The organism is Streptomyces sp. NPDC055189 (genome assembly GCF_053606765.1).
In genome coordinates this window covers 1-54,793 of sequence record NZ_JBSGSG010000068.1, presented here as the reverse complement: position 1 = coordinate 54,793, position 54,793 = coordinate 1, and the positions used below count along the sequence as shown (strand labels likewise).

The 54,793-nt window shown below is 70.7% G+C and carries 43 protein-coding genes and 1 pseudogene; 18 read left to right on the top strand and 26 right to left on the bottom strand.

The genetic code is table 11. The features are described 5' to 3' along the window. Window positions 1-42 precede the first annotated feature (42 nt). The 7 genes from ACWFR3_RS34345 to ACWFR3_RS34315 all read right to left on the bottom strand — a co-directional run bounded on the left by ACWFR3_RS34345 (window position 43) and on the right by ACWFR3_RS34315 (window position 9,496). Window positions 43-1,350 (bottom strand): M28 family metallopeptidase, encoded by a 1,308-nt coding sequence (locus tag ACWFR3_RS34345; protein WP_453738601.1) that lies wholly within the window; start codon window positions 1,348-1,350, stop codon window positions 43-45. 288 nt (window positions 1,351-1,638) lie between these two features. After that, a complete protein-coding gene (locus ACWFR3_RS34340) occupies window positions 1,639-3,102 on the bottom strand; it encodes a hypothetical protein (RefSeq protein ID WP_453738597.1) in 1,464 nt (487 codons plus the stop codon). A gap of 98 nt (window positions 3,103-3,200) precedes the next feature. Then, on the bottom strand, window positions 3,201-5,369 hold the full coding sequence (locus ACWFR3_RS34335) for an HEXXH motif domain-containing protein (RefSeq protein ID WP_453738596.1): 2,169 nt from the start codon (window positions 5,367-5,369) through the stop codon (window positions 3,201-3,203). A gap of 11 nt (window positions 5,370-5,380) precedes the next feature. After that, a complete protein-coding gene (locus ACWFR3_RS34330) occupies window positions 5,381-7,699 on the bottom strand; it encodes a tetratricopeptide repeat protein (RefSeq protein ID WP_453738595.1) in 2,319 nt (772 codons plus the stop codon). A gap of 167 nt (window positions 7,700-7,866) precedes the next feature. Further along, window positions 7,867-8,319 (bottom strand): hypothetical protein, encoded by a 453-nt coding sequence (locus ACWFR3_RS34325; protein ID WP_453738594.1) that lies wholly within the window; start codon window positions 8,317-8,319, stop codon window positions 7,867-7,869. Window positions 8,320-8,517: 198 nt separating this feature from the next. Further along, window positions 8,518-8,982, bottom strand: a complete 465-nt coding sequence (locus ACWFR3_RS34320) for a hypothetical protein (RefSeq protein WP_453738593.1) — start codon at window positions 8,980-8,982, stop codon at window positions 8,518-8,520. A gap of 103 nt (window positions 8,983-9,085) precedes the next feature. Then, window positions 9,086-9,496: an organic hydroperoxide resistance protein gene (locus tag ACWFR3_RS34315; protein WP_453738592.1), complete on the bottom strand. Its 411-nt coding sequence runs from the start codon at window positions 9,494-9,496 to the stop codon at window positions 9,086-9,088. A gap of 121 nt (window positions 9,497-9,617) precedes the next feature. Between ACWFR3_RS34315 and ACWFR3_RS34310 the strand changes: the two genes are divergently transcribed. Then, window positions 9,618-10,115 carry a MarR family winged helix-turn-helix transcriptional regulator gene (locus ACWFR3_RS34310; protein ID WP_453738591.1) on the top strand — a complete coding sequence of 166 codons (498 nt, stop codon included), beginning with the start codon at window positions 9,618-9,620 and terminating at the stop codon, window positions 10,113-10,115. 11 nt (window positions 10,116-10,126) lie between these two features. Here ACWFR3_RS34310 and ACWFR3_RS34305 read toward each other — a convergent pair whose 3' ends face one another. The 6 genes from ACWFR3_RS34305 to ACWFR3_RS34280 form a co-directional block, all read right to left on the bottom strand. Next, entirely contained in the window at window positions 10,127-11,134 is a 1,008-nt protein-coding gene (locus ACWFR3_RS34305; RefSeq protein ID WP_453738590.1) for an ABC transporter substrate-binding protein, read from the bottom strand. A gap of 16 nt (window positions 11,135-11,150) precedes the next feature. Next, on the bottom strand, window positions 11,151-11,930 hold the full coding sequence (locus ACWFR3_RS34300; protein WP_453738589.1) for an ABC transporter ATP-binding protein: 780 nt from the start codon (window positions 11,928-11,930) through the stop codon (window positions 11,151-11,153). 1 nt (window position 11,931) lies between these two features. Next, a complete protein-coding gene (locus ACWFR3_RS34295; protein ID WP_453738588.1) occupies window positions 11,932-13,071 on the bottom strand; it encodes a FecCD family ABC transporter permease in 1,140 nt (379 codons plus the stop codon). Between the two features lie 106 nt (window positions 13,072-13,177). Further along, window positions 13,178-14,461, bottom strand: a complete 1,284-nt coding sequence (locus ACWFR3_RS34290; protein ID WP_453738587.1) for an MFS transporter — start codon at window positions 14,459-14,461, stop codon at window positions 13,178-13,180. After that, window positions 14,458-15,285: a Rossmann-like domain-containing protein gene (locus ACWFR3_RS34285; RefSeq protein ID WP_453738586.1), complete on the bottom strand. Its 828-nt coding sequence runs from the start codon at window positions 15,283-15,285 to the stop codon at window positions 14,458-14,460. Before ACWFR3_RS34285 ends, ACWFR3_RS34290 begins: the two co-directional genes overlap by 4 nt. Window positions 15,286-15,335: 50 nt before the next feature. Further along, on the bottom strand, window positions 15,336-16,325 hold the full coding sequence (locus ACWFR3_RS34280; RefSeq protein ID WP_453738585.1) for a pyridoxal-phosphate dependent enzyme: 990 nt from the start codon (window positions 16,323-16,325) through the stop codon (window positions 15,336-15,338). 180 nt (window positions 16,326-16,505) lie between these two features. Here ACWFR3_RS34280 and ACWFR3_RS34275 point away from each other — a divergent pair, with 180 nt between their 5' ends. Next, a complete protein-coding gene (locus ACWFR3_RS34275; RefSeq protein ID WP_453738600.1) occupies window positions 16,506-17,495 on the top strand; it encodes a GHMP family kinase ATP-binding protein in 990 nt (329 codons plus the stop codon). Here the strand turns inward: ACWFR3_RS34275 and rbsD are convergent. The 7 genes from rbsD to ACWFR3_RS34240 all read right to left on the bottom strand — a co-directional run bounded on the left by rbsD (window position 17,492) and on the right by ACWFR3_RS34240 (window position 26,444). After that, window positions 17,492-17,881 carry a D-ribose pyranase gene (gene rbsD / locus ACWFR3_RS34270; protein ID WP_453738584.1) on the bottom strand — a complete coding sequence of 130 codons (390 nt, stop codon included), beginning with the start codon at window positions 17,879-17,881 and terminating at the stop codon, window positions 17,492-17,494. The two genes, ACWFR3_RS34275 and rbsD, sit on opposite strands and share 4 nt — an antisense overlap. Beyond that, on the bottom strand, window positions 17,878-18,879 hold the full coding sequence (locus tag ACWFR3_RS34265; RefSeq protein ID WP_453738583.1) for a ribokinase: 1,002 nt from the start codon (window positions 18,877-18,879) through the stop codon (window positions 17,878-17,880). Before ACWFR3_RS34265 ends, rbsD begins: the two co-directional genes overlap by 4 nt. A 95-nt stretch (window positions 18,880-18,974) precedes the next feature. Beyond that, window positions 18,975-20,924, bottom strand: a complete 1,950-nt coding sequence (locus ACWFR3_RS34260; protein ID WP_453738582.1) for an ABC transporter permease/substrate-binding protein — start codon at window positions 20,922-20,924, stop codon at window positions 18,975-18,977. Beyond that, complete coding sequence (locus ACWFR3_RS34255) at window positions 20,914-22,551, bottom strand: sugar ABC transporter ATP-binding protein (RefSeq protein WP_453738581.1); 1,638 nt, start codon at window positions 22,549-22,551, stop codon at window positions 20,914-20,916. The genes ACWFR3_RS34260 and ACWFR3_RS34255 overlap by 11 nt, the downstream gene beginning before the upstream one ends. Further along, complete coding sequence (locus tag ACWFR3_RS34250; protein ID WP_453738580.1) at window positions 22,548-23,564, bottom strand: LacI family DNA-binding transcriptional regulator; 1,017 nt, start codon at window positions 23,562-23,564, stop codon at window positions 22,548-22,550. The genes ACWFR3_RS34255 and ACWFR3_RS34250 overlap by 4 nt, the downstream gene beginning before the upstream one ends. Before the next feature lie 249 nt (window positions 23,565-23,813). Next, entirely contained in the window at window positions 23,814-25,091 is a 1,278-nt protein-coding gene (locus ACWFR3_RS34245) for a DUF1266 domain-containing protein (RefSeq protein WP_453738579.1), read from the bottom strand. Window positions 25,092-25,229: 138 nt separating this feature from the next. Beyond that, window positions 25,230-26,444, bottom strand: a complete 1,215-nt coding sequence (locus tag ACWFR3_RS34240) for a hypothetical protein (RefSeq protein WP_453738578.1) — start codon at window positions 26,442-26,444, stop codon at window positions 25,230-25,232. A gap of 259 nt (window positions 26,445-26,703) precedes the next feature. On the opposite strand from ACWFR3_RS34240, the gene phsA reads away from it, so the two are divergent. From phsA to ACWFR3_RS34225, 3 genes are all read left to right on the top strand, one after another. Then, window positions 26,704-28,620, top strand: coding sequence for an O-aminophenol oxidase PhsA (gene phsA, locus ACWFR3_RS34235; RefSeq protein ID WP_453738577.1), 1,917 nt, complete (start codon window positions 26,704-26,706; stop codon window positions 28,618-28,620). 143 nt (window positions 28,621-28,763) lie between these two features. After that, a complete protein-coding gene (locus tag ACWFR3_RS34230; RefSeq protein WP_453738576.1) occupies window positions 28,764-29,531 on the top strand; it encodes a PDZ domain-containing protein in 768 nt (255 codons plus the stop codon). A 170-nt stretch (window positions 29,532-29,701) separates the two neighbouring features. Further along, window positions 29,702-30,841 carry a M24 family metallopeptidase gene (locus tag ACWFR3_RS34225; RefSeq protein WP_453738575.1) on the top strand — a complete coding sequence of 380 codons (1,140 nt, stop codon included), beginning with the start codon at window positions 29,702-29,704 and terminating at the stop codon, window positions 30,839-30,841. Window positions 30,842-30,856: 15 nt separating this feature from the next. Here ACWFR3_RS34225 and treZ read toward each other — a convergent pair whose 3' ends face one another. Continuing rightward, a complete protein-coding gene (gene treZ / locus ACWFR3_RS34220; RefSeq protein WP_453738599.1) occupies window positions 30,857-32,602 on the bottom strand; it encodes a malto-oligosyltrehalose trehalohydrolase in 1,746 nt (581 codons plus the stop codon). A 157-nt stretch (window positions 32,603-32,759) separates the two neighbouring features. Between treZ and ACWFR3_RS34215 the strand changes: the two genes are divergently transcribed. Then, window positions 32,760-33,311 carry a DUF1707 and FHA domain-containing protein gene (locus ACWFR3_RS34215; protein ID WP_361194779.1) on the top strand — a complete coding sequence of 184 codons (552 nt, stop codon included), beginning with the start codon at window positions 32,760-32,762 and terminating at the stop codon, window positions 33,309-33,311. Between the two features lie 38 nt (window positions 33,312-33,349). Here the strand turns inward: ACWFR3_RS34215 and ACWFR3_RS34210 are convergent, their stop codons facing one another. Beyond that, window positions 33,350-34,600: a M14 family zinc carboxypeptidase gene (locus ACWFR3_RS34210; RefSeq protein WP_453738574.1), complete on the bottom strand. Its 1,251-nt coding sequence runs from the start codon at window positions 34,598-34,600 to the stop codon at window positions 33,350-33,352. Window positions 34,601-34,973: 373 nt separating this feature from the next. On the opposite strand from ACWFR3_RS34210, the gene ACWFR3_RS34205 reads away from it, so the two are divergent. Further along, complete coding sequence (locus ACWFR3_RS34205) at window positions 34,974-35,993, top strand: cytochrome P450 (RefSeq protein WP_453738573.1); 1,020 nt, start codon at window positions 34,974-34,976, stop codon at window positions 35,991-35,993. On the opposite strand, the gene treY is transcribed toward ACWFR3_RS34205, so the two are convergent. Beyond that, complete coding sequence (gene treY, locus ACWFR3_RS34200) at window positions 35,973-38,429, bottom strand: malto-oligosyltrehalose synthase (RefSeq protein WP_453738572.1); 2,457 nt, start codon at window positions 38,427-38,429, stop codon at window positions 35,973-35,975. The genes ACWFR3_RS34205 and treY overlap by 21 nt on opposite strands. Before the next feature lie 81 nt (window positions 38,430-38,510). Between treY and ACWFR3_RS34195 the strand changes: the two genes are divergently transcribed. Next, a complete protein-coding gene (locus ACWFR3_RS34195) occupies window positions 38,511-39,800 on the top strand; it encodes an MFS transporter (RefSeq protein ID WP_453738571.1) in 1,290 nt (429 codons plus the stop codon). Here the strand turns inward: ACWFR3_RS34195 and glgX are convergent. After that, entirely contained in the window at window positions 39,775-41,883 is a 2,109-nt protein-coding gene (glgX, locus tag ACWFR3_RS34190) for a glycogen debranching protein GlgX (RefSeq protein WP_453738570.1), read from the bottom strand. The two genes, ACWFR3_RS34195 and glgX, sit on opposite strands and share 26 nt — an antisense overlap. Window positions 41,884-42,098: 215 nt before the next feature. Between glgX and ACWFR3_RS34185 the strand changes: the two genes are divergently transcribed. The 4 genes from ACWFR3_RS34185 to ACWFR3_RS34170 all read left to right on the top strand — a co-directional run bounded on the left by ACWFR3_RS34185 (window position 42,099) and on the right by ACWFR3_RS34170 (window position 46,435). Continuing rightward, the gene (locus ACWFR3_RS34185; RefSeq protein ID WP_453738569.1) at window positions 42,099-42,845 is read left to right on the top strand and encodes a Tat pathway signal sequence domain protein; all 747 of its coding nucleotides are present in this window, start codon (window positions 42,099-42,101) and stop codon (window positions 42,843-42,845) included. A 56-nt stretch (window positions 42,846-42,901) separates the two neighbouring features. Further along, window positions 42,902-44,230: a copper amine oxidase gene (locus ACWFR3_RS34180; protein ID WP_453738568.1), complete on the top strand. Its 1,329-nt coding sequence runs from the start codon at window positions 42,902-42,904 to the stop codon at window positions 44,228-44,230. Window positions 44,231-44,307: 77 nt separating this feature from the next. Then, window positions 44,308-45,579 carry an SAV2148 family HEPN domain-containing protein gene (locus ACWFR3_RS34175; protein ID WP_453738598.1) on the top strand — a complete coding sequence of 424 codons (1,272 nt, stop codon included), beginning with the start codon at window positions 44,308-44,310 and terminating at the stop codon, window positions 45,577-45,579. A 124-nt stretch (window positions 45,580-45,703) separates the two neighbouring features. Next, a complete protein-coding gene (locus ACWFR3_RS34170) occupies window positions 45,704-46,435 on the top strand; it encodes an exonuclease domain-containing protein (RefSeq protein WP_453738567.1) in 732 nt (243 codons plus the stop codon). Window positions 46,436-46,462: 27 nt separating this feature from the next. Here ACWFR3_RS34170 and ACWFR3_RS34165 read toward each other — a convergent pair whose 3' ends face one another. After that, window positions 46,463-47,317, bottom strand: a complete 855-nt coding sequence (locus ACWFR3_RS34165) for a phosphotransferase enzyme family protein (RefSeq protein WP_453738566.1) — start codon at window positions 47,315-47,317, stop codon at window positions 46,463-46,465. A 172-nt stretch (window positions 47,318-47,489) separates the two neighbouring features. Between ACWFR3_RS34165 and ACWFR3_RS34160 the strand changes: the two genes are divergently transcribed. Genes ACWFR3_RS34160 through ACWFR3_RS34150 form a run of 3 tightly spaced genes read left to right on the top strand, consistent with a single transcriptional unit; the run spans window position 47,490 to window position 50,565 of the window. Continuing rightward, complete coding sequence (locus ACWFR3_RS34160; protein ID WP_453738565.1) at window positions 47,490-48,413, top strand: carbohydrate ABC transporter permease; 924 nt, start codon at window positions 47,490-47,492, stop codon at window positions 48,411-48,413. After that, window positions 48,410-49,246: a carbohydrate ABC transporter permease gene (locus tag ACWFR3_RS34155; RefSeq protein WP_453738564.1), complete on the top strand. Its 837-nt coding sequence runs from the start codon at window positions 48,410-48,412 to the stop codon at window positions 49,244-49,246. The genes ACWFR3_RS34160 and ACWFR3_RS34155 overlap by 4 nt, the downstream gene beginning before the upstream one ends. Continuing rightward, on the top strand, window positions 49,246-50,565 hold the full coding sequence (locus tag ACWFR3_RS34150; RefSeq protein ID WP_453738563.1) for an ABC transporter substrate-binding protein: 1,320 nt from the start codon (window positions 49,246-49,248) through the stop codon (window positions 50,563-50,565). The genes ACWFR3_RS34155 and ACWFR3_RS34150 overlap by 1 nt, the downstream gene beginning before the upstream one ends. A 90-nt stretch (window positions 50,566-50,655) precedes the next feature. Here the strand turns inward: ACWFR3_RS34150 and ACWFR3_RS34145 are convergent, their stop codons facing one another. Further along, entirely contained in the window at window positions 50,656-51,738 is a 1,083-nt protein-coding gene (locus tag ACWFR3_RS34145) for a hypothetical protein (RefSeq protein WP_453738562.1), read from the bottom strand. A 94-nt stretch (window positions 51,739-51,832) separates the two neighbouring features. Between ACWFR3_RS34145 and ACWFR3_RS34140 the strand changes: the two genes are divergently transcribed. The 3 genes and pseudogenes from ACWFR3_RS34140 to ACWFR3_RS34130 all read left to right on the top strand — a co-directional run bounded on the left by ACWFR3_RS34140 (window position 51,833) and on the right by ACWFR3_RS34130 (window position 54,735). Beyond that, window positions 51,833-52,279, top strand: coding sequence for a MarR family winged helix-turn-helix transcriptional regulator (locus ACWFR3_RS34140; RefSeq protein ID WP_453738561.1), 447 nt, complete (start codon window positions 51,833-51,835; stop codon window positions 52,277-52,279). Continuing rightward, window positions 52,276-53,536, top strand: a pseudogene (gene mgt / locus ACWFR3_RS34135) (macrolide-inactivating glycosyltransferase). Before ACWFR3_RS34140 ends, mgt begins: the two are co-directional and overlap by 4 nt. Window positions 53,537-53,760: 224 nt before the next feature. Then, the gene (locus ACWFR3_RS34130) at window positions 53,761-54,735 is read left to right on the top strand and encodes a CDP-alcohol phosphatidyltransferase family protein (RefSeq protein ID WP_453738560.1); all 975 of its coding nucleotides are present in this window, start codon (window positions 53,761-53,763) and stop codon (window positions 54,733-54,735) included. Window positions 54,736-54,793 lie beyond the last annotated feature (58 nt).

The window sequence follows — 54,793 nt, the reverse complement described above, 5'->3', positions numbered from 1 at the left end:
GCGGAAGAACGCTGCCGGGCGCCGGGGTGTGTCCGGGACGTTCTAGAACGTCAGCTTCCAGCTGTTGATGTAGCCGGTGTCCTGCGACGCCACGTCCTGCACGCGCAGCTTCCAGGCGCCGTTGGCCGCTTCGCTCGACGCGTTGACCGTGTACGTCGCGATGACGTTGTCCGCCGAGTCGTTGCTGCTGGAGTTCTTCAGGCGGTACGCCGTGCCGTCGGGGGCGAGGAGGTCGACGACCACGTCGCCTCGCCAGGTGTGCCGGATGTCGACGTCCGCCTTGAGGGTGGCCGGGGCGTTGCCCGTGCGGCCGGTCACGTTGATCGTCGAGGTCACGGCCGCGCCGTTGTCCGGGATGGCGACGTCAGCGGTGTTCTCGTACGAGTCGCCCGGCGGGGTCGACGTCTCCGTGCCGAGCGTCCAGATGGCGTGGGCGATGGCGTCGCTGTTGCGGTCGAGCGCGGTGTCATTGATGTTCGCCGTCGTGTCGCACGACGAGTGGTAGCAGCGGTCGAAGGCCTGGCCCGAGGTGCCGCCCCACTTCTGGGCCTGGGCGCTGGTCTTCGTACGGCTCGCGCCCGTGAAGAGGCCGCCGACGGGTATGCCCACGTTCTTGAAGCTGGCGTGGTCGGAGCGGCCGTCGCCCTCGGTCTCTATCTCCGTGGGGACGTTCAGGCCCGCGTAGAAGTCCTTGAAGGTCTTCTCGATCGTGGGGTCGTCGTCGTAGACGAAGTAACCCGGGTTCGGGGAGCCGATCATGTCGAAGTTCAGGTAGCCGGAGACCTTCGAACGCTCGGTGCTCGGGAGGTTGTTGACGTAGTACTTCGAGCCGACGAGGCCGAGCTCCTCCGCGCCCCACCAGGCGAACCGCAGGTGCTTCGTGGGCTGCAACTGCGCGCGTGAGACGGCGAGTGCGGTCTCCAGGACGCCCGCCGAGCCCGAGCCGTTGTCGTTGATGCCGGGGCCCGAGGTCACGCTGTCCAGGTGGGCGCCCGCCATCAAGACCTTGTTCGGGTCGCCGCCCGGCCAGTCCGCGATGAGGTTGTAGCCGGTGGCGCCGCTGGAGGTGAACTGCTGCACGGTGGTGGTGAACCCGGCCGCGTCCAGCTTGGCCTTCGCGTAGTCGATCGAGGCCTTGTAGCCGGGGCGGCCGTGGGCGCGGTTGCCGCCGTTGGCCGTGGCGATGGACTGGAACTGGGAGAGGTGCGCCTTGACGTTGGCCAGCGGTATGTCGGGGGCCGCGAGCGTCGGGGACGGGGCCGCCATGGCCGCGGGTGCGGTGGCCGCGATCAGGCCGGCGGCGGCGAGGGTGGCGACGCCCGCGGTGGCCCGTCTCAGGGCGCGGGGCATGGCGGATCTGGAGAGTCTCATGTGGGGCTCCGAATTCCGAACAGCGAGGGGGACGGAACGTACTGACGCCCTGCGACGCGGATGCCGCAGGGCGCTGGAGCTGTGCTGAACTGAAATGACGTGTGCATGGCGCGAAGTGCGTTGCCTGATATTGAGGGTGGCGGGACGCGCCGTCAAGAGAGGAATCCGGTCACAATCCGGGAAGCAGGGTTCGTATATCGGACGTTGTGCCGGGTTCCGCTTGCGGGGAGGGGCGTTCGGCACTGGTGGACGGGCGCTACGACCGGATCAGGCGTCCAGCCCCGCCTCCCGCTTGCGCCGCTTCAGGACATGCTCGCTGAAGAGGCGCCGGCACCGGTCGAGCAGCCCGCCCACCTCCGGGTCCCGGGGCCGCACGTCCGCCGACGCATGCCAGTGCTGCACGGACACTCCGGCCCACGTGCGCAGCTTCACGTCCGGATCGTCCAGGAGCCCGGACGCCGCCCGCAGCGCCACCACCCCGCCGTGCGCCCGGAGCAGCCGGAACGCGGCGACGCGGATGTGCCGGGGCCACTGGGACCCGGTGCGTTCCATGAGCCAGTCGGCAGGCAGCTGCCCGGCCGAGGGCAGCAGGGCCTCGACCGTCTGGCGTACGACACCGGGGGCCGGGTCGTCGAGCAGCGGCCGCAGCAGATCCGTGTCCGCGAGGTCCAGTGCCCGCAGTCCGGCCACGGCCTGCGCCCGCACCCCGTCCGCCGGGTGGACGAGCAGCCGCCGCAGCAGCGCGCCGTCCGCGCGGTCCCCGCACTCGCCGAGACCGATGGCCGCGCCGGGTGCGATGCCGGGGTCGTCCGGCGTCGCGCACCGCGCCCGGTACCAGGCCGTCGGGTCGCCGCCGTGCTGTCGTACGACGTACCGGGCGCAGGCACGTACTCGCGCGGACCGGTCGGCGAGGAACTCCTCGGCCCGCTCGGGCTGCCCCGCCTGTCGCAGTCCGGTGACACCGGCGGACCGCACACGCGGCGCACGTGCCGTCAGCAGCGGTTCGAGCACGTCGGCGGAGTCGACATCCGCTTCCAGCACGGCCGCGAGCGCCGCCGTCGCACACAGATCCTGGACCACGGCGTCAAAGTCGTGCGCGGCGGCACGGGCGAGTGCGGCGGGATTCAGGCGCCGGTCTTCGACGGCGAGGCGGTAGGCGAACCGCCGTACGGCGTCGTCACGGAGCGCGAAGAGGGTGGCCAGTTGCCCGGGAGTCGTCCGCCGCAGCGCGTCCCCGAGCAGCTCGACGCCGAAGGCCCCGCGGTCACGGCGGCCGGCACGCAGGATCAGCGGAGCGAGAGCGACGGCGGTCTGCGGGTCGAGCGCCTCGCGCAGGAGCGTACGGGCACGTTCGCGCACGGGGGCGGCCCAGTCGGCGCAGCGGATCACGATCAGCGGCAGCAGGCCGGGGTGCGGACCCGCCCGGCGTACCGCCGCCGCGCGGATCCTGCCGTCGCGGTGGCAAAGAGCCAACGCGAGCCCGGACTCGCCGAGCTGTGTCAGATCGGCGGGCAGCGGGGCCGTGCGCTCCCAGTCCGGAAGCCGGGCCACCGACCGATACCAGGACAGCTCCCGCACCCCTGCGTCGAGCGCGAGCCAGCCGTCGGCATCGGCGACGGCCAGAATGCTCCCCGGCGAAGCCCCCTCCGCGAGGCGCACCGCCGCGGCGGCGCCGTCGCTGATCTCTGTGACTTCTGTGGCTTCTGTGCCGACCCCGATGCCCTCACGCATGACCGCCCCCGATTCCTCCGGCTGTAGGGAGGTGATCGTAGGGCGGGGAGGCGGTGCGGGGCGCGCGATATATGGCGGGCCTCTGCCTGCTCCTGCTCCTACGGACCTGTCGTAAAGACCTGGTCCATCCGCGGCAGGTCCGGAAAATGCGATGTGCCGTCCTGGAATCCGACCCAGGCGGCGAGGGCGACGGGATCGGGTGCCGTGCCGGTATCGGCCAAGACCTGTGCGTACAAGGCCTGTACCAGCTCGGGGCGGTGGGTGAGTGCCCCGGCCGCTTCGGCTGTGTCGGCAGGGTCCCCGGACGCCGCGGCACGGAGCCTGCGCAGGGCGAGCCCGAGCCGGACCCAGGCCCCACACCGCTCGGGCCGGCTGGTGACCTGGTCGGCGGACAACCGGCGTGCGTCATCGAACGAGCCCCGCAAGCGGGCCAGGTCGGCGGGGTCCACCTCGTCCTGGCCGAAGCCGGCGGCGAAGGCGGAAGCGTGCTTCCCGAGCAGGTCAGGAGCGGTGGCCGCGCTGCACAGGAGTGCGGTGTAGTCGCCGGAGGGAACCACATCATGATCGGGGCGCAAGAGGGTATCGATGTGCTGCCGTGGCGGGGGAGATGCGGCGGACGACCAGGCCTCGGCAAGGGCCGATACCGCGGTGGGGTCCGGACGCAGATGGTGCAATCGCCAGCGAGTGCGATGGGCCACGACCGCTTCCATGGCGAGCAAGGCCACGTCGTCGGGTACGGCGGCGTCATCGGTCCAAGGCACGGTGGCGCCGCCCATCAGAGCTGCGAAGTGCCGCCCTGCATCTGTCAGTTGTGGTGACGCGCAGAGGGCGGCGTAAGCCTCACGGGTCTGCGTGCTCCAGTACAGCAACTGGAATTGGGCGCGACGCAGTTCTTCCCCCTCGGAGACCGAGCTGAGTTTCCGCCAGAAGTCCATCACCCCGAAGAAGGCGAAGACACCGTGGAAGAGACCGGCCACAGGGCGAGGGTCGTCGCGCCACGGGCCGTAGAAGGCCTCGTCCACCGCGTCGTCGCGCTCACAGTGGAGTTCGAGTGAGTCCAGCACGGCGTTCAGTTTCATGTGCTGGAACTCGTGGACCAGAGTTGCGGCGAGTTCCACCCCGTCGGGGGGAACGCTGGCCATGAGTCCCCCGAAGGCGTCACCGGATGACCCCGAGGCCACCACGGCGTCGGAAGTACCGGGCCAAGGCGTCAGTGCCTTGAGGGCTACCGCCAACGCTTCCGCTCGCACGGGGGTGACGCGGGTCAGTACCCTTCCCGCGTCACGGATCACCTGCTGCCAGTGCACCACCTCGGATGGTGGCAGCGGGGACGGCGGCACAGGACCGCCCGGCTGCCGGTAGGGGTCCATGTCATCCAGAACCAGGCTGACTTGGCCGGAACCGAACGGAGCTTGCACTCGGCGGGTCGGGAACCACAGCGGGGAGGTGTCGGCTCCCGACTCCGATACCTGCACCATGGCGCGCCCGCCGCAGCTGATCGTGACCAAGCCGTCATGCCGCTGGATGTTCGCCGTGTCGGCCTTGGCCGAACGCAGGTCGGCGACGCCTAGCGTGGGCAGGAAGGCGAAGCCGTCCCGAAGCGGAAGGGGAAGAGTGAACGAGATGCAGGCTCGGACGGCCGCCGCTGCCGCGACGGAACGCAGATGCACGAGGCTGTCGGGCAGCGGGCCGCTCGGCTCGGTGGCCGGGGTGCTCAGGTCGCGCAGTGCCAGGCTCATCCATCGGCCCACGGAGGGGTGGAGCAGGACCGCTGTGACCGCATCGGGATCGAAGCGGTCGGCCTGAACAAGGAGTTCCTGCGCCTCCCGCACCCACGCCACGCTGCCGGATCGATCGGCGGCGAGCATTCTCGTACGGTCGAGAATCTCCCGGAGAACCGCCTCGTGGGCGTTCCGTTGCTGAGCCTGGAGTCGTTCGATCAAGGCACGGTTCTCCTCCCCTCGTGCCAGGGCCAGAACCTCGGATGCGTCGATGGTGGCAGGCTCGGCCGCACGCTCGAAAAGACCAGGTGTGGCACCGGAACCCGCGGCGATCGGTGTCTGGCCGGCCGATACGGCGTCTTTGCCCCGGTAGGAAGGGGAACCCATCGGGCTGTCGCCCCTTGAGGAGTAACTCGCGCTGTCGGGACCGCCGTAGGAGCGGGCAGCAGTGTGGTCCGCACGGGCGTAGCGCTGCAGGAGCCGGTTGAGCACCGGGGCAGAGTCTTCTGCTGCCGAAGAGCGCTGTACGTGCCGGATGTTGGCCATGGTGGGAGCTCCTATCGGGGTGGTTCGCCGTTCGCCAGTTCGGCGAGCACCGTCGCGAGGTTGCGGGCACACGTGATGACATTGGGGTGATGCTCGCCGAGCCGGTGCTTGCCCGCTTCCAGCGCACCCCGGAAGTGCTGTGCGGCACGGTCCGGACGGCCGAGCAGGTGCCAGACGGTGGCCAGCTCGTGTCGAGCGGCGACCGTGTCCGGGTGGTCCGGTCCTAACCGACGCCGACTCACCTGCCAGATGTCCGTGAACTCGTCCCGCACCTGTTCGAGGAGCCCGTGATCGCCCTCGTGGTCGCGCAGGAGACGGGCCCGTTCGTGGCGCGCGAGGAGCAGTCCGGGGTGATCGGGCGGCAGCACGCGGCTGTGCTCGTCGACGACCTCGTCGGCTACCCTCTCGGCCTCCTCCGATCGCCCGGAATCGCGCAGAGCCCGTACGAGGCTCAGCCCGTCGGAGAGGGTTTCCAACTCTCCCTCCACGGCCAAGTGCCGGGTCAGCCGGCGCACCTCGCGCAGCTCGCTGACCGCCTCTTCCACGCGGCCCTGCCGGTGCGCGAGCCTCGCAAGGTCGGCGCGCAGACGAAGGATGCTTCGCCTGTCTGTTCGTGGATCACGCAGGCGCAGGGCGAACGCCACACGCAGCTCCGCTTCGGCAGTCTCGTACCGACCCATCTGTGCCAGCGTTCGTGCACGCCCGGTGCGGACCGACTGGAGGTACGGATGGTCGGTCGGCAGTCGCCGCTCACCCACGCGGGCAAGGTGCTGATACAGATCGTCCGATTGCTTGAGGTCGCCGCTCATCCGTAATGCCCAGGCCAGGAGCAGTCCGCAGGCGATGGTGGCGGGATGGTCCTCGCCGAGCAGTCTCGTCCGGGCCTCGCCCACCGCATCGAGCTCGGCGATGGCTTCCGCGGACATTCCACCGCCGAGGCGATAGCGGGCAATGTGCAGGGCGGGTTCGGTCGCCGAGACGACCAGGTCCGTGGGATCGGCTCCCAGCTTGCCTTCGCATGCGCGCAACAGCAGCGGAGCCGCCGCACCATGGGGCGCGATCGCCCGCCAACGGGGCCACTGCGCGGGGTTTCCCGCGTTGAGCGGAAGGGTGGCCAGTCGGAGGAGCGACGTGACGAGACGGAGCATCGGCAGCGCCTGAGCGGTGAAGTCGGGATGCGCGCGGCTGGCTGCCCGGACCATCGGATGAATGGTGATCCACCTCTGTGGCTCGCCTCGGTCCGCGCCCGGCGGGTCGTGGGCCGTCTCGATGGTGATCAGCTTCAGGCCGGCCAGGCCGCGCAGGGCCTCCCCGAGCCGCGAAGGGGAGAGCCCTGGAAAGAGCCCGCTCTCGGTGAGCTGGTCGGCGGCGAGGAGTTCTCGGTAGGGAATGGGCGCGGGACCGAAGGCGCACAACAACCGAAGCAGCGGGCGAGTCAGGTCCGAGCCTTGGCGGTGCAACAGATCGAGGGAGAGTTCCCATGTACTCAGAATTGCTCTGCGGGTCCGCTGCGCGGGCGCCAGGTCCGCGTCGGGATCAGACGTCATGTCGGCCAGGTGTGCGTCGAGGCTGCGGCGATACGCGTCGAACGTGTCGGGCATCGACGGCGTGGGCCAGGGGTCGTTCACGGTTCGCGCCAGATAAGAGCCGGCGAGGTCGAGCGCGAGGGGAAGGCCCCCGAGGTGCTCGGCGAGTTGTTCGGCCTCCGGTGTGCTGCCCGCCTCCGCTGCCAGGTCCTTCAGGACCTTCGCGCCGTCCGCACTGGAGAGCGGCTCGACGTTCTCCCTGCGGACCCAGTGCCCCCACCGTTCGATGCGGGACTCCCGGCTGGTGACCAGGACTGTCCCCCGCGGGTGCCCCGGCGGGCGCAGCCAGCCGGTGCCCTCGGCGGCGCGGGACGGCGGGGCCGCCAGGACGGCAGGATCGTCGATGTTGTCGAGGACCAGTAGCCACGGCCCCGAGAGGGCATCGAGGTACTTCCACAGGACGTCCGCGTGATTGGTGCCCACGAAGTCGCTCGGGGAGGCACCTGCCGCGAAAGCCACGGCGCGGAGCGCCCCCGACAGGCCCTCGCCGTCCGCACCCGACACCCACCACACCTGTGTCCGGGCGCCGGCCACCCGATGGGCCACCTCCAGAGCGACCGTCGTCTTGCCGCAGCCGCCCAATCCCGACAGCAGCCATACCCCGGGCAGCGAAGGAACGCCGTTCGCGCGCCGCGTCACCGCATCGGTCAGCTCTTCCGCCAGTGCGTCCCGCCCCCGCAGCATGTCCGGCGGGACCCGGCGCTGCGGGACGGCCAGTGGCACCGTCGCGGAGAGCAACGGCACCACAGGGTCCTGGTCGGGCGGCGCGTGGTAGTTGTTGGTGACATGGATGTCGCCCTCAACGTGTTCCGCGGCGACGCTGCCCTGATCGGCCCGCGTAGTACTGCCCGGGTGACCGGCGTGGGCCTGCTCCGGTGCGCGGGATGGTGGGCTTGGAACAGCCGGTCCGGTCAGCCCCGGGACGGACTCGGCCCCTGAGGAGGGCTAATCCTTACTCCTCCGTTGATCACGGCGGCCCCGACCGACCCGCCCTCCGCGTTGAAGGTTGCATCACCCTCGATGGTGACGCTGCCGGGCCCCTGCGCGGGGCTGTGACCGGGCATGTGCGCGGCGAGCACCGCACGCAACTGCTCGGCGGCCTGGTCGCGCTCCGCGGCGCTCAGGTTTCCCAGCGCCAGCGCGAACCGATTCTGCCAGTCCTCCTGAAGGCGGACGCGGAGCTGCCCGTTCTCGGCGGCCTCCCTCGTCAGCAACGCCGCGGCGGTTTCGTCAAGGCGTCGCGTCTCCTCCAGTTCACGTTCGGTGTCGCTGCGGCCGAACCAACTCGCCACAGCCGTCCGCAGCCCGCCCCACGCGTCGGTCCCGGCTGCCGCGATCACCGCCGTACCGCCTGACGCTGCCAATGCCAAAAGCATCTGATCGAGCACCCATGCCCTCCTCGCCCTTGATGCCTGTGACATGAATGTAGCCCTGAACTGCTTTGCGTCATGGTGTTCTTGGGCGAAGAGCGCCGCGGACACCGCGGATCGTCGCAGAATGCCCGCGGTGGCGTCGGCCATGTCGAGGGGGGCCCGCGTCACGCTGACCGTCGTGGCGGAGCCCTACTGCTCCTCGTCCGACGCTTCGGGCCGCAGCAGCGGATGCTTCACGCCGGGGAATACACGGGCCTTGACGACCGGCTCGGCGGACGCGCCCTGGACCACCGTCTCGGCGATGCCCCACGGGCGGCCGGGCAGGTCGACGAGGATCGTGTACGAGTTCGCGCAGCCCATGCACTCGTAGCAGTCCACCCAGGTCTCGACCTCGGTGCGGCTGCCGGGGTAGCGGGCCACGTGGCGGTGGCGGGCGTGGCATCGGTCGCACTTCTCGCCGGGCTCGCAGGTGCTGCCGCAGGGGCACGGCACGTCCAGGGTCTCGGCGGGCTTCCAGCGCTGCGTGACGACTGCCTCGCGGGTGGCGCCCATGTCCTTCATCGACTTCAGGTTGCGGGCGGCGACAACGTAAGACTCGCCGGTCGACGTCATCCGCTTCCGGATCACGCCCTTGCGTCCGCGGTTCGTCGTCATTCTGGGCCTCCTGGAGTTCACGCAGCCCACCAGGAGGCCCATGAGATCGGTCCCTCTACGGTACCCGCCGTCCGGTGGGGGCCCGAATTCAGAGACGGCCGGACTACTCGATGACGAGCTCGACCTCGATGTTGCCGCGCGTGGCCTTGGAGTACGGGCAGTACGCGTGCGTCGCCTCGACCAGCTGCTGTCCGGTCTCGCCCGCCAGGGAGTCCGGCAGCTCCACGCGCATCACGACCGCGAGGCCGAAGCCCGAGTCGTCCTTGCCGATGGAGACCTCGGCGGTCACCGAGACGTCCTTGGTGTCGACCTTCATCTCACGGCCGACCGCTCCCATCGCGCTGGCGAAGCACGCCGCGTACCCGGCGGCGAAGAGCTGCTCGGGGTTGGTGCCCTGGCCGTTGCCGCCGAGGGCCGGGGGCATGGCGAGCGCGAGGTCGATCTGGCCGTCGGAGCTGACGGCGCGGCCCTCGCGGCCGTTGGCGGTGGCGACGGCGGTGTACAGCGCGTTCATGGGGTGTCCTCTTCCCTCGGTCGAAGAACGTGAGCGACGGGTTTCGTTCGCTCAGGAGCAATGGTTGCACACGACTTAGTTGTGCACAACTTAATGGCGTGTGCCAGGTACCCTGGATCCCATGACGTCATCGCCGACCGCCGTACCCCCCGGACCCGAGGGGCCCGACCAGCCCGACCTGCCCGATGCCGAGCTCCTGCGCCTCGACCACCAGGTCTGCTTCTCGCTGCACGCCGCCTCGCGCGCGTTCGGCGGCGTCTACCGCGATGCCCTCAAGGGCCTGGGCCTCACCTATCCCCAATACCTGGTCATGCTCGTGCTCTGGGAGGAAGGACCGCAGCCCGTCAAGGCCATTGGCGAGCGTCTGCGCCTCGACTCCGGCACGCTCTCGCCGCTCCTCAAGCGGCTTGAGACGGCCGGTCTCGTACGGCGTGAGCGCAGTGCCGCCGACGAGCGCTCCGTGACCGTTCGGCTGACCGGCGCCGGGGCGGAGCTGCGCGAGCGGGCCGTGTGCGTCCCGCGCCGGATCATCGAGGCGAGCGGTCTGACGGTCGAGGAGGCCCGTGCCCTGCAAGGTCTCCTCGGCCGTCTGACGACCGCGCTCGACGGGGCCCACTGAGCGGGCTCGGTTCAGCGCTTCAGCTCGCGCACGTACTTCCCGAACTTCTCCAGGCCGTCGACGTTGCGCGGCCCGCTGATGCCCTCGTTGTAGTCGAGGACGAAGAAGTTGTTCTTCTTCACGGCGGGCAGTTCCTTGGTGTGCGGGGACTTCTTCAGGAAGTCGATCTTCTTCTTGGCGGGCATGTCGCCGTAGTCGAAGATGATGATGACCTCGGGCTCGGCCTTGGCGACGGCCTCCCAGTTCACCTGGGTCCACCGCTCGTCGAGGCCGTCGAAGATGTTCTTGCCGCCGGCCGATTTGATGATGTCGTTGGGCGGGACCTGGCTGCCCGCCGTGAAGGGCTGGTCCGTGCCGGAGTCGTAGAGGAAGACGGGGACGGGGTCGTTCTTCGGCGCCTTGGATTCGACGGCGGCCACGCGCTTCTTGAGGCCGTCCACGACCTCGTCCGCCTTCTTCTCCACCCGGAAGATCTTGCCCAGGCGGTCCAGGTCCGAGTACAGGGCCTTGAACGGGGTGACCTTCTGCGGATGTCCGGGGTAGTTGAAGCAGCTCTCCGTGTGCATGAAGCTCTGGATGCCGAGCTTGTCCAGGATCTTCGGGGTGATGCCCCGCTGGTCGCTGAAGCCCGAGTTCCAGCCCGCGACGACGAAGTCCGACTTGGCCTCCACGACGAGTTCCTTGTTGAGCAGATCGTCGCTGAGCATCTTCACCTTGGCGTACTCCGACGCCCAAGGGGACTCGCTGACCGGCGGGTTGGCCGGGGGCATCACATAGCCGTGGACGTGCTCGGTCAGGCCCAGGCTGAACATCTTGTCCGCGCTGCCGCCTTCGTAGACCACCGCGCGCTGCGGCGTCTTGTACGTGACCGGCTCACCGCAGCGCTTCACGGTGACCTTCTCGGGTGCCGCGCCCCCTGCCTTGGAGTCCGATTCGACCTCCGCGCCGCAGCCGCTGAGCAGCAGGGCTCCCGCGAGCGCCGATCCGACGGTGATGCGTGTTCTGGGAATTCCGGGCATGTTGTCGTGGTGCCTTTCAGAGGGGAGCCGATGGGCTCAGTGCGTAGAGGAGTTGGGGGTCGCCGGTCAGGGGGTGGCTGATCACGCTGGCCTTGACGCCGAACACCTCGTCGACGAGCCCCGTGGTGAACACCTCTTCCGGCGTCCCGGCGGCCACCAGCGCGCCTTGGGACAGCACCCCGATGCGGTCGCACGCGGCCGCCGCGAGGTTGAGGTCGTGCAGGACGACGAGGACGGTGAGGCCCGAGCCCTTCAGGAGTGAGAGCAGCTCGATCTGGTGGCGTACGTCGAGGTGGTTGGTCGGCTCGTCGAGGACCAGGACCTGTGGTTCTTGCACCAACGCCCGTGCGAGGAGCACGCGTTGGCGTTCGCCGCCCGACAGAGTGAGTACGCCGCGATCGGCGAGCCGGGTGAGGTCGAGCCGGGCCATCGTGCGTGCGCACAGATCCTGTTCGCGGGCGCTGAGGGGCTGGTTCCCGCGCAGGTGGGGGGCGCGGCCCAGGGCGATGACCTCCTCCACCGTGAAGTCGAGGTCCACCGCGCCGTCCTGGGCCATGGCGGCGACGACCTGCGCGCTGCGGCGGGGCGTCAGTCGCGAGAGGTCGTCGTCGCCCACCCTGACCACGCCCGAACTCGGGCGCAGCGCGCGGTAGACGCACTTGAGCGCGGTGGACTTGCCGCTGCCGTTCGGGCCGACCAGGCCCACGATCTGTCCGCTGCCCACGTCGAGGGACAGGTCACGGACGAGGAGCTTGCCGTCGATGGTCACGGACAGGCCGTCCAGTGCGAGATCCATCTCAACGGCCCCCGAACATATAGCTCTTGCGCCGCATCAGCGCGACGAACACCGGCACCCCGACCAGTGCCGTGATGACCCCGAGCGGCAGTTCGCGCGGCGCCACGAGAGTGCGCGACACCAGGTCGACCCAGACCATGAACACCGCTCCGACCAGCGGCGCGACGGCGAGCACCCGCGCATGCGTGGCGCCGGCCACCATGCGTACGAGATGGGGCATGACCAGGCCCACGAAGCTGATCGCGCCGCTCACGGCGACCATGACGCCGGTGATCAGCGAGGCGAGCAGGAGCAGGCCCTTGCGGTGCCGGTCGGGGCTGATGCCCAGGCTCGTCGCGGTCTCGTCGCCGAGCGCCAGGACGTCGAGCGCCCTGCTGTACCGGTGGAGCACGGCGAGGCCGAGCAGCACGCAGGCGGCCACGACGGGCAGTGAACCCCAGCTCGCGGCGCCGAAGCTGCCCATCGTCCAGTACAGGACCATGCTGGTCGCCTCGCTGTCCGGAGCGAAGTAGATGATCACGCTCATCACGGCCTGGAAGCCAAGCGCCATGGCCACGCCCGTCAGGACGAGCCGCAGCGGCGAGAGTCCGCCACCGCGGCTCGCCGAGGCGGCGTACACGAGGAGGGAGGCGACGAGCGCGCCGATGAACGCTCCCGCCGACACCGCGTAGATGCCGAGCGCCGCGAGCCCGCCGGTGACCGTCACGCCGACCGCGCCGACCGACGCCCCGGACGAGACCCCGAGCACGAAGGGGTCGGCGAGCGCGTTGCGCACGAGCGCCTGGATGGCGACGCCGACCGCGCTGAGCCCTGCCCCCACAAGGGCCGCGAGGAGCACGCGCGGTGTGCGGATCTGCCAGATGATCTGATACGTCGTCACCTCATCGGCGTCGATGCTCCCGCCGCTCAGCGCCGCCCACAGCAGCCGGGCGGTGTCGCCCGGCGTGACGACGGCGGAGCCAAGGCCGATGGCCACGACGACGGAGGCGATGAGTACGAGGAGGAGCGCGGCACAGGTTGCCGCGAGGCCCGCTCGGGAGGCGAGTCGGCTTCGTATGCCTTTGGCGGGCGGATCCGGTGGCGGCGGCACGTCGGACGCCACGGCAACGGCTGCCGTGGGAGAGGGGGCGGGCGGGGACATGGCGTCGGGCCTTTCAAGTCGGTTCCGGCCCCGCAAGGGGCGCGGGGAACTGCGCGATCAACCCCCTCCGGCCCGCGGGTTCAGCACCGCGATTCCGGCGGAGGGCTCAGGCTGCGGGCTCCGTCTCCACCGTCGGCCCCTCGTCCACCGGGCCGGCCCGCATGACCAGGACCCCCGCCACCAGCGCCACGACCACCAGCGCCCCGAAGGTCACGGCGACCCCGGGGTAACCGGCGAGCCCGAGACCGAGCCCGCCCAGGCCCGCGCCCACGAAGACTCCGAGGCTCATCCCCGCGGAGTTCACGCTCAGCGCGGCGCCCCGCTGGGTCCCGCAGCGCCGGACGAGCAGGCTGACCACGCACGCGGCGACGACCGCGTGGCTGGCCGCGTGCAGGGACGTCATCGCCAGCGCGAGCGGCAGCCAGTGCGTGAAGTAGAAGCCCACGACCGAGACGAGCGCGGCGACCAGACCGGCGGCCAGCATCCGCTCGGTGCCGATGCGCGGCTCGGCGGAGTTCGTGATCCGGCCCGTGAGGAGATTGCTGACGAAGAACGACGCGCCGCTGAGCGTCCACACGAACGCGAAGAGCCCGGGGTCGAGGTCGAACCGGTCGTCGTAGTAGGCCGCGAGGTAGGAGAGGTAGCCCATGAACACGGCGGTGCGCAGCAGGGCGATGAGCAGCAGCGGCACGACACCCGGAATCGCGCCGAGCGCCTTGAACGAGGCGATGTAGCCGAGGCGTTGAGTGCCGGCCTTCTCCTCGACCGGCTTGTCCTTGCCGCGTACGAAGAAGACGGCCGCGAGGAGCAGCGACACTCCGGTCACGGCGAACAGGTCGCCCTGCCAGCCCCAGAACAGCGCGGGCAGCGCGATGACCGGCGCCGCGAGCATGGCCGTCATCGACTGGGTCGCCGTGACGAGTGTCGCAGCGCGCCCGGCGGCCTTGCCGGAACCGAAGCGGTCGGCGGCGGCCGCGGTCAGCGCCGGGTTGAGCACCGACGTACTGGCGCCGACCAGGAGGCAGAACACGGCCAGCAGGATGAAGTCCCCGCTCGCGCCGAGTGCGGCGGAAACGCCGAGCGCCGCGAGGCCGCCGGCCGCTGCCCACTCCTTGCGCACCCGGTCGATCAGCGGGGCGAGCGCGGTGCCCACGAGAAGGGCGGCGAGACCGCCGAGTCCGCGCAGGCCGCCGAGCGTGGCGACACTGCTGTCGGCGGCCTCGGCCATCGGCACCAGATACGTGCTGAAGACGGTGAACGGCAGCAGACCCACCGCGGACGCGACCAGGACGGGCCACAGCGTGCGGGCCATCCGCAGATCGCCCGGCACGGCTTCGTCCGGCCCGGCGGGCCGTGGATCCACCGCGGAACCCTTGGCGTCGACGCTCACGCCGCCTCCTTGTAGCGGTAGAGCGGCGTCTCGTCGGCGCTGAACTGCGAGAACGCGAAGGGCTCGGCGGACAGGCCGGTGACCCCTGCGGGCAGGAACGCGCGGGCCACGGCGCTGCCGCTCTGCGCGTACACCACCAGCGGCACCCCGTGCTCGCGGCAGTGCGCGAGGATCAGGTCGAAGGTGCCGTTGCTCAGCGTCATGCCGGTGGCGACCACGGCGTCGGCTTCCTTCAGGACCTCGGTCATGTCGTCGGTGATCCGGTCGCCCCACTGCGTCGTACGGAGATTGAGATCGCAGGGCAGGCAGACGCCGCCCCGCTCGCGTATCGCCGCGACAAGCGGGTTGACCACGCCGATCAGCGCCACCTTCGCGCCCGGCTCGATGTCGAGCAGCCCAGCGATGGCGGCGTCGCGCGCCTTCGCCCGGACCTCCGGGGTGCCGGTGGGCAGCGTGACGCGCTCGGCTTCGACGGCCTCCCGGTGCGGGCTCACCTGCGCGAGATAGGCGTCGAGCGCGGCGATGCGGACGGGCGTGGACTCGGCGCGCAGCAGCTTGCCGAGCGTGTGTCCCGAGGCGTTCTCGCAGAAGTCCGGGGCGAGTTCACCTGCCTCGAAGGAGCAGGCACCGAAGGCCGTGCCGACCCGGAGCAGCAAGTAGTGGTTGTGGTAGGTCACTTGGCTGCCCGCGAGACGGGTGGTGTTGTACAGCCAGAACGCGCTGGTGACGGAGAGGTCCTCGGGATCGGGGCCGTAGTCGCCCGCCAGGACGGCGTCGATGAGCTCCGCGACGTTGTGGGGTGTGCGCGGCTCGGGGTGTGACATGTGGAGTTCTCTCGATGTAGTGGTGGACGCGGTAAGTGGCTGTGAAGCGGTCACGGAAGGTCGGGCCAGGATGTGGTCGACCAGGGGTGCCTCAGTTCGTCGAGCGAGGTGATCTCATGCGGCTTCAAGGTGTCGATGTCCGGTGCCGACGCGTGTTTCGCGTAGGCGCTCTCGACATAGCGGTGACCGGTGTCCGCCGCGATGAAGACGTACGTACGGGAATCGTCGCGGCGCTGTTCCCAGAGAGTGGTCAGATAGGCGGCGCCGGCGGAGAGACCGGCGAAGATGCCGCTGGTTCTGAGGAGCGATACCGCGCCGGACACCGCGCAGTCGAAATTCACCCAGTGCACGCGGTCGTACGCCTCGTGCCTGACGTTCTCGAATTCGATGGCGCTGCCGATCCCGGCGATGATCATGTCCGGGTCGGCGACGTGCTCCGAGCCGAAGGTGACGCTGCCGAAGGGCTGTACGCCGACGAGTGAGACGTCCCGGCCCGCGGCCCGCAGATATCCCGCGACGGCGCCGGTGGACGCCCCCGAGCCGACCCCGCCCACCAGGGCGAGCGGCCCTTCGGGGACCTCGGCGTCGATCGTCCCGGCCACGTCGCGATAGCCGTAGTAATGAATGCCGTCGTGGTACTGCCGCATCCAGTGGTACGTCGGATTCGCCTCGAGTATCTCGGCGATGCGCCGCACTCTCAGCTCCTGGTCGAGCCGGAGATTCTTGGACGGCCGCACCTGTTCCAGCGTGGCGCCGAGTATTTCCAGCTGGATGCGCAAGGTACGGTCCACGGTCGTGGAACCCACGATGTGGCACTTCATTCCATAGCGGTGACAGGCGAGCGCCAGGGCCTGTGCGTAAATGCCGCTGGAGCTGTCGATGAGGGTGTCGCCGGGTTTCACGGCACCCGAATCCAGCAGATGGCGGACCGCTCCCAGAGCCGAATAGATCTTCATCGTCTCGAACCGGAGACAGATCAAGTCCGGTGCCAGGGATATGAGATCGGGTTTCTTCACCGCTTCGGCTATGTGGTCGTGCATGGCTGCCCTCTGCCCCCTGTGGTCATTGCCCCGCGCCGGGTTCATTGCCCCGCGTCGGTCGACGAGCCGAGAGCATCACACTAGATGAAAATGATTGTCAAGATGGTTAGGGCTGTGGCAGCCTGTGGCTCCGAGGGCGTCGGAACGTGACGTCGGGGCGTTGAGAGGAGACCTGTGAAGCTGTCCCAAGAGGCCGGGCCGCGGCCCCGTCCGGCGGGTGCGCGAGAAGCCGGAATCGGAGTGGGCGCCGCCTTCGGGACCTTCGGCGAGCTGCTGCAGGGTGTGCTGCCGGAGGCGGACGGGGACTTCCTGGTGACGTTGCCCGTCGCGCGGTGGACGATGGCCACGTTCCGCCGGGGGCCCGGCTTCGGGGATGTGGTGGTACGGCCCGCGGGCAAGACCAAGGCGCTCCGGCTCGCGCGCGCGATATGCGAGTTGGCGGAGCGGCAGACAGGGGTTCGGGCCGGCGGAACGCTGCACGTCAACAGCGTCATCCCCGAGGGCAAGGGCCTCGCGAGCTCATCGGCCGACCTGGTCGCGACCGCGCGGGCGATGGGGCAGGCCCTGCGCGTCGACATGCCGCCCGCCAGGATCGAGCGGCTGCTCGCGGACATCGAGCCGACGGACGGGGTGCTCTACCCGGCGATCGTCGCCTTTCACCACCGCACCGTGCGGCTGCGCGGTGTCCTCGGGTCACTCCCGGTCATGGCCGTGGTGGGGATCGACGAGGGCGGCTCGGTCGACACCGTCGACTTCAACCGCATCCCCAAGCCGTTCACCCTGGCCGACCGCCACGAGTACGCGCGCCTGCTCGACCGCCTCTCCTGTGCCGTCCGCCGCGGCGACCTCGCGGAGGTCGGCAGGATCGCCACCCGCAGCGCCCGGATGAATCAACTCCTGCGTCACAAATGGACGTTGGAGCCGATGCGCGAGATCTGCCGGGAGGTCGGCGGCCTCGGTGTCGCCGTCGCGCACAGCGGCACGACCCTCGGCATCCTCCTCGACACCGGTGACCCCTCGTACACGCAGCGCGTCAGTGCGGCGGCGCAGGCGTGCGGGGAACTGGTGGGCGCGGGGCCGGTGGGCGGAGGTTCCGGGGGCGGTGTGACGGTGTACCGGACGCTGAGCTTTCCCGGCGGGGCGGCCGGGGTCGCGAAACGCCCGGCCTAGAAGAACACCCCGCACCGCAGCAGCACGTTCGCGTACGGAGTGGCCTCACCGGTGCGCACCACCAGGCGGGCCGATGCCGTACGGAGCTTGAGCTCTTCGTGCGGGATCAGGGTGAGGGGCGTGACGCGGGCGGCCAGGAGCCCGGCGGTCGCCGGGTTCGCCTCCTGGGCCTCCGTCGCCGCGGTCCCGCCCTCGGTCACCAGCTCGGCGAGCAGCCCGTCGAGCACCTCGGCGAAGGAGGGGACGCCCGCCCGGAACGCCAGGTCGACGACCTTGGGGCCCGGCGGTATGGGCATGCCCGCGTCGCAGATCAGGACGGTGTCCCCGTGACCCAACTCGGCCAGGGCGCCGGAGAGATGGCGGTTGAGGATGCCGTTCTTCTTCATGCGGACGGCACCTCGGCCCCGTCGGAAGTCCCGGCCCCGTCGGAAGTCCCGACCGCGCCGGACGCCTCGACCTCGCCAGAAGTCCCGATCTCGTCGGACGTGGGGTACGACTCCTGCGCCCCCTGCCGGGTGACCGACGCCGCCCCGACGCGCGCCGCGTACGCCGCCGCCGTCGGGAGATCCTCGCCCAGGCCGAGGCGCCAGGCCAGGGCCGCCGTGAACGCGTCGCCCGCGCCGGTCGTGTCCACCGCGGCCACCTTCGGGCTCGGCACGGCGACGGGGGAGCCGCTGCCGTCCGCCGTCAGCGCTCCGTCCGCGCCCAGGGTGATCACCACCGAGCGGGGGCCGAGGGCGAGCAGTGCCCGCGCCCAGTCCGCGGGGGTGTCCTCGGGCGCCGCGCCGTCGCCCAGGATGTAGCGCGCCTCGTGCTCGTTCACCACCAACGGGTCGCAAGCCGCCAGGACTTCGCGCGGCAGCGGGGCCGGCGGCGAGGGGTTCAGGACGAAGCGGGCGGCGGCCGGCAGCGTCCGTACGAGCTCGGTGACCGACTCGACGGGGATCTCCAGCTGGGTCGAGATCACCCGGGACGCGGCGAGCAGACTGCCCGCCGCGCGGATGTCCTCGGCGGTGAGCCGGGCATTGGCGCCCGGCGAGACCACGATGCTGTTGTCGCCCGATGGGTCGACGGTGATCAGCGCGACGCCCGTGGGCGCCCCGCCGACCAGGACGCCGACCGTGTCCGCGCCCGCCGCGCGCTGCGAGTCGAGCAGGAGCCGGCCGTGGGCGTCGTCGCCGACCCGCGCGAGCAGGGCGGTACGGGCGCCGAGGCGGGCCGCCGCGACCGACTGATTGGCGCCCTTGCCACCGGGATGCGTGGCGAGGTCGGAGCCGAGGACCGTCTCGCCGGGGGCGGGGCGGCGCTCGACGCCGATCACCAGGTCGGCGTTGGCCGACCCGACGACCAGGAGGTCGTACGTGGCGTCGTCATGGTCGTTCATCGGTGGATCCAGCTCCTGCTCTACGGGGGGTGACGGCGATGGTGGGGTTACGCGACCCCGGGCGGGATCGTGCGACCCCGGGCGAGGGCGGGGCGTCAGGAGAAGTCGGCCACGTTCTTCTCCGTGACCACCTTCACCGGCACCTTCACCATCGTGTCGACGTCCTTGCCGCGCACCGCCTTGACCGCGTTCTGCACGGCGATCCGGCCCAGCTCCTTCGGCTGCTGCGCCACGGAGGCGTACAGCGTGCCGCCCTCAACGGCCTTGAGACCGTCGGGAGTTCCGTCGAAGCCCACCACCGAGACCGACTTGCCTGCCTTGCCGCCCAGCGCCTTGGCGGCACCGAGGGCCATCTCGTCGTTCTCCGCGAATACACCGTCGATGCCGGGGTTGGACTGCATGAGGTTCGTCATGACGTCCAGGCCCTTGGTGCGGTCGAAGTCCGCGGGCTGGGAGGCGACGACCTTGATGCCGGGGTACTCCTTGATGCCCTCGGCGAAGCCCTTGCCGCGCTCGCGGCTCGCCGACGTGCCCGCGACGCCTTGCAGGGTGACGATCTTGCCCTTGCCGCCCAGCTTCTCCGCGAGGGTCTTCGCGGCGAGCTTGCCGCCCGCGACGTTGTCGGAGGCGACCAGCGTCGCCGCCTTCGCCTTGTTCACGCCGCGGTCGGCGGCGATCACCGGGATGTCCGACTTGTTGGCGCCGCGCACCGCCGGGCCCACCGCGTCCGAGTCGACCGGGTTGACGATGATCGACTTCATGCCTTCGCCGGTGAAGTTCTGCAGCTGGTTGGTCTGCTGCGACGCGTCGTTCTGCGCGTCCGTCACCGTGAGGTCGATGCCCGCCTTCTTGGCCTCCGCCTGCGCGCCCTCCTTCATCTGGACGAAGAAGGGGTTGTTCAGGGTGGAGAGCGACATGCCGACCTTCGTGGTCGTGCCGGACGAGGAGTCCTTGTTGAAGAACGAGATGCCGCCGATCACGGCCGCCACCAGTACGGCCGCCAGCCCCACCTTCAGGATCTGCGGCCCCTTCTTCCCGCCACCGGCTGCCGCGCCCGTCGAGGCTCCGGGCGTCGCCCCGGCCTTGCGGCGCAACGTGTCGAGCAGCACCGCGAGCGCGATGACGACACCGATCACGACCTGCTGCCAGAAGGCGGACACCGAAAGGAGGTTGAGGCCGTTGCGCAGGACCGCCAGGATCAGCGCGCCGATCAGGGTGCCGGACGCCTTGCCGACACCGCCCGCCAGGCTCGCGCCGCCGATGACGACAGCGGCGATCGCGTCGAGCTCGTAACCCTGCGCGGCCTGCGGCTGCGCGGAGACCAGACGCGAGGCGAGAACGATGCCCGCGACGGCGGCGAAGAGCCCCGCCAGGCCGTAGATGACGAGCTTCTGCCGCTTGACGCGCAGGCCGGAGAGGCGCGCGGCCTCTTCGTTGCCGCCGATCGCGTACATGGAGCGGCCGATGTACGTACGGCCCAGGATGAGGGCCGTGAGCAGACCCATCACGATCATCACGATGACCGGGACGGGCAGCCAGCCGCCGATCGTGTCACCGAGGTTGGAGACCGAGTCGGGGAACGGGATCGGGCTGCCCTGCGAGATCACCAGGGAGAGACCGCGGGCCACCGAGAGCATCGCGAGCGTCGCGATGAACGGCGGGAGCTTTCCGTACGAGACGAGCAGGCCGTTGACGAAGCCGCACGCTATGCCGGTGCCGACGGCGAAGATGATCGCCAGCCAGACCGGAAGCCCTTGTGAGGTCGCCGTCCAGGCGAGGACGGTGGCCGAGAGCGCGGCCACCGAGCCGACCGACAGGTCGATGCCCGCCGAGACGATGACGAAGGTGACGCCGAACGCGAGGATCGCGGTCACGGCGGCCTGCACGCCCACATTGAGCAGGTTCTGGGTGGTGAGGAAGTCGCCGGACAGTAGCGACATCGCCACCAGGAGTACGACCAGGGCGCTCAGCGCGCCGTTGTCGAGCAGCACGCGGCGGAGACCGGTGGCGCCACCCGCGTTGCTCTTCAGCGTTTCAGTGGCCACGGGAGGCCTTCCCTTCGGTTGCTTCGTCTGTCTGAACTGCCGTGTCGCTGCCCGTACTGCTGACGGCGAGTGCCATCACCGCGTCCTGCGTGGCGTCGCCCGCCGCGAGTTCGCCCGCGATGCGGCCCTGCGCCATGACGAGCACGCGGTCGCTCATGCCGAGGACCTCGGGCAGATCGCTTGAGATCATCAGGACCGCGTGCCCGGAGGCCGTCAGTTCGTTGATGAGCTGGTAGATCTCGACCTTCGCGCCCACGTCGATGCCGCGCGTCGGTTCGTCGAGGATCAGCACCTTGGTGTCGGCGAGCAGCCACTTGCCGATGACGACCTTCTGCTGGTTGCCGCCGGAGAGCGTGCGCACGTGCTGGCCGATCCCGGCCATCCGCACGCCGAGCTGCTCGGCGATCCTTGCCGCCGCGACGCGCTGGCCCTTGAGGTCCACGAGCCCGGAGCGCGTCGCCGAACGCAGCGTCACCAGGCCGAGGTTCTCCTGCACGGAGGCGTCCAGCAGGAGCCCTTGGCCCTTGCGGTCCTCCGGTACGAGGCCGATGCCCGCGCCCATCGCGGCGATCACGTCATGCCGGGGCAGCCGCTCGCCGCGTACGTCGACGGAGCCCGCGTCGTACGGATCGGCGCCGAATACGGCACGTGCCACCTCGGTCCGGCCCGCCCCGACGAGCCCCGCGAGGCCGACGACCTCGCCGGCCCGCACCTCGAAGCTGACGTCGTGGAAGACGCCGTCACGGGTGAGGCCGTCGACGGTGAGCAACGCGTCGCCCGTGTCGGGGCGTTCGCGCGGGTACTGCTGCTCGATGCTGCGGCCCACCATCAGCCGTACGAGCTCGTCCTCGGCGGTCGACGCGGGCACCTGGTCGACGCTGCGGCCGTCGCGCAGGACGGTCACGCGGTCGCCGAGGGCCGCGATCTCCTCCAGGTGGTGGGTGATGAAGACGACGCCGACGCCGTCCGCACGCAGTTGCCGCACGATCGCGAAGAGCTTGTCGACCTCCTCGCTCGTCAGGACCGCCGTCGGCTCGTCCATGATCAGGACGCGGGCCTGCAGGCTGAGCGCCTTGGCGATCTCCACCATCTGGAGCCGGGCGATGCCCAGTTCGCGCACCTTGGCGCGCGGCGACACCTGTACGCCGACCCGCTTGAGGAGTTCCCCGGCGGCCGACTCCATCGCCTTCCGGTCGATCATCCCGAAGCGGCGAGGCTGCCGGCCCAGGAAGATGTTCTCGGCGACGGTGAGGTCGGGTACGAGGTTGAACTCCTGGTAGATCGTGGCGATGCCGAGCCGTTCGGCGTCCTGCGCGCCGTGGATGCGGGCTTCCTTCCCGTCCACGAGGATGCGGCCGCTGTCGGGGCGGTAGGCGCCGGAGAGCATCTTGATGAGCGTGCTCTTGCCCGCGCCGTTCTCGCCGAGCAGGACGTGCACCTCGCCGCGGCGCAGGTCGAAGTCGACGGAGTCGAGCGCGACGACGCCGGGGAAGGTCTTGCGTATGCCTTCGATCCGCAGCAGCTCGGCGGCGTCGTGGCCGGGCTCGGGGACGCGGTCGGTGGTGCCGTCGGTGGTGCCGTCGGTGGTGCCGTCGGTGGTGCGCGGCAACTCGTCCGGGTTGCTCACGTGGTGCTCCTCTGGTCGGTGGGGGACTCGCCGCAGGAGCGGCGTACGACGAGGCGGGCGGGCAGGGTGACGGACTGCGGGCGCCTGCCCTCTATCCGGTCGACCAGGGCCTGTACGGCGGCCCGGCCCAGATCGCCGGTCGGCTGGGCGATGGCGGTGATCGGCGGATCGGTGTGCACGAACCACGGGATGTCGTCGAAGGCCGCAAGCGCGATGTCGTCCGGGACGCGCAGGCCGTGCGCCCGGATCGCGTCGAGCGCGCCGAGCGCCATCAGGTTGTCCGCGGCGAAGATCACGTGGGGCGGCTCGGGCAGCGCGAGGAACCGCTCGGTGGCCCGGCGCCCGCTGTCGGCCTGGAAGTCGCCCTGCCCGATGTAGCTGTCGGGCAGCGGAATCCCGTACGTGCCGAGGGCCTCGCGGAAGGCCTCGACGCGCTCGCTGCCCGTCGTGGTGGCCGCGGGCCCCGCGATGATCGCGAGCCTGCGGTGGCCGACGGCGTGCAGGTGGGCGACCAGGTCACGGATGGCTTCGCGGCCGTCGGCGCGGACGACGGGGACGTCCACGCCGGGGATCCAGCGGTCCACGAACACCATCGGGGTGCTGGAGCGCGCGGTGTCGAGCATCAGCGGGGAGCCGCCGTCGGTCGGCGAGACCAGGAGCCCGTCGATGCGTCGGTCCAGGAGGGTGCGTACGTGGTGGTCCTGCAGCTCGGGCCGCTCGTCGGCGTTGCCGATGATCACGCTGTAGCCGAGCGCGCGGGCCGCCTCCTCGACGGAGCGGGCCAGGGCCGTGAAGTACGGGTTCAGCACGTCGCTGATGACCAGGCCGAGCGTGCGGGTCTGGTCGGTGCGCAGTGAGCGGGCGACGGCGTTCGGGCGGTAGCCGAGGCTCTCTATCGCGGCGATGACGCGGGCACGGGCCGCCGGGCTCACCGAGGGGTGACTGTTCAGGACGCGCGAGACCGTGGCGACGGACACGCCTGCCTCGGCCGCGACGTCCTTGATGCTCGCCATCGCCGGTCCACCTCCTTGTGGAATCGATTACACGGAGGATTGGAATCGATTACACGGGTGGGTGGCAAGACCCTGGAGGGGCAGCGAGACCAGATTGTGATGCGGGGTGCTCAGGTGAGCGGAGGGGGCGGGGGTGCTTCTCGGGTCATGGACCGGGGCACTTGAACGGCATCCGGCGGATCACGTGTACGGCGCCCGGCGGGTCACCTGGACCGTGCCCGCCGGACTACGTGAACCGCACCCGCCCGATCACGTGAACCGCACCGTCAGCCACGGGCTGTCCGGGTCCGAGACCAGCTCGCGGTGGGCCTGGAGCACCGTCGTGTACCAGTCGCCGAACTGCTCCTCGTCGAAGTGCAGGCAGCGGCCGAGGACGTATCCCGCGGAGAACTCCTCCCAGGAGGCGTACGCCGCCCGGGCCGCGTGGCTCGCACGCTCGACGGCCGATTCGAGCTCCGCGTGCGTCGCGTACCGGGCGCCGCGCCCCCAGCGGGCCATCTTCGAGGCGCGCCCGATGTCCCAGGCGGCGACGGTACGGACGTGGCCGTCGGGCGGCAGGAGATCGTCGGCGCGGAAGCGGGACTCGTAGCGGATGATCTTTCCGACGAGGCCGCGCAGCGCGGCCACAAAGTCGTCGAGTTCGGGGTCGTGGCCCGGCTTGTGCGGGGCGTCTGGTCCTTCGCTCTCGAGGACGCGGTTGCGGATCGTCACCTCCACGCACTGGCGCCACAGCTCCGGGTCGACGCGCGGGCCGAACTGCTCGATCAGGGACGTACGGGCGCCGAGGACGAAGTCCCAGTACCACGGGCTGACTTCACGGCTCAGGAGCTGCTCCTGCATGCCGAGCCAGTCCTCGCGACTGTGTACGCCCCACCACTCCTCCAGTCGCTCGACCTCGGAGTTGTAGCCCGCGCCGTGCCAGTCCAGGGTGTTCCATGCGTCGCCGTTGGCGAAGCAGAGGTGGGCGCCGCAGGCCAGGCCGTGCAGCAGGGCGGGGGACCGCGGGGCGCCGGTGCGGCGGGTTTCGATGCGGTCGTGCAGGCGGCCGTCGACGTAGTGGTCCGCGTGCAGGTCGGCCCAGACGTCCCGTTCCTCGTCGGTCGTCAGGTAGAACTGCTGGCAGGGCGTGGCCGCGTTGACCACCAGGAGGTCGATGTCGTCGGGGAGTTCGGCGGCGAGCGTGCCGAGCGTGACGAACTCGTAGACCACCTCGGGGTGCGGGCGCGGGAGCAGCCCGGCGGTGTACATCTGCGCGATCCGGCGCCCGTCGGGAAGGTCGACGGTCAAGACCGGCCGCTCGCTCGCGCCCGGCTCGACATCGGCGACGGACACGGGGCGGTACAGGCCGGTGACGGCTATCGCCCGCAGGTAGGTGTACCCGTCGTCCGCCTCGCACAGCTCGTACAGGTGCTCTTCGAGGTCGGCGGGCGCCTGCCAGGGGGTGCCGTCGTCGGGCGCTTCGGCGTAGGGGAAGACGTCGTCGTGGTACTCGTCCTCGTACTCGTCCTCGGCTGCCGGGGCGTGCATGGGGCGTCTCCGTATCCGTTCCGGGGGGTGCCGCGCGGGGTCGATCTTGAACCGTAGCGGATGACGCGGCGGCGTAACGAGGCGAGTTGGCGGCCCCCAGCGGCCCCCAGCGGCCCCCGGCGGCTCCCTCGCCCCCGGTCAGGACCCCGCCGCGTCCATGGCCCTTCGCTCCAGCTCCGCGAGGCGTGCGTCGGCGGCCGCGCGACCCTGATCGGTGTTCTGCAGCGACTTGTGCAGACGCTGGGCCCGGATCGCCTGGGTGTAGTCGCCGATCAGCGTCAATTCGTCCCGCAGCACTGCCAGTTGGGCCGGATCGGGGCCGGTGTCGTCCAGCTCGCGGATCAGGTAGGCGCGAGCCGCCTCCACCATCCCCTGCTCGCGCGCGAGCTCCAGCCAGGTGGATTCCGGCTCGTCGTCCGGGTCGGTCCCGTAGTTGGAATCGTCGAACGAGCGCGCCCAGTCCTGTACTTGACCGGCCTCCTCCGGAAGCCCGGCCAGACCGCACCAGGTGTCGTACGTCGTCTCGTGGACCTCGCGCAGCAGGGGCAGGTCCTCGGCGAGGCAGTGCAGCCCCACCAGGACTACGGCCAGGCGCAGTTCGTCCGACATGGGGGCGTCGGCCTCGTGCTTGAGGAGGTGGCGCAGGAGAGCGCGGTCCGTGTTCCGCCGGTCGAACTGCGCGGCGCGCAGCGCGGCCACCCGGCGCGCCCGGTCCACCGCCACGCCGTCCCAGACCGTGCGGTCGCCCGTCCGCAGCAGGGCCAGGTCGGTGCGGCCCCTGGCGAGCACCTGCTCCCACAGGGGCGGGCGCGGGTGCGGATCGAGGCGCTTGTACGCCAGATGCTCGACGGCGTTGAGGAGCAGGTGGTCGGGTTCGGTGCGCAGGAGCGCCGCGTGCAGGCGCGCGACGAGCTGTACGGGGGAGCGCTCCGGAAGCCCGAGCGCGGCCCGCAGCTCGGCGCGGTGCGCGTCGAGGTCCGGCACGCAGTCCTCGCGGAAGTCGCCCTCCGTGTCGGCGATCTCGGCGAGTATCCGCGCTTCGCCGTCGGTCGGTGACAGGCTCACGTAGTCCTGCCAGCCGGGCAGTCCGACGAGGATCTCCAGGGCCTCGTCCACGCTGTTCCCGATGATCCCGGCGGACCCCTCGGAGTCGGCGTACAGCACGGATCCGTCCCCGCAGACGAAATACGTTCCCCCGGAATCGTCCCCCGCGATCGGTTCGAGCGGGCCGCCGGACGCGAGGCGGACCTCTTCGACGTGGTCCGCGCGGGACAGGTCGAATGCGAAAGGGAACGCGGCCAGCTCGGCCAGACGCGGGTCCTGTCGCAGCAGACGGAGTGCACGTTCGGTCATGCTCCGAAAGTAACAGCGGTCACTGACGGCAGACCCACAACAGGACTACCCGATTCCATATGCGGTTTCCGATCCCTTTCTTGCGGAATGGGGGATTCGTGGAACTTGGCTCAGGTGCCGCGAGTCTTCTGTTGTAGAGGGCGGTCACTGACCGGGCCGCCCAACCGGCCGCAGGACAGAAGCCATTGCATCTGCACTGATCAACGGCACTGATGAACGGCATGGATCAACCGCATTGAGCGACACGGGGGTGTTCGACTTGACCGACATCATTGAGCGCGTCACGGACCGACTGACGGGAACGCCGGGCGGCGCGGAGGCGACGGCGGCAGCGGGGGAGCTGACGCCGTACGTCACACCGCTGCCGGTGCCGCCGGTCCTGCGGCCGGACTCCGTGGACGTACGGGACGAGACCGACGTGCCCGTGGAGACCGAGGTCGCGCTGCGCCCGGCCTGGATCCGGCTGCACCCGCAACTGCCGCCGACCCTGATGTGGGGGTACGACGGCTGCGTACCGGGCCCGACGATCGAGGTGCGGCGCGGGCGCCGCGTGCGGATCGCCTGGACCAACCGCATCCCGAAGGGCAGCGAGTATCCCGTCACGTCCGTGGAAGTGCCGCAGGCCGATCCGCGGCCCAGCACCCTGCCGGGCCGCGCGGGCGTCGAGCCGAACAAGGACGTGGCGGCGCTGCCCGCCTGGTCGGTGACGCATCTGCACGGCGCGCAGACCGGCGGCGGAAACGACGGATGGGCGGACAACGCGGTCGGATTCGGCGACGCCCAGCTCTCCGAGTATCCGAACGACCACCAGGCGGTCCAGTGGTGGTATCACGACCACGCCATGAACATCACCCGCTGGAACGTCCAGGCGGGTCTCTACGGCACGTATCTGGTGAGGGACGACGAAGAGGACGCGCTGCACCTCCCCTGCGGGGAGCGGGAGATCCCGCTGCTGCTCGCCGACCGGAACCTGGACACGGACGAGGACGGGCGTCTGAACGGCCGCCTGCTGCACAAGACCGTGATCGTCCAGGAGAAAAACCCGGAGACGGGCAAGCCGGTCTCGGTGCCCTTCACGGGCCCGTACAGCACGGTCAACGGCCGCATCTGGCCGTACGCGGACGTGGACGCGGCCTGGCACCGTTTCCGCCTGGTGAACGCGTCGAACGCCCGTATCTACGATCTTGTCCTCGTCGACGAGGACAACAACCCGGTGCAGGGCGTCATGCACCAGATCGGCAGCGACGGCGGCCTGCTGCCGCGTCCCGTGCCGGTGGACTTCGACGACGCGCTGCCCACGCTCACCGTCGCCCCGGCCGAGCGGATGGACCTGCTGATCGACTTCCGCGCGCTGGCGGGCCGGCGGGTGCGGCTCGTGAACAAGAGCAGGGCTCAGGCGCCCGGAGTGCCGGACCCGGCGAACGACGTGCGTTATCCGCAGGTCATGGAGTTCCGCGTGCGGGACGCCGAATGTGAGGACCCCTTCTCGCTCCCGGAGGTCCTCTCGGGTTCGTTCCGCCCGCTGAGCCACGACATCGAGCACGGCCACCGACTGATCGTCCTGACGCCGCCCGCCACGAAGGGCGGTGGCGGTCACCCGGAGATCTGGGAGATGACCGAGGTCAAGGACGCGGGCGGCATCCAGGTGCCGACCGAGGGAGTCATCCAGGTCAAGGGCGCTGACGGGAAGACCAAGACGTACCGCAGGACCGCCCGCACCTTCAACGACGGCCTCGGCTTCACCATCGGCGAGGGCAGCCACGAACAGTGGAGCTTCCTGAACCTCGCGGTGAACCCGCCGGTGACCCACCCCATGCACATCCACCTGGCCGACTTCCAGCTGCTCGGCCGCGACGCCTACGACGCGTCGGGCTTCGACGTCACCGTGGGCGGCACCCTGGCCCCGATCAGCTTCGACCCGAAGAAGGAGATTCCCCTCGCCCCGAACGAGCGGGGCTGGAAGGACGTCTTCCTGGTTCCCGGCGGTCAAATGCTGCGGGTGATGGGCAAGTTCGACGGCGCGTACGGCCGCTTCATGTACCACTGCCACCTTCTTGAGCACGAGGACATGGGCATGATGCGCCCCTTCGTGGTCATGCCGAAGGAGGCCCTGAAGTTCGACCACGGGGCGGGGCACGGGGGCCACGGGGGCCACGAAGGAGGTCACACGGGCTGACTGAGGCCGCGGACGGCCGGCCGGTTCCGCAGGTCCTCGGAACGGACCAGCGGACGCCGGCCGTCATGCACACCCGGACTTCACCCGTTCGTGAATCGTCGCGCCGGTTCACGCCGGGTAGGGCTGTGCCCGGAGGCGAGCCCATGGATCAGACTGCGTTGCGTCCCAAGCCGATGCCCGGACAGGAGCACGGCGCTGGCGGCAAGTTCGGCGGAGGCGGCACGTTCGGCCGGGGTGCCGTGCCCGGTGTCCGACGGAAGCTCGGCATCGGGCGGAAGCCGGGTGCCGGGCGGACATCCGGCGCCGGGCGGACACCCGGCACGGGCCACGGATCAGGACCGGGCCACCGTCCGCATGCCGCGCGGCGGCGCGGGCGGCGGCTGGTCACCCTGCTCCTCGGGCTGCTCTTCTCGGTCGTCCTCGTCCTTTCGGGGGTGGGGCTCGGCACCGTCAGCGCCACCGTCATCGGCATGAGCAAGCTCGCCGACATGCAGAAGCAGGCGCAGGGCGGTGCTGGAGGGCAGGCCGGCGTCCCCGGTGGTCCCGTCGCTCCGGGCACCGCGTCCGAGTCCGCCGCCCCGCAGGAACAGCCGTCGAAGCAGCCGCAGAAGCAGCCCGGGAAGGACGCCGGGGGGACTTCCGCGCGCCCGGCCCTCGGCGTGGAGGCCGTCGACGCCCCCGGGGGTGCCGGAGCCCTGCTCGCCGGCGTGCACAGCCCCGGGCCGGGCCACAGCGCCGGTCTCGTACGCGGAGACGTCCTGCTCGTATTCGGCGGGACCCGCATCGCCTCGGCCAAGGCCCTGGCGGCGGCGGTCGCCGCCGCCGATCCGGGAAGGAACGTCACCGTGACCGTCCGCCACGTGAACGGCCGGCGGCAGTCCCTGTCGGTGACGCCGGGCTTCGTCACGTGAGACGCCGGGCTTCGTCACGTGGACCGACGTGAGCCGAGGTGATCCGACGCGGCGTGGCAGGCCCCCGTAAAGCCTCCGTAACCCGGTCGCGCGCACGCGGCCGTGCGGGCAGGATCGGCCTCACCGGCAGCGCACCGTACGCGCCGCAGTGAGCAGCCCTGGAGGCCCCCATGACCGGCACGACCGGCACGACCGGCACCCCCGCGCCCTTCACCGCCGACGACTACAAAGCCCGTATGGACCGCGCCGCGGCCACCGCGGCGGATGCGGGGCTCGCCGGGCTGGTCGTCGCGCCGGGCCCCGACCTGATCTGGCTCACCGGCTACCAGCCGGTGGCCACCGAGCGCCTCACCGTCCTCGTGCTCGCGGCCGGTCAGGAGCCGGTGCTCGTGGTGCCCACCCTTGAGGCCCCCGACGCGGAACGCGCGGCGGGCGCGAGCGCGCTGACCCTGCGCGACTGGACCGACGGCAAGGACCCCTACGCGGCGACCGCGCCGCTCCTGGACGTCGAAGGCCGCTTCGGGATCAGCGACAACTCCTGGGCCATGCATCTTCTCGGCTTCCAGAACGAGCTGCCGGACACCTCCTACGTGTCCCTGACCGAAGCGCTCCCCATGCTGCGCGCGGTCAAGGACGCCGCCGAGCTGGAGCGCCTCGCGGCGGCCGGCGCCGCCGCGGACTCGACGTACGAAGAGATCAAGAAGGTTCCCTTCGCGGGCCGCAAGGAGACCGACGTCGCCGCCGATCTCGACGCTCTGCTGCGGCAGTACGGGCACTCCCAGGTCGACTTCACCATCGTCGGCTCCGGCCCGAACGGCGCCAACCCGCACCACGAGGCCGGCGACCGTGTCATCCGGAACGGCGACATGGTCGTCCTCGACTTCGGCGGCCTGCTGCACGGCTACGGCTCCGACACCTCGCGCACGGTGCACGTGGGCGAGCCCGGCGCCGAGGAGCAGAAGGTCCACGACATCGTGCGCGAGGCGCAGGAGGCCGGCTGTGGCGCGGTGCGGCCCGGCGCCGCCTGCCAGGACGTCGACAGGGCGGCACGGGCGGTGATCACCGATGCCGGGTACGGCGAGCACTTCATCCACCGCACCGGGCACGGCATAGGCGTCACCACCCACGAGCCGCCCTACATGATCGAGGGCGAGGAGCTGCCGCTCGTGCCCGGGATGTGCTTCTCCGTGGAGCCCGGCATCTATCTGCCGGGCCGCTTCGGAGTGCGCATCGAGGACATCGTGACGGTCACCGACGACGGCGTACGGCGCCTCAACTCCACGCCGCGCGAGCTGGCGATCGTCAACTGACGCCCGCTGTCCGCCTCATGGCGTCGCGAGTACCGCGCACGACTCGGCGGGCAGCCGCAGCAGTCCGTCCGGGCCGGGTGCGGTGACCGGCTCCCATGCCGCGAGCACCCGTGACCCCCGGCCACCCAGCGGGACGTCGACCGCCTCCTTGCCGATGTTCACCGCGATCCGCAGGTCGCCCCGCCGCACCGCGAACCAGCGCTTCTCCTCGTCGTACGCGACCCGCAGCGCCGCCAGATCGGGGTCGAGGAGGTCGCCGCGGGCGCGGCGCAGGGCGATCAGCTCGCGGTACCAGGCCAGCACGCGCGCGTGGGGGTCGGTCAGGGGCTCGGCCCAGTCGAGACAGGAGCGGTTCCTGGTCGCCGGGTCCTGCGGATCCGGGATGTCCTCCTCGGCCCAGCCGTGCGCCGCGAACTCCCGCCGCCTGCCCCGGCGCACGGCGTCCGCGAGCTCGGGATCGGTGTGGTCCGTGAAGAACTGCCAGGGCGTGGTGGCGCCCCACTCCTCGCCCATGAACAGCATCGGCGTGAACGGCCCGGTGAGGGTGAGGGCGGCCGCGCAGGCGAGCAGTCCGGGGGAGAGGGAGGCGGAGAGCCGGTCTCCTTGTGCGCGGTTCCCGATCTGGTCGTGGGTCTGCGTATAGCCGAGGAAGCGGTAGGCGGGCGTCCGGTCGGTGTCGACGCGACGCCCGTGCCGGCGGCCCCGGAAGGTCGAGTACGTACCGTCGTGGAAGAAGCCGCCCGTCAGCGTTTTGGCCAGGGCCGCGAAGGGTGCGCGGGCGAAGTCTTCGTAGTAGCCGTGTGATTCGCCGGTGAGCGCGCAGTGCAGCGCGTGGTGGAAGTCGTCGTTCCACTGCGCGTGCAGCCCGAGCCCGCCCTCCGCGCGCGGGGTGACGACCCGCGGATCACCCTGGTCGGACTCGGCGATGAGCGAGAGGGGCCTGCCGAGCTCGGCGGACAGCCCGTCCACGGCCGCCGAGAGCTCCTCCAGGAAGTGGCACGCGCGGGTGTCGCACAGCGCGTGCACGGCGTCCAGGCGCAGGCCGTCCAGGCGGTAGTCGCGCAGCCAGGCGAGCGCGCTGCCGATCAGATACGCGCGCACCTCGTCCGAGCCGGGGGCGTCGAGGTTGACCGCGGCGCCCCACGGGGTGTGATGGGTCTCCGTGAAGTAGGGCCCGAAGGCGGGCAGGTAGTTGCCGGACGGGCCGAGGTGGTTGTGGACCACGTCGAGCACGACGCCGATGCCGTGCGCGTGCGCGGCGTCGACGAACCGTTTCAGCGCCTCGGGCCCGCCGTACGGCTCGTGCACGGCCCACAGGGACACGCCCTCGTACCCCCAGCCGTGCTGTCCGGGGAACGGGCAGAGCGGCATCAGCTCCACATGGGTGACGCCGAGTTCGGCGAGATGGCCCAGCCGCCCCGCGGCCGAGTCGAGGGTGCCGTCCGGTGTGTACGTCCCCACGTGCAGCTCGTACAGGACCGCGTCCCGCACCCCGCGCCCCGCCCAGGGAGCGCGCCACGCGTACCGGTCGTGGTCGACGACGGCGCTGAGCCCGTCGGGTCCTTCCGGCTGACGCCGCGAGCGGGGATCGGGCAGCACGGGTCCGCCGTCCAGCGAGAAGCCGTAGCGCGCCCCGTCGGCGGCGTCCGCCTCCGCCGTCCACCAGCCGGGCCGGCCCCCGGCGCGCTCCAGCGCGTGCGTGGCGCCGTCGCACAGCAGCGCGACGTGCTCGGCTCCCGGTGCCCACACCTCGAACTCCACCGCCGGTTCCCCCTTGTCTGCCGTCCGTTGACGGCCATCCGTCTTCATCCGTACGTCATCCGTGGTCACGTCCGTCCATCGTGCTGCAGAAGTGATCGCCTCGGGGTCGTTCCGCGTTTTCTGGACACTCCGGCCGAGCTGACCGACAATCACCAGGGTGACGTCCTCCTTCGAGATCCACACGTACCCCGCGCGGCTGACCGACGCCGAGCGCGACAGGGCGCTGAAGGTGCTCAGGGAGGGCGCTGCCCTCGGCAAGCTCTCGCACGACACGTTCGTGCGGCGCATGGAGCTCGCACTCGCCGCCCGGCAGCCCGACGAACTGGCCGCGCTCACGGCCGATCTGCAGACCGAGGGCCGCCTCTCGCGGGCGGTGTTCGGCGCCGTCGGCGCGGTCTCCGGGTTCACGGTCCGGCTGCGCAGGGTCTGGCAGGCCGAGAAGCTGCCGAAGCTGCTCCTGCCGGTACCGGCGAACCCGTACCCGCTGCGGATCGGCCGCGACCCCGCGAACGGGCTCAGGCTCAGCCACGAGACGGTCTCCCGGGTGCACGCCGAGCTGAGCAGGCAGGGCGGCATGTGGGTGCTGCGCGACCTCGGCTCGACGAACGGCACGTCCGTGAACGGCCGCAGGGTGATCGGCGCGGCCGTCGTCCAGGACGGCGATCAGGTCAGCTTCGGGAAGATGGGCTTCCGGCTCTCCGCCTCGTAAAGCCCCTCCCTCGTAAAGCCCCTCCCTCGTAAAGCCCTTCAGGGTGCCTGCACGCGCGCGTGGCGCGCTGCCGCGACCGTCGTACGCGACTGGTGCTCGGCCTGGTGCTCCACCGGTACCCAACGCGCACTGAACCGTTCGGCGAACGCGTCGCTCCAGCGCAGCACGAGCCGTTCGAGGCGGGGCGCCGACCGGTCGCCCGCCGCGTCCAGGACCCGCAGCAGCATCGCGGCGGCCCGCAGGGGAAGGCGGCGCCCGAAGGCGTCGACGCTGCCGATGTACGCCATCGACGTCCCCGCGGGCGGCAGTCTGGTCCAGTCGTCGGCGAGACCGGGCACCAGGTCGAGCGCCCAGCGTGCCGCGCGAAGGAGCGGCCCGTGCGCCCGGGGGAGCCGTGGCAGGGCCTCGCCGAAGATGTCCTCGACCAGGCGCGCGTCCTGGCGAAGGCGCCGCGCGAAGCCGCGCATGGCGAGGACCGGGGAGGGATGGGCTGCCGGGTCGTCCACGAGGTCGCTCGCCCACATCGGGACCTCGACGATGGCGGTCAGGCCGCCGTACCGGTGGGCGTGGTGCCAGGTGGTGTGCCGGGCGTCCTCGGGGAGGCTCGGATAGGCGGCGGCCGAGCCGGGGCCCGGCAGCACATGGACCCCCGGCCCCGAGACCGGCCAGCCCGCGGCGTCCGACGCCCCCGTCTCCACCGGTATGTGCAGCTCCGCTGCGGACTTGGCGAACGGCTCCGCAAGCCCCGGTATGTCCCGCGTCAACTGCACCCAGCTGCCGCCGAGGTCGGTGCCGTGCAGCGACACCTGGAGGTAGGGCCGGAGTTCGTCGATGACGCCGGTCAGGGTGCGGGTCTCGGGCGGCAGCCGGTCGGGCGGAAGCACGGAGGGTGACCACTCCGGCTGCTCGGGGCCGGCGGGGCGGAAGAAGTGCCGGTGGTAGTCGAACAAGGTGCGGGGCGCGGGGGTGCGGTGCAGGTTCGCGCCGTCCGGGTCGGCGCACAGCAGGAAGTGCCAGGAGGTGTCGGCACGCAGGTCCTCGTCCCGCAGGGCCCACTCCGCGAGGCGGAGCAGCGTCGAACCGCCGGTCGGCTCGTTCGCGTGCGCGCCGGCGACCACCAGGACGGCGCGGCGGGAGCGGCCGACGGACAGCAGGTGCAGGGGTCTTCCGGCGCGTGACGCGCCCACCTGGCGCAGCGTGCTCAGTTCGGGGCGGTGTGCGGCCAACTCCCTTGCGGACAGTACGAGTTCGGCCACATTGGGATAGCGCTGCTCCGCCAGTTGACTCACCCCTGACTTGTCCGCTGAAGCAATCCGCAGTACGCCACGAGGCAGGGCACGTGTCAAGCGTGCGGCCCAAGTGATGTCGTCCGGCGGCGCTCCTGCCCCGCAGCGTCACCCGAATGGGTGTATGGAGGCTGCGTGGGGCGCCCCGCGGTGATCCCCTGAAGTCCCATCGCACGGCCGTGCGCCGTGCCGAGTCCGAACGGGGTCCGCTGTGTCGTTGAGCTCGGCCCCTCGCGGGCACCGTCCGTCACCGGCGCCGCCGCATTCGTCCCCGCACGCCGGACGGAAAGCCGGACGGAGTGCCGGTCGGATAGCCGGTCGGAGCCCGGGGCAGCACGCCGGACGAACCGGAACGCCCAGCCTCCTTGCCCCCGGCGTGGAGCGTGACCCGTACCCGCTCTACCGCGCTCTCCGCGAGAGCTTCCCCCTCGTCCGCGACGAACTCCTCGGCGCCTGGCTGCTCAGCCGGTACGCGGACGTGCGGGCCGTACTCGACGGCACCCGGACCGGTCCCGCGACGACCCTGCCCGGACCGGCCACCCGCCCGCTCCTGGAGCCCGCACTGCGGGCCGCCGCCGAGCGCGTCGCCTACGTCCTCGCCCGGCGCGTGGCCCGGCGGCAGGAGGTCGACCTCGTGGCCGAGTTCAGCGCGTGGCTGCCCGCGGCGGCCGCCGTCGCCGCGCTGGGGCTGCCCGGGGAGGACGCCGCACGGGTGCGGGAGTGGTGCCGTACGGGGCCGGTGCACGCCGACGGTGTGCACCCGGAGTTCGCCGGGCTGCTGCGTCCGCATGTCGTGCGGCGGCGCGACCGCCCCGGCGCGGACCTGCTCTCCGTGCTGTGCGGTGTCCGCGCGGACGGGCAGCCGCTCTCGGACGAGGCCGTCACCGCACTCGCCGCCGCGCTCCTCACCGGAGGCGGCGAGGCCACCGCCCTGGCCCTTGCCTCCTTCCTCGCCAACCTCCTCGACCATCCCGCCCAGTTGGACCTCGTGCGCGCCCGTCCGGGGCTGATACCCGGCGCGTGGGCGGAGTCCCTGCGCCGGGATCCGCCCACGCCCGTCGTCCTGCGCCGCGCGACCGCTCCGATCACCCTGGGCGGCACCGCGCTGCCCGCGGGCTCCGTCGTGGCCTGCCTCATCGGCTCGGCGGGACGCGATCCGTTCCGCTTCGCCGACCCCGACCGCTATGACATCTTCCGCACGGACGCGGCACACCTCGCGTTCGAGACGGGAAGCCCCTTCGGGCCGGCCGCCACCGTGGCCGGACTCGTCGCCGAGTGCGGCCTGCGCGCCCTCCTCGATGCCATGCCGGGCCTGCGCTGGGCGCCCGGCTTCAGGCCCGCGCACAGGGGACTGATGGCGCGGGCGCCACGCCTCCTACTCGTCCGCCCCTCCTGAGCCCGCTCCTGCCGGGCCCGCCCCTCCCGGCACCCGCTCAAGCAGCACCACGGGCAGCTCCCCGAAAAGCTCCTCCACGCGCGCGTGCCCCGTGAACTCCCGCCCACGGGTGAGCAGATCCACCCACCGCCCCTCCGGAAGCGCCAGTTCCGTCGTGCCCCAGCCGCCCGCTTCGGCCAGGCGCAGGGAGAGCCGGGTCACCGCCGCGATCACCTCTCCGGAGCGCGAGAAGGCCACGCAGTGCGCCGCGCCGGGCCCCCGCGCGGCAAGCGGCTCGTACGTCGCGGCGCCGCCGAACAGCTCCGGGCGCCGCCTGCGCAGCCGCAGCGCGGCCGTCGTGACGGCCAGTTTCTCCTCGGAGAGGTCCCAGCGGTCACGGTGCTGCTCCAGGTACTCCAGGACATGCGGCTGGAACCGCACGAGCCGCCTGTTGTCCGGGTCCACCAGGGCCCGGTACTCGCTCTCCGTGCCCTGGTAGAGGTCGGGCACCCCGGGCATCGCCAGCTGGAGCAGCGCGGCCCCCAGGAGGTTGGCCCGCACGTGGGGCCGCAGTGTGCCCGCGAACTCCGCGACCGTGTAGAGCGGCGGTCCGCAGGGGCCCGCCTCCACGAACGCCGTCACGGCCTTCTCGTACGCCTCGTTCGGCTCGGTCCAGCTCGTGTGCAGGCCCGCCTCGCGCACGTGCTTGAGCAGTGCCTTCTGCAGCCGCTCGTCGTAGGGGAAGCCGAAGCCGACGGCCGTCTGCCAGGCCGCCCAGGCGAGTTGGGCGTCCGGCGCGCTGGTGCCGCCCGCGCGCGCGGTCTGCTCGGTCAGGTCGACCAGGAGATCGGCCCACTGCTCCGGGCACTGGGTGAGGACCGAGATGCCCGCCCGTACGTCGGCGCTGCGCTTCGTGTCGTGCGTGGTGAGCACCGTCCCCGCGTAGGGCCAGTCGCGCTGCACGCGCGCGCAGTAGGCGTGGAACGCCTCCTCGGAGACCGCGGGACGCTCGGGGGAGCCGCCCACCTCGGCCGCCGAGAGGAGCGGCGCGTGCCGGTAGAACGCCGTGTCCTCGACCGCCTTGGCCCGCAGCGCCGACGAGGTCTGCGCGAACCGCGCGCGGAAGCCGTCGAGCGCGGGCCCGGAACCGAGACGGCCCAGGACCAGATCCCGTACGACGTCGACCGCCTCGGCCTCCTCCCGCACCGCGAAGGCGGCCTTGGCCTCTTCGGCGGCCCCCACCGTGAGGACCGATGCCGGTTCGACGCCCCCGGAGACGTAGGGCCGGTAGACGGGAAGGCGTACCAGCAGCTCCAGGAGCGCGGTGCGCAGGGCCCACGGCGCGTGGTCGCGCAGCGCGGGGTCCCCGGCGCACAGCGCGGTCGCCTCGCGCGTGAGACGGTCGGTCTCGGCGGCGAGCTCATGGGTGAGCACCTTGTACGCCGCGCGCCGCACCGTCGCGTCCCAGTCGCCGCCCCGGTCCACCGGAGGCGCCGTGAACCTGCGGTACTGCCCGAGGAGTTCACCGGCCCCCGCCGGGTCCGTGAAGAGGCCGTCGAGGTGGCGCAGGGCGTCGTAGCCGGTGGTGCCCGCGACGGGCCACGCGGCCGGCAGCTGCTCCCCGTCGGCGAGGATCTTCTCGACGACCGTCCAGCGGCCGTGGGTGGCCTCGTGCAGCCGCTGGAGGTAGGCCCCCGGATCCGCGAGCCCGTCGGGGTGGTCGATCCGCAGCCCTTCCACGACCCCTTCCCGCAGCAGCCCGAGGATCTTCGCGTGGGTCGCGTCGAACACCTCCGGGTCCTCGACCCGCACCCCGATGAGGTCCGAAATGGTGAAGAAACGCCGGTAGTTGAGCTCCGTACGGGCCAGGCGCCACCACCCCAGGCGGTACCACTGGGCGGCCAGGAGCTGCGGCAGCGGCAGCCCCGCGGTGCCTTCCCGGAGGGGGAAGGCGTGCTCGTGGTAGCGCAGCACGTCCCCGTCGACCCGCAGGCGCTCCAGCTCGTCGCCGACCCCGCGCCCGAGCACCGGAAGCAGCACCTGGCCGCCGCCCGCCTCCCAGTCGATGTCGAACCACCGCGCGAACGGCGAGTCCGGGCCCTCGCGCAGCACCTCCCAGAGGGCGTGGTTGTGGCGGGGCACCGCCGCCATGTGGTTCGGCACGATGTCCACGACAAGGCCGAGCCCGTGCTCCCGCGCGGTGCGCGAAAGGGCCCGCAGCCCCTCCTCGCCGCCCAGCTCGTCACGCACGCGCGCGTGGTCCACGACGTCATAGCCGTGCGTGGACCCCGGAACGGCTTCGAGCACCGGCGACAGATGCAGGTGCGAGACTCCGAGGGAGGCCAGATACGGGACGGCCGCTTCGGCGGCCGCGAACGGAAACTCCGGCTGGAGCTGCAGCCGGTACGTGGCGGTGGGCGGTGGCGGCACCGCGTGCTCCGAGCGCTCAGGCGTCATGCGAACCTACGTACCCGCCCGGAGGGCTTTCGTGCCATCGACTCATGCGTGTGGCGGCGGACGCGTCGTTAGCGTCGGACGATGGCTGAAGAGGAACAGACCGGACGGGACGAATCCGGCGCACGGGGATTGCTGGACACCTACCGGGAAGTGATCGGGCACACCGGAGCGCTCCTTCCGGTGATCTCGTTCCTCGGCAGGCTCCCCGTGGCCATGATCCAGTTCGGCAGTGTCCTGCTTGTCACCGAGACCAGCGGATCGCTCGCCACGGGCGGCGTGGTCGCCTGCGCGCTCGCGCTCGGCCAGGTGACCATGGGCCCGTTCGTCGGCCGCCTCGCCGACCGGCACGGCCAGCGCACCGTCGTCCTCGGCTTCTCGCTGCTCAACGCCGCGGCGATCGCGGTGTACACGCTCGGCGCCCTCCTCGGCCTTCCCACGCCCGCGCTCGTCGTCCTCGCCGTGCTCGCCGGGGCGAGCATCCCCGGCATCGGCCCGCTGGCCCGCGCCCGCGCCGTCCCGCTGGTCCGCGGGGCGGGCGGCGACGACCGTCTGGTCAACACCGTGCTGTCCCTGGAGAGCACCATGGACGAGCTGTCCTTCGTGCTCGGCCCCGCCCTGGTGGGCCTCGCGGCCGTGGCGGGACATCCGGCGTACGCCTTCGGGGCGGCGGCGCTCCTGGTCGCGGTCTGCGGCTCCGGCTTCGCGCTGCACCCCACGGGGCGGACCGCGCGGGCGACCCGCGAGGAGGGGGCACGCGCGCGTGGCGCCCGGCAGCGGCTGCCGCGCGAGGTGATCGTCGTACGCGTCGGCCTTGTCTTCGTGGGCGTCCTGCTCGGCGCCTGCGGAGCGGGCATCACGGCGCTCACCGAGGAGCTGGGGCAGCCGGGCCAGGCAGGGCTCGTCTACGCCGCCATGGGCGTCATGAGTGCCGTCGTGGGGCTCTCCATGGCCGCGCTGCCCGAGCGCTTCGGGCTCTACGCGCGCTGGCGCGTGGCGACGGCCGCCGCGGCGCTGCTCTCCCTGCCGCTGGTGTGGACGGACAGCATGACGGGCCTGTACCTCGTGGTGACCGTGTTCGGCGCCATCTACGCCCCGAACCTGATCACCGGTTTCGCGCTCACCGAACGGTCCTGTCCGCCGCGGCGGCTCGCCGAGGGGATGACGTTCGCCGCAAGCGCCTTCGTCGGCGGCCAGGCGGTCACGCTCGCCGTGGCGGGACGCCTGGCCGAGTCGTACGGCCCCGGCGCGGCGTTCGCACTCGGCAGCGCGGCCGCCGCCGTCGCGTTCCTGGTCGCGCTTGCCGCCCGCCCCACGGCGGGCGGCAGCGCGAACGACGCGCCCTTGGTCACGCAGGCCGCTGCAGGACGATGAGGCTTTGGTCGGTGAGCGTCAGACGCTCACCGGCCCCCGCCTTCGCCCCCGTGTCCGGCGGCACGCCCTCCGCCTGCGCGGTGTCCACGACCACCTGCCACTGGCGGCCGTGATTGACCGGAATCACGAACTCCAGCGGTTCGGGCGAGGCGTTGAACATCATCAGGAACGAGTCGTCGGAGATCCGCTCGCCGCGCGTGCCCGGCTCGGAGATGGCGTTGCCGTTCAGGAACACCGTCAGCGCCCGTGCCTGCGACGCGTCCCAGTCCTCCTGCGTCATCTCCTCGCCCTCCGGCGTGAACCACGCGATGTCCGAGAGCTCGTCGTGCGTGCCCTCGACCGGACGGCCGTGGAAGAACCGCCTCCGGCGGAAGACGGGGTGATCGCGCCGCAGCCACGCCATCGCGCGCGTGAACTCCAGCTGGGCGCACTCGCCCTCGGGCCAGCGCACCCAGGCGATCTCGTTGTCCTGGCAGTAGGCGTTGTTGTTGCCCCCCTGCGTGCGGGCGAACTCGTCGCCGTGGCTGAGCATGGGTACGCCCTGGGAGAGCATCAGGGTCGCGATGAAGTTGCGCATCTGCCGTTCGCGCAGCTCCAGGATGTCCGGGTCGTCCGTCTCGCCCTCGGCGCCGCAGTTCCAGGAGCGGTTGTGGCTCTCGCCGTCCTGGTTGTCCTCTCCGTTGGCCTCGTTGTGTTTCTCGTTGTACGAGACGAGGTCGTGCAGCGTGAAACCGTCGTGGCAGGTGGTGAAGTTGATCGACGCCAGGGGGCGCCGCCCGTCGTCCTGGTAGAGGTCCGACGAACCGGTGAGCCGGGACGCGAACTCCGCGAGGGTGCGCGGTTCGCCCCGCCACATGTCGCGCACCGTGTCGCGGTACATGCCGTTCCACTCGGTCCACAGCGGCGGGAAGTTGCCCACCTGATACCCGCCCTCGCCGACGTCCCACGGCTCGGCGATCAGCTTCACCTGGCTCACCACGGGGTCCTGCTGCACGAGGTCGAAGAACGAGGACAGCCGGTCCACCTCGTGGAACTGCCGGGCGAGCGTCGCCGCCAGGTCGAAGCGGAAGCCGTCCACGTGCATGTCCGTGACCCAGTGCCGCAGCGAGTCCATGATCATCTGGAGCACGTGCGGCGACCGCATCAGGAGCGAGTTGCCGGTCCCCGTGGTGTCCATGTAGTAGCGGGGATCGTCCATGAGGCGGTAGTACGAGGCGTTGTCCAGGCCCTTGTAGGAGAGCGTCGGGCCCAGGTGGTTGCCCTCGGCCGTGTGGTTGTAGACGACGTCGAGGATCACCTCGATGTCCGCCTCGTGCAGCGCCTTGACCGCCTGCTTGAACTCCAGGACCTGCTCGCCCCGGTCGCCCCAGGAGGCGTACGCGTTGTGGGGCGCGAAGAAGCCGATCGTGTTGTAGCCCCAGTAGTTGTTGAGGTTCATGTCGACCAGGCGGTGGTCGTTCACGAACTGGTGCACCGGCATCAGTTCGAGAGCCGTCACGCCCAGCTGCGTCAGGTGATCGATGACCGCCGGATGCGCGAGCGCCGCGTACGACCCGCGCAGCTCGTCGGGAAGATCCGGGTGCTGCATGGTCAGGCCCTTCACATGGGCCTCGTAGAGCACGGTCTCGTTGTACGGGGTGCGCGGCGGTCGGTCGTCGCCCCAGTCGAAGTACGGATTGACCACCACGGAGGTCATCATGTGCGGCGCGGAGTCCATGTCGTTGCGCTTGTCGGGGGCGCCGAAGCGGTAGCCGTACACCTCCTCGCCCCAGTCGACCCGGCCGCTGACCGCCCGGGCGTAGGGATCGAGCAGCAGCTTCGCCGAGTTGCAGCGGTGCCCCTGCTCCGGTTCGTAAGGGCCGTGCACACGGAAGCCGTACCGCTGGCCCGGCATCACGCCCGGCAGGTACGCGTGCCGCACGAACGCGTCGGACTCGCGCAGCTCGACGGCTGTCTCCGAGCCGTCGTCGTGCAACAAACAGAGCTCCATGCGGTCGGCGGTCTCGGAGAAGACCGCGAAGTTCGTGCCGGCGCCGTCGTACGTCGCACCGAGTGGATACGCCTGCCCTGGCCACACCTGCATGCATCCGACTCTTCCACTACCGCCCCCTCGGCCCGGGGTCACATTGGCGAGAGTCTCCCCGAAAGTGGGGCAACCACGCAGGAGTTGAGGCCGTCTAACGGACCGACCACATACTCGGTATGCCCATGAGTGGGACATGAGGGGAAATAGGGGGGGATGTGCGCGAACTAGTCAGACGCCATCTGGGGAAGGTAGTGGCGGGGACGGCGGTCGCCGTGGCAGCCACCGCCGTGATGGCAGGACTCACGCTGGGGGGCTCGGCCGGGGCGGGGGAGTCCGGGAACCAGGACCGCAGCGCGGCCGCGGGAGCGGCACAGCAGAACGCGATCCCGAAGGACGGGGTCGTCGAGGCCGCGCCCGAAGAGGGCGAAAAGGGAATCGGCAGCGACCCGCTGACCGACGACGAGATGAAGCGGGCCGAGCAGATAGCCATGTCCGGCAATCTGCGCAGGTCCGCCAGGGACGTGGAGGGCGACCGCGGCCCGCAGCTCCTCGCCAACAACCTGAGCGAGGCGGACCCGACCGAGGCCGTCGACCCCGACAGGCCGCGCCGCGCGGAGATCGTCTACTACGACTACAAGTCCGACGCGCTGGTCACCAAGACGGTCAACCTCGCCACGGGCAAGGTGGAGAACACCGACACCTCGCACGGCGTCCAGCCGCCGGCGGCCAAGGACGAACTGCGCGAGGCGGCGCAGCTGCTGATCGACGATCCGCTCGGCAAGGACCTCAAGAGCGACTACAAGCACGCGATGGACAAGGAGCTCACCTCGCCGGACCAGCTGACGCTCAGCGCCTTCGTCTTCCACAAGGAAACCGTCGAGAAGCTGCCTGCCCCGCTCGCCAAGTGCGGCGAACACCGGTGCCTCAGCATCGTCAGCAAGGTCGTCAACGGCCCCTGGATCGACACCCGTGACCTGATCGTCGATCTGAGCGCCCGCACCGTCACCCGCCTCCGCTGAGCGGCGCCGGACACCCGGCCGCTCCACTTCACTTCCGTACAAGGGAGTCATTTCGCATGCTCGTGAACAGACTTGGGCGCGCCCGCAAGCGCGTCTCCATCGGCCTTGCGGTCACCGCGCTCCTGGGCGCCGCCGTCGCCACCGCAGGCCCGGCGGGCGCCACACAGAACGCCGCCAAGGACGCCCCCGCCGCCGACGCCCCGGCGTGCAGCGACGACTACCGCATCGAGCAGACCGTCGACGGCGGTACCACCTGGCGCATGTGCTGGCACTACAACACCAACGCCGGCCTCGTGCTCGACAACATCTCGTACCAGCCGAAGAACGAGCCCAAGCCCATACCCGTCCTCACCAGCGCGCGGCTCGCCCAGGTCCACGTGCCCTACGACGACGGCGAGAACGAGTACCAGGACATCACCGGCGCCACCTTCGGCACGGACCTCCTGCCGCTGAAGCCCGCCGAGTGCCCCGGCGGCACCATCAAGACCGTCAAGGTCGGCGCTTCCTCGCCCATCCCCGGCGGCAAGGTGAAGGGCCTGTGCACCACCACGCGCGCGCGTGGGCACGCCTACCGCATGACCCCGGACATCTACTCCAACCCGGAGAAGGTCTACCAGGCGCAGGGCAAGGACCTGCTGATCTACACCGTCAACCAGGCGTCCTGGTACGAGTACATCACCGAGTGGCGCTTCTCGTCGGACGGCACGATCACCTCGAACGTCGGCGCGACGGGCAGCCTCGCACCGGAGGACTACAACGGGACCGACGGCCGCGGCTGGCCCATCGGCAAGGGCGCCCGTGACTACGCGGAGAGCCACAGCCACAACATCTCCTGGCGCCTCAACTTCGGCCTCGACGGCTCCCCGAAGGCCAAGGTCGAGCAGTACGACTCCAAGGTGACGCCGCCCACCGGGAACGGCAATCCGAAGACGAAGACGACCCGCACCCCCGTCACCAAGGAACTCATCGGCGACATCAAGGGCATGCGCTGGTGGCGCGTGGTGAGCACGGCCGGCAAGAACGCGGACGGCCACAAGAGGTCGTACGAGATCGTGCCGGGCCACACGGTCAAGCACCCCGGACGCAACTACAGCAACCACGACGTGTACTTCACCGAGTACAAGAAGTGCGAGAAGTACTCCAGCGACAACCTCTCCTCCAACTGCGGCGGCAAGAGCGTGGACAAATGGGTCAACGGCCAGACGCTCAAGCACCCGATCACCTGGGTCAACATCGGGTTCCACCACATCGCCCGGGACGAGGACCAGCAGCCCATGCCGGTCCACTGGCAGGGCTTCTCGCTCGCCCCGCGTGACGTGACCGCTATGAATCCGCTCACTCCCGCCGACCTCGCCGACCAGAACGGCCATACAGGCGGGCGGTAGTTGAGAAAACACCCTCTCCATCCGGCTGCACCGGCCGCCGCTCCCGGAGTACCCTTCCTTGATCGTTGAACGGGGGAGTGCTCGGGGGAGCGGAAGGGGTGCGCTGGGTGAGCTCGGGAGGGCGGGAACTGCCCCCTGGTGACGAGGGTCACGAGGGGAGTTCCGCGGACGGCCCGCCCGGAGCGGTGTCCCTGGCGCGGCCGATGGAGATGGGATCTCAGATCGGACCCGAACTGGACTGGGGCCCCGAAGCCTGGCGCGAGGTACGTACTCGCGCCCAGCGCGCCGGGCGGGCCTATATCTGGCTCAACCTCGTGGAACAGCGGCTGCGCGCCGTCGTGGCCGCTGTTCTGCGCCCCATCTACGAACCGGTCCACGCCGACGACTGGGTGGTCGCCGCCGCCGGACCCGCCGGGCAGGAATGGGTCCAGCGGGCCGTCGCCGTACGCGAAGTGAGCCGCCGCAAGGGCTACTTGCTCGACCCGGCCGACGACAACGTCCTCAGCTTCCTCACGCTGCCGCAGCTGCGTGAGCTGATGGTCCAGCACTGGCCCTGCTTCGAGCCGTACTTCGACGACCGCAGGGACGTCGAGCTGGCCCTGGACGAGCTCGAGGTCACCCGCAACGTGGTCTCGCGCAACCGCGCGCTGTCCACCGCCGTGCTCGCGCAGGCCGAGCGCGCTTCGGCCAGGCTCCTGGACATACTCGGCGCGGGCACCGACACACCGTCCGCGCGCAGGCTGCCCGTCGACGCGGTCGAGTCCCTGGTCGGCGACCGGTACGCCGACGTGGTGGGCGTCCACTCGGACCGGGTGCGGCTGCTCCGGCAGTTCCCGGCCGAGGACATCTTCGGCGGGGCCCGTCGCCTCGACGCGATCGGCATAGGCCTGAACCTCCTGGTCCAGAACTTCTCCGGGCGCCGCCTCGTGCGCCTGGCGGAATCCGGCTGCCGGGTGCGGCTGCTCTTCCTCAACCCGGCCAGCAGTGCGGTCAAGCGCCGGGAGCGTGAACTGGGCCTGAAGCGGGGCGAGCTGAGCCGCAGCGTCGAGATGAACATCCTGCACATGCGCCGGGTGCGGGCCCGGCTTCGCGATCCCGGCGCCTTCGAGATCCAGGTCTTCGACGAGACGCCGCGCTTCACCGCGTATCTGGTCGACGGGGACGGCGCGGACGGCATCGCGGTCGTCCAGTCGTACCTGCGCAGGACGCGGGGGATGGAGGCGCCGGTGCTCGTGCTGCGCGGCGGTCGCCGGGTGGTGAAGGCGGACGAGCCGGACGAGACCGGACTCTTCGAGACGTACCGGGAGGAGTTCGAACTGGCCTGGACGGACTCGCGGCCGGTCTCCTGAGGCGCCGGGCCGGGAAGCGCGGGCGGTGAGCGCGGCGGTAAGCGGAACGCGCGCCTCGGATTGTCAGTGGCGCGTGGGAACCTGGTGGTCAATGGGGGAAAGCACCACAGAGAAGGGGGCGGCCATGGGCTGGCACCGGGAGCTGCTGATCGGGTTCGACCTGGAGACGACCGGGACGGATCCGTTCGAGGCGCGCATCGTCACGGCGGCCGTGATCGAGGTCAGGGCCGGCGAGACGCTGGGCCGCAAGGAGTGGCTCGCCGACCCGGGGGTCGAGATCCCGGCGGAGGCCGTGGCGGTGCACGGCATCTCGAACGAACGGGCCGCGGCGGACGGCAGACCGGCCGCGGAGGTCGCCGACGCGATAGCGGCGGTCCTCGTGTCGTACTGGCAGTCGGGTGTCCCGGTCGTCGCGTACAACGCCACCTTCGACCTGACCCTGCTCTCCGCCGAGTTGTGCAGGCACGGCCTGCCGTCCCTGCGCGAGCGGCTGGGCGGTGCGGACCCGGCCCCGGTCATCGACCCGTACACGATCGACCGCTCCGTCGAGCGCTACCGCAAGGGCAAGCGGAACCTCGAAGCGGTCTGCACGGAGTACGGAGTGCTTCTGGAGTCCGCCCACGACGCCACGTCGGACGCCCTGGCCGCGGCCCGCCTCGCCGCCGCGATAGCCGAGCGCCACCCCAAACTGGCCGCGTTCGGCCCCGCGGAGCTGCACCGCCGCCAGATCGACTGGTATGCGCAGTGGGCGGAGGACTTCCAGAAGTTCCTGCGGAAGAAGGGGCAGGAGGACGCGGTGGTGGACGGCACGTGGCCGCTGCGGGAGCAGTTCAGCGAGTCCGCGTCCGGAGTCTGAGGCCCTTCAGGGTCTGAGGCAGGCGCCTCAGAAGGGGTACCACCGCACGCCCGGATCGCCGTCACGCAGCGAGGCGACCCGGCGGCGGAACTCCGCCAGGGCCTTGGGGTTGGCGGGAGCGTGCTGTGCGACCCACGCACAGCTGGCCGTCTCCCGCGCGCCCCGGAGCACCGCGCACCCCTCCCACTCCCGCACGTCCCAGCCGTACCGCGCGACGAACCCGTCGTACGCCTCGGCCGCAAGGCCGTACCGGTCACGCGAGAGCGCCATCACCACGAGATCGTGCTCCCGCAGGTCGGCGGAGAAGGTCTCCAGGTCCACGAGCACCGGACCGTCCGCACCCACAAGGACATTGCGGGGGAGAGCGTCGCCATGAATGGGGCCGGGGGCGAGACGGGGGGTGAGCGCCGACGCGGCCGCCTCGAAGCCGTCCCTGCGCTCGCGCAGATAGTCCGCGTCCTCGACGTCGATCGCGTCACCGGCGAGCCGCAGCCACCGCTCGACCCCGCCGAGGAGCTCACGCCGGGGCAGCTCGAAGCCGGGCGCGGGCAGCGCGTGCACGAGGCGCAGGAGTGCGGCGACGTCGCGCGGCTCGGCCGGACGCACGGCGTCCGGCAGCCGGTGCCACACCGTCACCGGATGCCCGTCCACCAGACGGGGCGCGTCCTCGGCCGCCCGTACCGCAGGCACGCCCGAGTCCTCGAGCCACCGCGCGACCCGCAACTCCCGGCGCGCACGGTCGAGAAGCTCGGGTGCCGCCCGTCCGACCTTCACCACCGAATCGCCGCTGCCGAAGACCGCGTTCTCGCCGAGTGCGAGCAGCGCCGCGTCCCGCTCGAGTCCCGCAGCGCTCAGTACGTCCCTTGCCCGCGCCTCGTCCATCCGCTTCCTTCCGCACCGCTCGCTGTCCGTGCCCGACACATTCTCCCATTTGCACAGGCCAAGAGGCTGCCGGGCCTGCGCAGCTGCTTGACGTATCAAGATCCCATCAGCACGATGACGGGGGCCGCCTGGGCGGCCAAACCCCGATGAGCCGCCCAAAGGAGCCGATTCCGTGACATTGGCGACCGCAACGAAGCGGTCAGCGAAAGGCGCGTCCGCCCGCAGAGGCACGGACCATGGCGCCTGGTTCCTGGTCCTTCCCGCATTGATCCCGATCCTGATCCTGAGCGTGGGCCCGCTGCTCTACGGCATCGCGCTCGCGTTCACCGACTCCCAGTCGGGCCGCACCGAGCCGACCCAGTGGGTCGGCGCCCTCAACTTCCAGGATCTGCTGCACGACACGCTGTTCTGGGACTCGTTCCGCATCGGCCTGCTCTGGGCGTTCGGCGTCACCGTGCCGCAGTTCTTCCTCGCGCTCGGCCTCGCCCTGCTCCTCAACCAGCCGTTGCGGATGCGCTGGCTGGCGCGGGCGCTCGCGATCATCCCCTGGGCGATGCCCGAAGTGGTCGTCGGCATCATGTGGCGGCTGGTCTACCACCCCGACGCGGGCGTGCTCAACGAGACGCTCTCCAACCTGGGCCTGGGGGAGGGCAAGGACTGGCTCACCGGGACGGCCACCGCGCTCTTCGCCGTCATCGTCGTCGGCATCTGGGCGGGCATGCCGCAGACCACCGTCGCGCTGCTCGCCGGGCTGCAGAACACCCCGCGCGAACTGCACGAGGCCGCCGCGATGGACGGCGCGGGTGCCTGGCGCCGCTTCCGCACCGTCACTTGGCCCGCGATCAAGCCGATCGCCCTCGCCATCACGGCGCTCAACTTCATCTGGAACTTCAATTCCTTCGCCCTGGTCTACGTCCTCACCCAGGGCGGCCCCGGCGGCCGCACCCGCCTGCCGATGCTCTTCGCCTACGAAGAGGCCTTCCGCTACGGCCAGTTCGGCTATGCCGCGGCCATGGGCTGCGTGATGGTCGCGGTGATCTCCGTGATCCTCGCCTTCTACCTCGTCGGCCGTCTGAAGGGAGCCGACGAGTCATGATGCGTACGAAGAAGTCCACGCGCACCGCGCAGTACGCGGCGCTCGCCGCCTATCTCGTCTTCCTCGCCTTCCCGTTCCTCTGGCTGATCTCCACGGCCTTCAAGCCCGCACGGGAACTGGGCAGCCTGCACCCCACCTGGATCCCCAAGGATCCGACCCTGGAGAACTTCCGGCAGGCCTTCGACGAGCAGCCGCTGCTCCAGGCCGCGGGCAACTCCCTGATCGCGGCGCTCAGCGCCTCGCTGATCGCGGTCGTCATCGCGACCCCCATGGCGTACGTCATGGCGCGGCACCGCAATCGCGTCTCGAAGGCGGCGACGGGCTGGGTGGTGATCAGCCAGGCGTTCCCCTTCGTCCTGATCATCATCCCGCTGTTCCTGATCCTGAAGAACCTGCACCTGATCAACTCGCTGCTCGGCCTGATCATGGTCTACGTGGTGTGGTCGCTGCCCTTCGCGCTGTGGATGCTCGTCGGGTACGTCCGCGCCGTGCCCACCGAACTGGAGGAGGCGGCGGCGGTCGACGGCGCGAGCAAGGTGCGTACGTTCGTCTCGGTCGTCGCGCCGCTGCTGGCCCCCGGCATCGTCGCCACGGCGATGTTCGCCTTCATCACCGCATGGAACGAGTTCTTCTTCGCGCTCGTCCTGCTCAAGACCCCGGAGAAGCAGACCTTGCCGGTCATCCTCAACCGCTTCATCGGCACCGAGGGCGTCGCGGACCTCGGGCCGCTGGCCGCGGCGGCGTTCCTCGCGACCATCCCCTCCCTCGTCATCTTCGCGATCATCCAGAAGCGGATCACGGGCGGCATGCTGGCAGGGGCGGTGAAGGCCTGATGCGCGCAGCACCACGTCTCGTGCCCCCACGTCTCACGACCGCCGCCACCGCCGTGACCGCGGCTCTCGCGCTGCTGCTCACCGGCTGCAGCGGCGAATCGGGCGACGACGACGGGAAGATCACTCTGCAGTTCCAGTCCCTGGCCTGGCAGAAGGAGTCCGTCGACGCCAACAAGGCGCTCGTCAAGGAGTGGAACGCCACCCACCCCGACGTCAAGGTCAACTACGTGCAGGGCAGTTGGGACAGCGTCCACGACCAGCTGCTGACCTCCTTCGAGGGCGGCGAGGCGCCGGACATCATCCACGACGCCTCGGACGACCTCGCCGACTTCGCGTACGGCGGCTATCTCGCGGACATCGGCGACCTGCTCCCCGAGCGCCTCAAGTCCGACATCCCGCAGCGCAGTTGGGAGACGTCGACCTTCGGGGGCAAGATCTACGGAGTTCCCTTCCTCCAGGAGCCGCGCGTCCTGATCGCCAACGCGAAGTGGCTCAAGAAGTCGGGCGTGCGGATTCCCACGCCGGAGAAGCCGTGGAGCTGGGAGGAGTTCCGTTCGGTCACCAAGGAACTCGGTGACGGCAAGGACGGGAAGTACGGCGTGGCCTGGCCGCTCAAGGAGCCGGTGTCCGCGACGCTCAACCTCTCGCTGTCGACCGGCGGAAAGATGTTCCACCGGGGCGAGGACGGCAAGGTCGACGTCCGCTTCGACAAGGCCGACGAGATCATGCCGCGTACGGTCCACGACCAGGTGAACACCGACAAGAGCGCGTCCGGCACCACCCTGGGCATGGGCGGCTCCGACACGCTGCCGGGCTTCTTCGGCGGCAAGTACGCGATGGTCCCGCTCGGCTTCTCCTACCGCCAGCAGATCGTCCAGCAGGCACCCAAGGGCTTCGACTGGCAGGTCCTTCCCGCACCGGCCGGAGCGGAGGGCCTCGCACAGGGTGTCAGCCCGCAGACCCTGTCCGTCTCCGAGGACAGCCCGCACAAGAAGGAGGCGGCCGAGTTCATCGACTTCTTCCTCCAGCCGGACAACATGGTGAAACTCGCGCGCGGCGACTGGATGCTGCCGACCGGCAAGGAGGCGCTGAAGGACCCCGCCCTGCGCACGAAGAAGGACGACTGGGCCGCGGGCACGGCCCTCGCCGCATATCTGCGTCCGGCACCCGCGCAGTCCGTGCGGGGGTATCCGGAGTGGAAGGACAAGGTCGCCACCCCGGCGCTTCAGGAGTACTACAGCGGGGCGATCGACCTCGACGAGCTGCGCAAACGGTTGGTGAAGGACGGGAACCTGGTCCTTGCGCGGTACCAGAGGTGAGCGTGTCGCGGACGTGACTTCGTTCGCGGGCTCGTTGTGGCCGGTCGCGCAGTTCCCCGCGCCCCTTTGGGGCGCGGGTGCGCGCCGGAGTCACACCGCGACCGACTCCTCCATCTCCTCCTCCAGCGCTTCCCGCTCCGGTACGGCGGCGGCAGGGGTCGTCGTGGTCCGCCCGCGCCGCTCCCACAGCGCCGCGACGCCCGTGACCGCCAGGCCGGCGAGCAGCCAGGCCGCCAGCGTCCAGACATGACCGCCCAGCCCGTATCCACCGAAGTAGAGGTGGCTGCGGATGCCCTCGACGAATCCGGCGCCGTTCCAGAAGGCGTGCAGCGAGCCGAAGAAGCCGTTCTGGAGTTCCGGCTTGAAAAGACCGCCGGACGACGTGAAGTTGAGCATCACGAAGAGGACCATCATCGCCAGCGTCGTCCAGCGCTTCAGGAACGTGTGCAGGCCGAGGCCGATGAAGAGGATGCCGGCCGAGTAGAGCCACGCCATCGCCCACACGCCCCACAGGCCCTGGTGCGCCAGGTGGAAGACGGGCCCGGCGAGCGCCGCGCCGATCAGGCCGACGGCGAACGAGACACCGGCGGCGAGTCCCGCACGGGCCCGCATCCGCATCCCGGCCCCGGCGGCTCCGAGCGCCGCCACCGACGCGTACGAGCCGATGCTCACCGCGACGAGCAGGAAGAACAGGCCCTGCCCCGTGGGGTCGTCGTCGACCGTCGGCGCGACATCGCTGACCTTCAGCGGAACACCCTGCTCGGCGGCGACCGGCGTGAAGACCTTCTCGACCGCCATGGCGCTCATGTCCGAGCCCGCGGTGGCCACGATCACCTCGGGTGACTTTGCGTCGGGGACGTAGGCCCCCGATATGTCCAGCGACCTGAGTTCGTCGACCGCCAGGGCGCGGGATCCGACGGTGCGCACGTCGAGGGCGTCGCCCGCCTTGTCCTTGATCGTCTGCGCGAGGGCCTGTGTCTGCTCGCCCGATCCGACGACCGCGACCGGCAGGTTGTGCGGCTCCGGCGTGACGAAGGCGCCCATGTAGGCGAGACCCATGCCGAGGCACATCAGCAGGGGCGTCACCAGGTGGAGGAGGACGTGGCGGAGTGGTCCGGAGGCGGGTGCCGGGCCGGCAGGTGCCTTGTGGGCGGGCGCCGAGGTGGCGGTCATCGGGAGACCTCTCGCGATAGTTGGCGTATACACATATTCTCGATGTTGTACTGTACAACCATTCGCGCAGAGGGAGAAACGGGAGGGAAAAATCGTGGCCGAACGGGACGGGTCCATCGAGATCATCCAGCGGGAGATGACGGCGTTCGCGCGTCGGGCCCGCGCCACCGCCGCGCGGATGCACCCGGAGTTGTCGCTCGTCTCGTACACGCTCCTGAGTCATCTCGAATACCAGGGCGGATGCCGGGCCACGGATCTCGCGGCGCACTACACGCTGGACAAGTCGACGATCAGCAGGCAGGTCGGCGCGCTGGAGAAGGCGGGTCTCGTGGAGCGGCGCCTCGACCCCACCGATCACCGGGTGCACGTGCTGCATCTCACCGACCGGGGTGACGAAGTCCTCGCGCAGGTCACCGACGCCCGCCGGGTCGCGTTCCACGAGCGGCTCACGGACTGGAGCGGGCCGGACCTGGAGAAGTTCGCCGAATATCTGCTGCGTTATAACGACGCCGCCTCGCGGAGCGGCCCGGATGTGGAGTGAATGACTTGCACGAGACGTCTCGTCTCGTTTAATGTTCCGGGCATGACCTCACGCCAGCGTGCCCATGCCCATATCGCCATGTTCTCCATCGCCGCGCACGGGCACGTCAACCCGAGCCTCGAAGTGATCCGTGAGCTGGTCGCCCGCGGCCACCGCGTCACGTACGCGATTCCGCGGCTCTTCGCCGAGAAGGTCGCCGGAGTCGGCGCCGAGCCCGTCCTCTACGAGACGACGCTGCCGGGCCCGGACGACGACCCCGAGGCCTGGGGAACCGAACTGATCGACAACATCGAGCCGTTCCTCACCGAGGGCATGAAGACGCTGCCCCAGCTGGCCGCGGCGTACGAAGGCGACGAGCCGGACCTCGTCCTGCACGACATCACCTCGTATCCCGCGCGCGTCCTCGCCCGTCGCTGGGGCGTGCCCGAGATCTCGCTCTCGCCGAATCTGGTGGCCTGGGAGGGATACGAGGAGGAGATCGCCGAGCCGATGTACGCCGAGCTGAAGGAGACCGAGCGGGGCAAGGCGTATTACGCGCGCTTTCGCGCCTGGCTTGAGGAGAACGGGGTCACCCAGCACCCCGACCCCTTCGTCGGCCGCCCGCCCCGCTCGCTCGTCCTGATCCCCAAGGCGCTCCAGCCGAACGCCGACCGGGTCGACGAGACCGTGCACACCTTCGTCGGCGCCTGCCAGGGCGATCGCGCGGCGCAGGGCGACTGGCAGCGTCCTGACGGCGCGGAGAAGGTGCTGCTCGTCTCGCTCGGCTCGTCCTTCACCAAGCAGCCCGGCTTCTACCGCGAGTGCGTCAAGGCGTTCGGGGACCTGCCCGGCTGGCATGTCGTGCTCCAGGTCGGCAAACACGTCGATGCGAGCGAGCTGGGGGACATCCCCGGGAACGTGGAAGTCCGTCAGTGGGTGCCGCAGCTCGCGGTCCTCAAGCAGGCCGATGCCTTCATCACGCACGCCGGTGCGGGCGGCAGCCAGGAAGGGCTCGCCACCGCGACGCCGATGGTCGCGGTGCCGCAGGCCGTCGACCAGTTCGGCAACGCGGACATGCTCCAGGCGCTCGGGGTGGCCCGGCACCTGCCGATGGAGGAGGCCACGGCGCAGACGCTGCGGGAGGCGGTGCTCGGCCTGGTCGGCGACCCGGAGGTGGCGCGGCGTCTCGCCGAGGTGCGGGCGGGGATGGCGGGGGAGGGCGGCACGAAGATGGCGGCCGACCTGATCGAGGAGGAGCTCGCGAAGGCGGCGGGGTGATGCCCGGGAACGCTATTCCGTTGCACCCCGACCATTTCTGTTACATACCTGTCGTTCGATAACGCTCAGGTAACGCAGGGTGGTTCTGGCATAGGTATTGACTCGTCCTGCCCGTTCGACCATTACCCCAGCCGAAAGGTTGCACGCTCGGCTACTTGTTAGTTGAACCAATAGCTTCTTAGCGTGAGATGAACGTTCCGCGAACGCCAGGAAGTTGACCCCACATGCGACGAGACATACCGCCCCTCGACGAGGTGCGCCGCATCACCCAGAAGAAGCGTGACGCCTGGTGGACCGTGATTCTGGTCGATCCGGTCGCCACGCCGCTCGTGCGGTGGACGGCTATGCGGACCCGGATCACGCCCAACCAGATCACCTGGGGCGCGTTCCTGCTGGGGCTCGTCTCCGCGGGGTTCTTCGCGATGGGCGACTGGCAGTGGCTGGCCGTCGGTGCCCTCGTCTACCACTGCAGCTTCATCCTCGACTGCATGGACGGAAAGGTCGCCCGCCTCACCGGCACCGGTTCGGTGTTCGGCGCCTGGCTCGACTTCGTCTTCGACCGGATTCGCGTGATGGCGTGTGCGGTGGCCCTGATGGGCGGCCAGTTCCACCGCACCGGGGATGCCTTCTACATCTGGGCCGCGGTCGCCGTGGTCGCCCTCGACACCCTGCGCTACATCAACGGTCTTGAGATCTTCAAGATCCGGCACACCATGCGCAAGCAGATCAAGGTCCGCATGAGGGCGGCCCGCAGGGCCGAGAACGAGGCCGAGCTGGCGTTCATGGAGGACCTCCTGCGGGACAACCCCGAGGCCGACATCGAGCAGGACCTGCAGAAGACGCAGTCGGAGCAGGGCGTTCCGGAGACCCCGGCGGCTGCGGAGTCCGCGCCCAAGCGACAGGTCATCGACCTGCACCAGGAGTTCCGGGGCAAGTTCCCCGCGTATCTGCGGGCGCGCTCCTTCCTGCTGCGGCACCGCATCCGTACGCACCTGGTGAGCGGCATCGAATTCCAGATGGGTGTCTTCATGATCGGCCCGCTGTTCGACGTGGTGCTCCCGGCGACGATCGTCTCCGGCGCGCTGCTCCTCGTCTTCGAGCTCGCCATCATCTACAAGCTGCTGCTCTCCACGCGGGACTTCACGCGGACGATCGACTCCTTCGAGGAGCGCAAGGTCCTGGCAGGGGCCTCGGCGTAACATCACCGGCTTCGCCGAGTTCGTCCTCAAACGCCGGACGGGCTGGATACCTCCAGCC

What these genes read in the sequence shown, in the direction of transcription:
- ACWFR3_RS34345 (WP_453738601.1), bottom strand. Translation starts at nt 1,350, where the DNA reads ATGCCCCGCGCCCTGAGACGGGCCACCGCGGGCGTCGCCACCCTCGCC.
- ACWFR3_RS34340 (WP_453738597.1), bottom strand. Translation starts at nt 3,102, where the DNA reads ATGCGTGAGGGCATCGGGGTCGGCACAGAAGCCACAGAAGTCACAGAG.
- ACWFR3_RS34335 (WP_453738596.1), bottom strand. Translation starts at nt 5,369, where the DNA reads ATGGCCAACATCCGGCACGTACAGCGCTCTTCGGCAGCAGAAGACTCT.
- ACWFR3_RS34320 (WP_453738593.1), bottom strand. Translation starts at nt 8,982, where the DNA reads ATGACGACGAACCGCGGACGCAAGGGCGTGATCCGGAAGCGGATGACG.
- ACWFR3_RS34315 (WP_453738592.1), bottom strand. Translation starts at nt 9,496, where the DNA reads ATGAACGCGCTGTACACCGCCGTCGCCACCGCCAACGGCCGCGAGGGC.
- ACWFR3_RS34310 (WP_453738591.1), top strand. Translation starts at nt 9,618, where the DNA reads ATGACGTCATCGCCGACCGCCGTACCCCCCGGACCCGAGGGGCCCGAC.
- ACWFR3_RS34305 (WP_453738590.1), bottom strand. Translation starts at nt 11,134, where the DNA reads ATGCCCGGAATTCCCAGAACACGCATCACCGTCGGATCGGCGCTCGCG.
- ACWFR3_RS34300 (WP_453738589.1), bottom strand. Translation starts at nt 11,930, where the DNA reads ATGGATCTCGCACTGGACGGCCTGTCCGTGACCATCGACGGCAAGCTC.
- ACWFR3_RS34295 (WP_453738588.1), bottom strand. Translation starts at nt 13,071, where the DNA reads ATGTCCCCGCCCGCCCCCTCTCCCACGGCAGCCGTTGCCGTGGCGTCC.
- ACWFR3_RS34285 (WP_453738586.1), bottom strand. Translation starts at nt 15,285, where the DNA reads ATGTCACACCCCGAGCCGCGCACACCCCACAACGTCGCGGAGCTCATC.
- ACWFR3_RS34280 (WP_453738585.1), bottom strand. Translation starts at nt 16,325, where the DNA reads ATGCACGACCACATAGCCGAAGCGGTGAAGAAACCCGATCTCATATCC.
- rbsD (WP_453738584.1), bottom strand. Translation starts at nt 17,881, where the DNA reads ATGAAGAAGAACGGCATCCTCAACCGCCATCTCTCCGGCGCCCTGGCC.
- ACWFR3_RS34265 (WP_453738583.1), bottom strand. Translation starts at nt 18,879, where the DNA reads ATGAACGACCATGACGACGCCACGTACGACCTCCTGGTCGTCGGGTCG.
- ACWFR3_RS34250 (WP_453738580.1), bottom strand. Translation starts at nt 23,564, where the DNA reads ATGGCGAGCATCAAGGACGTCGCGGCCGAGGCAGGCGTGTCCGTCGCC.
- ACWFR3_RS34245 (WP_453738579.1), bottom strand. Translation starts at nt 25,091, where the DNA reads ATGCACGCCCCGGCAGCCGAGGACGAGTACGAGGACGAGTACCACGAC.
- ACWFR3_RS34240 (WP_453738578.1), bottom strand. Translation starts at nt 26,444, where the DNA reads ATGACCGAACGTGCACTCCGTCTGCTGCGACAGGACCCGCGTCTGGCC.
- ACWFR3_RS34230 (WP_453738576.1), top strand. Translation starts at nt 28,764, where the DNA reads ATGGATCAGACTGCGTTGCGTCCCAAGCCGATGCCCGGACAGGAGCAC.
- ACWFR3_RS34225 (WP_453738575.1), top strand. Translation starts at nt 29,702, where the DNA reads ATGACCGGCACGACCGGCACGACCGGCACCCCCGCGCCCTTCACCGCC.
- treY (WP_453738572.1), bottom strand. Translation starts at nt 38,429, where the DNA reads ATGACGCCTGAGCGCTCGGAGCACGCGGTGCCGCCACCGCCCACCGCC.
- ACWFR3_RS34195 (WP_453738571.1), top strand. Translation starts at nt 38,511, where the DNA reads ATGGCTGAAGAGGAACAGACCGGACGGGACGAATCCGGCGCACGGGGA.
- glgX (WP_453738570.1), bottom strand. Translation starts at nt 41,883, where the DNA reads ATGCAGGTGTGGCCAGGGCAGGCGTATCCACTCGGTGCGACGTACGAC.
- ACWFR3_RS34180 (WP_453738568.1), top strand. Translation starts at nt 42,902, where the DNA reads ATGCTCGTGAACAGACTTGGGCGCGCCCGCAAGCGCGTCTCCATCGGC.
- ACWFR3_RS34170 (WP_453738567.1), top strand. Translation starts at nt 45,704, where the DNA reads ATGGGCTGGCACCGGGAGCTGCTGATCGGGTTCGACCTGGAGACGACC.
- ACWFR3_RS34165 (WP_453738566.1), bottom strand. Translation starts at nt 47,317, where the DNA reads ATGGACGAGGCGCGGGCAAGGGACGTACTGAGCGCTGCGGGACTCGAG.
- ACWFR3_RS34155 (WP_453738564.1), top strand. Translation starts at nt 48,410, where the DNA reads ATGATGCGTACGAAGAAGTCCACGCGCACCGCGCAGTACGCGGCGCTC.
- ACWFR3_RS34150 (WP_453738563.1), top strand. Translation starts at nt 49,246, where the DNA reads ATGCGCGCAGCACCACGTCTCGTGCCCCCACGTCTCACGACCGCCGCC.
- ACWFR3_RS34145 (WP_453738562.1), bottom strand. Translation starts at nt 51,738, where the DNA reads ATGACCGCCACCTCGGCGCCCGCCCACAAGGCACCTGCCGGCCCGGCA.
- ACWFR3_RS34130 (WP_453738560.1), top strand. Translation starts at nt 53,761, where the DNA reads ATGCGACGAGACATACCGCCCCTCGACGAGGTGCGCCGCATCACCCAG.